We start from the raw sequence: 54,825 nt of genomic DNA on the forward strand, positions 1-54,825 counted from the left end.
CACCGAGTAATTCGTTACCCGGTATCAGAAAAAGGGTCGCTTCGGCGGCCCTTTTTTGTTTCTGGCTCTTCTATAGCCTTTTTCTATAAGGCCTCGGCAAGGGTGCCTTTCCTGGTGTGATCTGGTTGGCGAAACGGTGGCCGTTTTGGAGCTGGATGCCCTGTATATTAGCCTTGCGGCTAAGCATTTTTCGTTCGTCTCCAGCTGAGAGTATCGACGCTACAAAAAACCTTCTAGTAAGTCTGTTCCCTTTTAGTGTTACCCCTCTACACATTTTCTCCTCTCCGGCGTTAGATGATCCCCAAGGATTGAGTCGTTGCTCGACCACTTGGAAATGGTTGCTAACTACTGGGGAAAGGGAATGTCCACTATCTCAATTTTCGGGCTGGGCTATGTTGGCGCAGTCTGCACCGCCTGCTTCGCCAAAAAAGGTCACACGGTTATCGGCATGGATGTCAGCGAGGGCAAGGTTGCCCAGGTTCGGCGTGGTGAATCTCCCATTGTGGAGGATCAGCTGGGCGAGCTGTTGTCAGAAGGTGTGGCCAGCGGCCGAATTACGGCGACCACGAATGCCCAACAAGCCGTAGCTGACAGTCAGGTCTCCTTTGTCTGTGTGGGTACGCCGAGCGATGAAAGCGGCTTCCTCAATACCCGTTATCTCAAGGCGGTGTGTGAGGATATTGGCCTGGCCTTGCGTAACAAGGACGAGGTGCATCTGGTGGTTATCCGCAGCACGGTGCTGCCCGGTCTGGTCCGCGGTGAGCTTTTGCCGATTCTGGAAGAGGCGTCTGGCAAAAAGGCAGGCGTTGATTTCCTGTTGGCAGTGAATCCAGAGTTTCTGCGCGAATCCACTGCCATCTACGATTTCTTTAATCCTCCCATGACCGTTGTTGGTGGCATGAATGAGGAGGCGTCGGATGCCTTGGCCGCCCTTTATGAAGGGCTTGATGCTCCGCTGGTGAAGATGGCGCTGGAAGAGGCCGAACTGGTGAAGTATGCCTGTAACTCCTGGCACGCCACCAAGGTGTCGTTCGCCAACGAGATCGGCAATATCGCCAAGCAGGCCGGAGTCGACGGACGGCGGGTCATGGAAGTGGTGTGCATGGACAACAAGCTGAATCTGTCCAGCTACTACATGAAGCCCGGTTTCGCCTATGGGGGCTCCTGCTTGCCCAAGGATGTGCGCGCCCTGAATGCCTGGTGCGCCAAAGTGTCGTTGCCATCGCCTCTGCTGGCATCCCTGTCCAGCAGTAATGACAACCAGGTTGACCGCGCCATGACCATGATCCGGGAATCCGGCATGAAGAAGGTGGGCATGCTCGGACTCAGCTTCAAGCCGGGTACGGATGACCTGCGCGAAAGCCCACTGGTAAGTCTCGCCGCCAGACTGGTTGCTGAGGGCTATCAACTGGCCATCTACGATAGCAACGTCAGCTATGCCACTCAGCACAGTCCCGTGGCTGAGCAGTTGTGGAGTAGCTATGGGGAGCTGTTCAAATGTCTGGTGGATGACATGGATCAGCTGGTGGACGATAGCGAAGTGGTGGTGGTTGGTCATGCTATTTCGACCTTCAAGGCGGTGGCAGATACGGTTAACAGTGGTCGCTTGCTGATTGATCTGTGTGGCTACCTGCCCGGGGTTTCCAGCGCTGACCGCCAGGGTATTTGCTGGTAACTGCCATGAAAAACCTCGGCGAATGGCTGTTGTGGCTATCTGTGGTCATGGGGCTTGGGCTGTTGATCGAGCCCGCCTACCTGGATAGTGGCGACAAAAAGTTTATTTTGCTCATCGGTGCCATCGGCCTGTGGCGATATTCCATTGGCGGCATGCATCTGTTGCGCGGTGTCTGGTTTATGCGGGTCACCTTTCCTGCCATGCGCAGAACCATTGCCCGCAATCCTGATGCTTATGCGCCCAGCCATGTGTATCTGGTCGTTACCAGCTTTCGTATCCCGGCGGACACCACCTGGAATGTGTATTCCAGCGTGTTCCGGGAAGCGGTGAATTGCGGTGTAGCGGCCACAGTGGTGGTATCGATTGTGGAGCGCGCAGATGAAAACCTGATTCGCCAGTGCCATCGTGCGTTTGATCCTGGTGGGGTGGTCAAGCTGATCATCTGTCGTGCCAGGGGTACCGGCAAGAGAGACGGGCTGGCGCTAGCGTTTCGGGCTGTCAGCCGGACCATGCCGGACAGGGATGCAGTAGTCGGAGTGGTGGACGGTGACACCATGCTGGCGCCGGATTGCGTGCGGGACTCGGTCTGCTTTTTCGGGTTGATGCCGAATCTTGGTGGACTCACCACCAACGAGCAATGCGTGGTGCGTGGTAGCCGGATCATGCGTGACTGGCACACCATGCGCTTTGCCCAGCGTCATCTGAATATGTGCTCCATGGCGTTGTCCCACCGGGTGCTGACCATGACCGGGCGGATGTCATTCTTTCGTGCTGCGGTGCTGACCGCACCGGAATTCATCGCCGATGTGGAATCTGATCACCTCCAGCATTGGCGCCTGGGGAAATTCCGTTTTCTCACTGGCGATGATAAATCCAGCTGGAACTCCTTGATGACACTGGGCTGGGACACCTTCTATGTGCCGGATGCGCACACTCTGACGGTGGAGCATCCGCCCCATCATCGTTTTGTTCCTGCCACCTTGCAGTTGATGTTCCGCTGGTATGGCAATTCCCTGCGTCAGAATCTGCGAGCCACCCGCTTGGGATGGCGCAGGTTGGGATTGTTTACCACCTTTGTGTTGTACGACCAGCGCATCAGCATGTGGACCTGCCTGATCGGGTTGACCGCGGCCTTGATGATGGCGTCCCTGCAGAACTGGCAATTATTTGCGGTTTACCTGTTCTGGATATCGCTGTCCCGCACTTTTGTGGCGCTGTTGCTGACAGTGACCTGTCACCCGGTTGGGCCGTTGTATCCGGTGTTGCTGTATTACAACCAGGTGGTGGGTTCTCTGGTCAAGATTTTCGCGTTGTTTCATCTCGACAGGCAAAGCTGGACGAGACAGAAAACCACGCTTTCAACCCAGAATGCAGGCTTTGACGTGGTGCTTAACCGTATCAGTTCAAAAACCATGCTGTTTTCAGCAGGTAGCCTGTTTGTTTGTTTGATGATGCTACTGACAGGTAGCTAGTAACGCCGCGCCTGCAAGTTTGGGGATAAGCAGGAGCGGTCATGGAGGGAAGGATCATGGAAGAGAAAAAGGTTCGCCAGGTGCATGAGTCACAGGAAGAGCGCCAGCATGTGCGCGTCAGGTTGCAGGGAAGCCTGCGGCTGCGCATGCAGAGTCCGGTCAAGGGGATTTTTTCACTGGAGGATGTGTCGCTGGGTGGATTGTCGTTCATTGCCGGTCAGGTCAATCTGGCGCCCGGTACGCTCTGCCATGGTGAAATCGTTTTTCGCCTGGGGCGGGCAAATCTGTCCATGCCGGTGAGCTTCAAGGTCATCTATCAGCAAGACAGTAGTCAGCGAGTGGGTGGTCAATACACCGTGATTGATCAGCAGAACACCGATCTGTTGAGGCTGTTAATCAGTAATTATCTGGCCGGTGAACTCACCGAACTGGATGACGTGATCGACAACATGAAGCGGGAAAACTATGTGGCCACCCGCAAAGGCAAGCAAAAGCCGGCAGCAAGAGGCTGGCTGGACCGGGCGCGGGCCATGTTTGGCAGCTTGCTGTTTTTTGTCGCTGGCCTGCTGGCGTTTCTGGTGGTGGCTTACAAGCTTTATCAGCATGCCTTCCTGACTCGGGCTGATGATGCCTGGGTATCCTTGCCGGGCAAAACGGTGATGATGCCGGAAAACGGCTATGTGCAACTTCTGTTGCCGGAAGGGGCGACCCAGGTAGAGCGTGGCCAGCCGCTGCTGACCGTATCGTCCCGCCTGGTGGCGCGCCTGAATAATGGCGTCTTGCTCGATAATTTGGATCCCAGGCAGGTGAGGGCGCTTGTCGATGCGGCGGTTTTCGAGGTCACGCTGAATAGCCCCTGCGATTGTGATATCGCCGACCTGATGGTGCGCGATGGCGAGTTTGTCCAGGAAGATACTGCGTTGATGCAGCTGGTGGATCCCAGTGGTCCGGCTTTGGTGACAGCGCTGTTTGAGGGGAATGCAGATTCGCTGGGGGCGGCTGTCGGTGATGCCGTTACGGTTCGCTTTATGGACGGTGAAATCGATGCGCAGGCGACGATCAGCCAACTGGTTCGCGACGAGGAAAGCGGTTGGTTGCGCATGCAGATCGTGACCCGGCGTGAGCTGTCCACTTCCGATCAGAACCAGCCTGTCAGTGTCACGGTGCATCCGGCATGGCTTCCCGTCTTGTAATCCTTTGCCTGCTGGGTGGCTTGTCGGCCTGTCAGATGCCTGCGGATACCAATACTGCCCGGTATCTATTGGCCCAGGGCAATACCCAGCAGGCACGGGAGCAGCTGCGTGAGTTGGCGGAAGCGGGAGATGCGGCCGCCCAGGTGGAATATGGCAAGTTGCTGGCGGCGGAGCAGGGCGCCGATCCGGCGCAAGCCATGGTCTGGTATCAGCGCGCCTGGCAACAACATGACTACCGTGCCGGGCCGGCCAGCTTGCGCCTGTTCAAGCGTTACCAGGGAAGCCTGGCGTTCGGCGAAGCTCGCGCCCGGGAGCTGCTTGCGCCGCTGCGCCCTCGTGAAAGTGAAGAGGATTTGCGGCTGGCACTCGATGTGGTGGCGCTTTATCCCGGTGCGGCCACCGATCAGCAATGGCAGGAGTGGCTGCGGCTGTATCGTCGTAGTTGTGTGATGGATTGTTATTTCGAAACCTATGCCGGCCGCTATGCCCAGCACAAAGACAATGTTGAGCAGGCGGAAGCAATGTACGCCCGGGCGCTGCACCGGGATCCTCGGGCGGTGGAATACCTGCAGGATATGCATTGGCAGAATGGCACGCCGGAACGTTTTGTTGCCCTGATGCAGGACCTGGAAGGCGATGTTTCTCTGGACGGCGCGTACTGTCTGCGCGTGGCCACCCTGATCAAGGCAAATGCCACCGCAGCAGAGCATGATCCTTCTGTGATGCGCTGGCTCCAGCGTGCGGCAGATAACGGCGAGCCGCAGGCTTTGTCCGAACAGCTGCGCTACATGCTGTCCTGGCCGAACTTTTATTCCCATCGTGATTTTACCGCCAAGGTAGCGGAGCTGATGCCGCTGGATCCGGCGGTGGCCACTTTTTTTCGGGCCCAGGGGGACATGCAGTCGGGCTGGTATGCGCTGCGGCCAGAGCGCGCCAGGGATGATCTGGAAAAGCTGGTGAGTCAGGGGATGACACAGGCTCTGATGCCGCTGGGTACGCTCTATCAAAGTGGGTTTCTGGGGGAGGCGGACATGGAACGTGCGGTGATGTATTACACGCGGGCGGCAGAAGCCGGGATGGCTGAGGGTGATGCGTCACTATCGTCCCTTTATGCAACCGGGAGGGGGGTAATGCGGGATCCGATTCGCGCTTATGCCCACAAGGAGGCCAGCAAGGTGCTGCTGCCCCGCACCGCACGGCAGGAGAGTGATGAGAGGCTGGAGTTGCCGGAGGCTTTGCAGCCCGCTGCAGATCAGGCTGCGCAGAAGTTGGTTGCGCAGCGTCGTCGTTGGCTGGAGGAGCAGTTCCATGTCGCGATTACGCCTTAGTGCCGTTGCCGTTCTGTGGTCGTTGCTTGCTATGAGCGCCCTGGCCGATCCGCTGCCGCGTCATACCTATGACCAGCGGCTGTACTTCAGTGCCGGGGAGGCCCCGGAGTACACCAGGTTGTTCCTCAATGAGGAAACCGAGCCCAATGGTTTGATCCGCTATGAGCCCCGTTATTACTGGCGCAGTGGTGATACCGAATGGCACCGCTGGGACGCCCAGGTGCGCGCCAAATTGCTGTTGGCGGTAGGGAGGCCGAGCAGCTTGCAGGCGGATGATAATGGTCGTATTCGCGAGGATGAGCACTATGTAGAGCTGCGCGATGTCTGGGTGCGCCGGCGTATGTTGTTTGGATCGCCATCGCTGTCGTTAGGCTTGGGGCGCCAATCCTACAAGGACGAGGAAGGGGTGATCTGGGACCTGCCGCTGGAAAGTCTCAATCTGGATTATCAGTCCAGTCTTTGGCGGGCGCACCTGGTTGCCGGTCAGCAGCTGACCACTTTCCGCTCCGACGACTCGGACCTGGATCCGCGAGACGAAGATATTTTCAGGGTGCTGGCGGGTGTGGGCAAACAGTGGATGCCCGGCCACTGGTGGGATCTGCAGCTGCATTATCAGGATGATCGTTCCGGCGATCAGGTCGAGCGGCTGGAAGGGCTGTTGGATGTGCGGGATTTCACCGGCTATTGGGCGGGAATTCGCCTGCATGGTGAAGGTGGTTATGCGCCGGTGGTGGGCTATACCGTCAACGCCTTGTTCCAGGAAGGCGATCTTGAGCGCTATGCCATTGATGGTGCAGGAAGCCGCATTGACAGTGAAGACAGGGTGCAGGGCTACCTGATCCAGGGCGAGCTGTTTGGCCGGATGGACAGCTTGAGCTGGCGTCCGGGATTTGGCGTGCGGGTCGCAACCACGGATGAACCGGACTACGCGGTGAATGATGGTTACTTTCAAAGCCGGGTGCAGAGCAATCGTCGGCCTGGAGTCGCGGATTTGTCCACTGGTCCACTGGGCGATCTGCTCGACTATGAAATGAATAATCTGGCCTATGCCGCGGCCTGGTATCGGCAGCAGTTGTGGCCCCGGGCGGAGCTGGAGGTGCTGGCGGGTTCCCTGCAAAGACTGAATGACACCATTCGGGTCAATAGCCAGATCCGCAACCCGCTGGTGGATGGCGAGTCGCATCTGGGGGACGTGGTCAATGTGGCGCTGGGGTGGCGATCATTCCCGCTGGCGTTATCCGAGCGCCGACAGATGCAGGTGTCAGCCAGATTGAGCTACTCGGCGTTTGAAATGGGGGATGCCTATCAACGGGCAGAGCAGATTCACCAAATCCTGTTTGTTATCGCAGGGAGGTGGTAATCATGGTGTTTTCATCCAACCTGTTTGTGTTTCTTTTTTTGCCGCTATTTCTGGCAGCGTATTACCTGACGCCAACCCGATGGCGGAACTGGACGATCCTGATCGGGAGTTATCTGTTCTATGCCTGGTGGCGCCCGGACTTTCTGCTGTTATTTGTGGCGATCACCCTGTGGAACTATCTGTTTGCATTGGCGATTGATAAATACCGTGATCATCCACGGTGTTTCTACTGGCTGGTGCTCGGAGTAGTGGGAGATCTGGCGGCACTGGGTTATTTCAAATACGCCAACTTCGGGGTGGAAAGCATCAGCGCGATGATGGTGTCGGTGGGGCTGAATCCCTTCTTTCTGGAAAAGATCATCCTGCCGCTGGGTATTTCCTTTTACACCTTTCAGGCATTGGCCTACCTGGTGGATGTATACCGTGGGGATGCCAAACCCACCCGCAGCTTTATCAACTTTGCTGCTTTTATCTCGTTCTTCCCACAGCTGATTGCCGGCCCCATTTTGCGCTACCGCAATCTGGAGCGTCAGTTCGAGCAGCGGACTCACTCCATGGAATTGTTTTCATTGGGGGCCAGTCGCTTTCTGTTGGGGTTTATCAAGAAGGTATTGATCGCAGACAGCATCGCACCGGTGGCAGCCTACCTGATGGCGACACCTGAACCGGGTGTGATTGATGGTGTGTTTGCGGTGGTGATTTCGACGCTGCAACTGTACTTCGATTTTTCCGGCTACTCCGACATGGCCATTGGTCTGGGCATGATGATGGGGTTCAAGTTTCAGGAAAATTTCAATCAGCCTTTTGTTTGTCAGAGTGTCACGGAATTCTGGCAGCGCTGGCATATCACCTTGTCGCAATGGTTGCGTGACTACCTGTACCGGCCGTTGAAGAAAACATTGGGCTGGCCGGTATCGGCAGCGACCTTTACCACCTTGACGCTGGCGGGCCTGTGGCATGGTGCGGATCTGGCGTTTGTGCTCTGGGGGGCTGCTCTGGGGGGGATGATGGTGCTGGAACGGCGACTTGGCTGGGTGACGACCATGTCGACGCCCTATTCCCTGTGGAAGAACTATCGAGCCCAGGCTTTTCTGTGGTTCATCTGGCCGTTGTTCCTGGTCGGGAATGTGGATGGTGCCTGGAACATCATGTCAGGTCTGCTGGGACTTAACGGTTGGGGCAGCCTGGATAACCTGATGTTGTGGGTTTCACCCGTCACATTGCTGTTCTGCCTGGTGGCGCTGTGCTGGGACCGTGCCAGTGCGTATTACAACAAGCGTTTCTACCTGGGGCTGGACAAGAACAACATTTTCCAGAATGTGAGTGGCTGGCGTGTTCCGGTGTTGTGGTGTGGTTTCTTGCTGGCGGTAACGCGGCTATCCGCCGAATCGTTTTCGCCCTTTCTGTATTTTCAGTTTTAACAGGAGGTTGCCATGATCCCGATGAAGCAGGCATCTCTAATCAATGGTTGGCTTTTTCTGGTAGCCATCTTTGCCGGTTTTTTATCGTTGCTGTATCCGGTGGGGCATTTCTTTGTCAGCGAACCTGCTGCCTGGCAGCAATTTCGTAAAGGCGAGTTGGTACGCAAGCTCGAGCGACGGGTGGATGAAGAATTTGTGCTGAGAAAACCGTCAATTGCGTTCTGGGCCGATACCAGCTTTCTGCTGTTTAAGGCTGGCCGGCCCGGTGTGTTGGTCGGAGAGAAAGACTGGCTGTTCACCCGCGAAGAATACTATTACGACAGCCGCAGTGAGCGGTTACTGGCAGATAATCTTGCTGAACTGTCGGCGGCGGTCTGTGTGCTGGAAGACCTTGGCAAGCAGGTGCTGCTGGTACCGGTGCCCGCCAAGCGGCGGCTATATCCGCAATGGAGTGCGCGGCCTGTCTCGACCGGGATGGACTCCCTCTACCAGCGCATTACCGAGGCGTTCAGTGAATCGCATATTGCCTGGGTGGATAGTCTTGGGTTGATGCAAAGTGCGGCACGACAGGGCGAGGTATTCATGCGCACGGATACCCACTGGAGTCCTCTTGGTGCCCAGGTAGTGGCCGCTGGTGTCGCCTCCAATCTTGCCCTGACCGGATCTCATCACTATGAAACCCGGGAACTTCAGGTTGAGCCCTATGAAGGGGATTTGTTGCGTTATCTGCCCACCAGTGAAGGCGTGGGGCCCACGCGCAAGGAACCCCTGGTGCGTTATGAGACAGCAGCAGTAGAACAGATGCTGGATGCGCAGGCCCTGCTGGGGGATGAGCTGCCACCTGTGGCTTTGGTTGGCACCAGCTACAGCGCCATGGATGAATGGCACTTTCCTGGCTTCCTCAAGCAGCAGTTGAGTGAAGATGTGCTGGTGTATGCGTTGGAAGCGCAAGGGCCTTTTGCGGCCATGCGTGAATTTCTGGATGGGCCCGCTGCCAGGGATGAGCGGGTGAAGTATGTGCTCTGGGAAGTGCCGGAACGGGCGCTGATTCAATCAATGGAACCGATTGTGAGGGGAGAACATCATGCGTGCATGGATCGCGACACTGGTCATGCTGCTGAGCTTGCCGGTATGGGCAGCCCAGGACGGTAACGAGGGCCTCTATGAAATGGCAGCCCCACCGGATTCGGCATTTGTCCGGGTGGTCAACATTACCGAAGGGCAGGTGAATGTGGAAATGGATGACTGGAGGCAGTCACTTTCTCCACGTCAGGCCGGCGATTATTTGTATCGCCCCGCAGGTAAGGCGCAGCTAACCGTTGAGGGCAAACCTTTCGAATTCGAGTTTGCGGCGCGCTCGGTACAAACGTTGGTGTTTGATGGTGCCGCATTGGTGGCGCATCAAGATATCTATTTCAATAATCGACTGAAAGCCTTGTTGGTGATGTACAACCTCTCGGATCAGCCCGCCACCTTGCAGACCCTCAATGGGGCGGTGAGTGTGATTGGTCCATTGCTGGCAGGTAGTAGTGGCGAACGAGAAATCAATGGGGTCAAGGTGGCGCTGAAGGTGGCGCTGGATAGCGGTGCCGAATTGCCACTGGATGAGGTGGTGCTGCAGCGTGGCCGTATCTATACCGTGCTGGTCACGCCGGGAAACGGAGGCGTGCAGGCCCGCCTGGAGGAAAGTCATGTGGCAACGACGCCTTGATATGATCCGCTCCGTTGCGGCCTGTCTGCTGCTGGCGGTGGGGAGTGTCGCGTTTGCGGCAGGCCTGACGGAAACCAGCGAGACCAGCGGGGATGAGGGTCAGCAAGAGTCGCGGGTCATGAAGGGGGCCTTTTTGCAGCCGCCCTTCACCTGTGCGGCGCTGTCTGATCCGGCGACCTACGCGGAAGGGGCGATGACTGCCATGCGGGAATTGATCGCCGGCAAACCCTTCTGGTTTTTTCGCACCGAGGTGGATTTGCAGGAATCCTTCCCGATGGACGAGGCGGCTCAACAGGCATTTGCTGAACTGGTAGATCGGTTGGCGCAACGCGGTGTGCGACTGGTGGTGATGCCACAGCCCACCCGAGGGCTGATGCATGCGGAAGAATTGGTCTCGCCCTGGCGTGCGCGTTATTCGCTGGCCGCAGCGCGTCGCTCATTTCTCGACAAGGCGCAGTTGTTACGAGCCTTGGGTGCCGCTGTGGCGGATATGGAGCCGGTGTTGCGGGGCGAGCATGAGCAGGAATATTTCTTTCGTCGTGATCACCACTGGACACCCTATGGTGCCCAGGTCAGTGCCCGGCAGGTGGCTGAAGTGATGCTGGCGGAACCGGGCATCAATGAAATCCCGGAAGTCAGCTATCAGACCCACCCGGATATCCTGTTGCGAAAAATGGGTACGCTAAATGCGGCGGTTGCCATGGTGTGTGGCAATTCCTACGGTTTCCAATGGGTCCGGGGCAGCATTACCGTTCCGGAAGAAGGTACCGATAGTGCCGACGCCCTGTTTGGCGATGTGGCGGCGCCGGCCATTGCGCTGGTTGGCACCAGTAACTCGGATAATCGCGACGACCGTTACAAGAACTACAACTTTCATGGCTTCCTGCAGCAATACCTGAGTCGCGATGTGGTGAACTTTGCCATGACCGGTGGCGGGGCGACCGGGTCATTGCAGGACTTGCTGCTATCGGAGGCCTTTCAGAGTGGTCAGTTCCGTTACCTGATCTGGGAGCTGCCGGTGAACTACCCACTGGAAGAACAGGAGGTATGGCGGCAACTATTGCCGGCGGCGTCCGGGGGCTGCAGTAACCGGGCTTTGCTGGCCAGTCAGGCCACCACCGTTCCTGTGTCGGCGGTGGATGATCGTATCGAGGTGCTTGCCAATGCCGGTGAGCGACGCCGATTGACGGCAGGCAAGCCGCACCTTTTGCTCGAGATGAATTACTCGGACAGCAACTTCAAGGATTTCTATGTGCTGGCTTATTACGATGATGGTCAGCGGGAAAAGATCCGCATCCGTCGTCCGGCACGGCTGGATACCGGGCGCTTCCTGCTGCGCCTGGATCCACCGAGTCGGCACGGCAATTTACTCTCGGTGTTGCTGGAGTTCGAACAGCCACAGCCGGTGGCGATGACGGTGGAGACCGCATTGTGCGATTACTGAGTGGTGTGTTGTTGGGGCTGCTGGCGGGCTGTTCCCAGGCGGCCCTGGTGCCGCTGTTTGATACTCAGCGCTTGCCAGACGCCGAGCCGGACGCCACTGCGCTGCGGCGCTGTCAGGCCATGGCCACAGGTTACCCTCCTTACTCCGGTGCGCTGGCAATGGGCAGCAAATATGACCAGTCTCAGTCCAGCAAGGATGAGCTGGATGAAAAGGCCGCCAGGCAATATCAGCAGCAGGTGGCAGAGATCTATGGGTATCTGGCCTTTCTTGGCCAGATCGGCGAATACATGCGCAGCGAACGCCCGGCCATACGCGCGGCGGCTCAGGCGTGCTTTGCTGAGGCGTTGGCTCCCTGGGCCGAAGCCATGGCACTGACCCAGACGGGGGCCAGCAAGCAAGGGGAGGCGGTGCGTAAATGGTTTCTGGCGGCACTGGCCACCAACATGATGAAGGCGCGCGCGCTGACGGGTTGGGAGCTGGATGCTGAACAGCGCCGCTGGGTTGCCGCGCTGGCGGATCGGGTGCAGGCCCATGCGACGCCACGACGTCAACGTATGGATTTGTACAACAACCATGATTACTGGTCGTCATGGGCGGTGATGGCGGCGGCACTGGTGCTGGATGATCCAGAGCGGCTGGCATGGGCCGAGCAAGGCTACTGGTTGGCCATTAGTCAGATTACCCCGGGCACTAAGGGGGGTGTCTATTTGCCTCTGGAAGCCGCTCGGGGGAAACGGGCAGAAGAGTACCATGCCTTTGCGTTGACCCCATTGGTGTTGATGGCGGAAGCCGGCTGCCGCAACGGGTTGCCGCTTTATGACGGGCGTGGCGAGTCGCTGCATGCACTGGCGGAGCAGGTGGTGCATTTCTGGAAGCGCGACGGGAAAGGGGTCCGTTTCAAGCAGAAGCAGGTCGATATTGATGATCACAAGATGGCGTGGTGGCCAGTCTATGCGCATCGGTTTGCGGATCGCCTGCCTCTACCCAAGGCAGAGGCAGAGCGCTTCGGCTCCCGCTTTACCGGAGGCTCACTAACGGGATTGTGGGTAGCGCCTCGGTAAATTCGATGGCGACGGTTTGCCCTCGCAATAACAGTGGCAGTAAATCCGCTTCCCTTGCCGCCAGGTTGCCGGCCAGATATTTGCCCTGATTGCTGTTATGGCGAAGGCTGACTCCGTTCAGGACCAGTTCGCCTTCGCCGCTCGTCTGTAATGCCGCCAAGTGGTTGTGGTGAAGTTTGAGCTGGGAAAAGGTGCCGCTAATGCGTTGTTGGGATTCGGCCTGGATGGCAATGGCGTAGCGCTGGTTGGTGGAAATGTCGGCTTGATCAAGGGTGACCTTCATGCTGCCGTCCAGACGTAACCCGTCGCTGCCATTACCCTGCAAAGTCAGAGCTTCCAGGGTTGTGGATTGCTCGCCCCTGTTCGCCTTGATCTGAGTGCCATATTCAAGATTGTTGCGGCTCTGCAAATGGCTGATGTGGACCTGGCCGGTGTGATTCTCCAGCAGTATCCCGCTACCTTGATTATCCCTGACATCAACGTCCGACATGACCAGCGAGGCGTTGCCTTCGGCACGCAGGCCGTGCCCTGCGGAGCGGTAGATTCGCAGCTGCTCAATGCGTGCCGGGCTGTACTGCAGCACGACTCCCTGTTCCCGGCTGTCGCTGATCGACAAATCATTGATTTGTACGCGGCTGCCTGGTTCTGCATCGACTCCCCGGTACAGGTTCTCAAGCAGACTATTGGCAAGATACAGCTGCGCGGCCGGGGCCCCGCTCTGGTAGCGATGGCGCGCCACACTGATGCCATTGGCGCGGTAATCAGCGCGCCCCAGCCCGGTCAGAGTGCTGTCCTGAATGCGGGTGATGGAACCTCCCCAGCCGTGAATAAAGCCGCTGCTCTGATTGCCATTACTGGCAAGACGGCTATTGGTGATGACGAGCTCGCCGCGGTTGATCAGGCAGCCGCCGTGACGTCCCTCAATAAACAGGTCGTCATTTGTCAGGTTCAGTCGGGTGCCAGGGCCGATGACCAGTGGGTAATGCAAGACCCAGCCTGATTCTGTGCGGTTTAGCGCACGGTGATCCAGCTGGCGGGCCAGCTTGGCAAGGTCGTAGTCGCCTCCATTGAGAACAATGGCCTGTGGGTGGCCGTGCTGGTAGCGGGCGATCTGGCGAAACAGGCCGTTGGCCGCAAAGGTTTCCAGCGGCCAGTTGCTGGCTTCATCGGCGTAGATCGGCGTTAGCCTGACCCCTGCAATGCTAGTCTGGCAAAACAGGGATAGTAGAAGAAGCGCAAGGATCGTTCTCATTCAGGCACTCCTCAGCAGGCTGCTCAGTTCCCGGGTCTTGCTGGCCAGCAGCTCCGGATTGGAGCGGGTTTCCACATTGAGTCTGACTAGGGGTTCGGTATTGGAGGCGCGGACGTTGAAGCGCCAGTCACTGAACTCCAGGCTGACCCCATCGGTATCGTCCTGATTCAGGGCGATGTGGCCATACTGGTTGAGGATTCTGCGTAACGCTTCACCGCTGTCGGGTACCGAAAAGTTGATTTCGCCGGATACCGGATAGCGCTGGGCGCGGTCGCGTACCAATGAGGACAGGGTTTGGCCGGAATCGGCAAGCAGGCGCGACAGGTGCAGCCAGGGAAGAATGCCGGAGTCGCAGTAATGGAAATCGCGAAAATAGTGGTGGCCACTCATTTCGCCACCATAGAGGGCATTGTCCTTGCGCATGCGTTCCTTGATAAAAGCGTGGCCGGTCTTGCTCTGCAGTGGGTGGCCGCCGGCCTCCAGCACAGTATCGATGGTGCTCCAGGTCAGGCGCGGGTCGTGAATGATGGTGCTACCGGGCTGACGGGCAAGCAGAGCGTTGGCAAGCAGGCCGATGATGTAATAGCTCTCGACGAAGTCGCCGTGTTCATCAAAAAAGAAGCAACGGTCGAAATCACCGTCAAAGGCAACACCGAGCTGGGCGCCATGTTGAATCACTGCCTGGCTGGTTTCAGCACGGTTTTCCGGCAACAGCGGATTGGGAACGCCGTTGGGGAAGGTGCCATCGGGGGTATCATGGTAGCGGTGCAGCAGAGGCCTGATGCCGCGTTCATCAAGCGATTCCAGCAACACGTCCAGTGCCGGACCAATGGCACCATTGCCAGCGTTGCTGACCATGCAGAAGCCATCCAGAGGCTGGCAATCCACTAACCGCAGCAGATGCTGTATATAAGGACGCTTGTCGGTCTTGCGCTGGCGGCTGCCGCGCAAGCCTGTGTCCGGAAATCGGTTGGCGAGCACCCGGTCGCGTATCTCGAACAGGCCAGTGTCACCGCTAATCGGCCGTGCCCCGCTGCGTACCAGTTTCATGCCGTTGTAATCGGCAGGGTTGTGGCTGGCGGTGATTTGTATGCCGCCGTCGGCCTGGTGATACACCGTGCCAAAGTACACTTCTTCGGTGCCGCTGAGGCCAATGTCTACCACATCGGCACCACTGCTCATGATGCCTTCGCACAGGGCATTGCTCAGGGCTGGTGAGCTCAGGCGCATATCCGCCCCCACCACAATGCGACTGGCATTCAGCCACTCTGACATGGCCCGGCCAATGCGCCAGGCCATGTCTTCGTTCAGCTCCTCACCGATTTTGCCGCGGATATCGTAGGCCTTGAAGCAGCCGGCGCTCATGGCAATTGCGCCACTTTCTCAGCGGCGTCCTCACGGTGGTAGCGGTCGCTGATGCGGATGATGTCATCCTCGCCCAGATAGGTGCCGGATTGCACTTCGATCAATTCCAGCGGGATGCGGCCCGGATTTTCCAGCGAATGCACCTCGCCGATGGGAATAAAGGTGGACTGGTTTTCGGCAACAAGGAATGTCTTTTGACCGCAGGTGACCTTGGCCGTGCCTGAAACCACAATCCAGTGCTCGGCGCGATGGTGGTGCATCTGAACGGAGAGCTGCTCGCCGGGCTTTACGGTGATGTGCTTCACCTGATATCGATTGCCCTTGTCGACAGAGTCGTATTTCCCCCACGGGCGGTGCACCAGGCGGTGATCTTCCGTCTCGGGGCGTTTGCGGGCCTTGAGCTGGTCCGTTACCCGCTTGACCTCCTGGGCCTGGCTTTTATGGGCAACAAGGATGGCATCCGGGGTGTCGACCACGACCAGGTCTTCCACCCCCAGCAGAGCAACCAGGCGAGAATCGCTCATGGCAAGGTTGTTATTGCTGTTGTGGGCGATCACGTCCCCACGCAGGTGGTTGCCTTCGGCGTCCTTGTCCAGGTGATCCCACAGGGATTCCCAGGAGCCGAGATCATTCCAGAACAGCTGAACCGGAACCACTGCGCCGTCCTGGGTGCCTTCCATGATGGCGTAATCGATGGATAGATCCTCGCAACGGCTGAAACTGGCTTCTTCAAGACGAATGAAATCCAGATCGGCTTCCCCCTGGAGCAGGGCATGGGTGCAATGCGCCAGCATCTGGGGGTGGTGTTCACGCAATTCGTGCAGGTACCGCTCGGCACGGAACAGGAACATGCCGCTGTTCCAGAGATAAGTGCCGGCATCGAGAAACTGCTGTGCAGTCGCCGCATCCGGTTTTTCCACGAAACGCTCGATCAGGTGATGATCGCCACGGGCTTCCCCCATACATATATAGCCATAACCGGTTTCAGGGCGGCTGGGCTGGATGCCGAAAGTAACCAGTAGGCCGCTCTCTGCCGCCTGATAGCCCGATTCGATGGCGGCTTCCAGTGCTTCGGGATTGCGGATGGCGTGATCTGCGGGGCAGATGAAGATCTTGGCATTGGTGTCACGCTGGCGAGCCTGTAAGGCCGCCAGTGCTACAGCAGGGGCGGTATTGCGGCCGCAGGGCTCGAGCAGGATATCCGCTTCAATGCCGATATCATTGAGTTGTTCAGCCACCAGGAAGCGGTGTTCCTGATTGCACACCACAATTGGGCGCACGGCGCGCAGCTCTGCGGGCAGCCGCAGCAGCGTGGCCTGCAGCATGCTGTACTCGCCGTTAAGGCGCAGTAGCTGCTTTGGATAATGGGAGCGAGACAAAGGCCACAGGCGAGAGCCATTGCCGCCGGCAATAATGACTGGAATCAGCATCAGAAATCCCTTCCTTTCTGTCCAACAAGCCCTGCCAATAGCAGGGAGATAAGTAATCCTTCCTCCGAACCAAACATTGCGCCGCAGTAGGTTAAGAGTGAAAGAGGCCGGTGGCAGGTTTTACGAAATTCCGCTCTGCTGGGTAGTTTGGTAACGCTACTGAGGGACTAATTGGCTAATATCTAGCCCCCTCGGATGGCTAATTTGCAGATTGATCAAAAATAGGCCTTGCAAAGGTGGGGAGGGGTGTCTATTATTCGCGCCCTGCCTTAAGGCAGATACCAACCAGGGCATTGTTCCTGGGCTTGTTTTGACACCACGTACCTATCCATAGAGATAAGGTGGGTGGGCTTTTTGCCATATAAATTATGGTTCGAAACAGTCTGGAGTTTGTTAGCTATGGCTAACCAAAGAATCCGCATCCGACTCAAGGCCTTTGATCATCGTCTGATTGATCAGTCTGCCCAAGAGATCGTGGATACGGCCAAACGGACAGGCGCGCAGGTGACGGGTCCGATCCCGCTGCCCACGCGTAAAGAGCGTTTTACTGTGCTGATCTCTCCGCACGTAAACAAAGATGCGCGAGATCAGTATGAGATCCGCACTCACAAGCGTCTGGTTGACATCGTCGAGCCTACGGATAAAACCGTGGATGCTCTGATGAAGCTTGATCTGGCTGCTGGTGTGGATGTGCAGATCAGCCTGGGTTAACAACGGGCGGGTTAATAACCGCGACAGGTTGTGAAGAGGTAAACAATGGCGATTGGTGTGATCGGTCGAAAATGTGGCATGACTCGCGTGTTCACTGAAGAAGGTGTCAGTGTTCCTGTGACCGTCATCGAGGTGACCCCGAATCGGGTTGCTCAGGTTAAGACCGAAGAATCAGATGGCTATCAGGCCGTGCAGGTAACGGTGGGTGAGCGCCGTGCCAGCCGTGTGACCAAGGCTCAGGCCGGTCACTTTTCCAAGGCTGGTGTCGAAGCAGGTCGTGGCGTTTGGGAATTCCGTGCTGAGGCTGGTGAGCTGCAGGCCGGTTCCGAAGTAACCGTTGAAGGTTTTGAAGCGGGTCAGATCGTTGATGTGACTGGCACCTCCAAGGGTAAGGGTTTTGCTGGCGGCGTTAAGCGCTGGAATTTCAGCACCCAGGATATGACCCACGGTAACTCCTTGTCTCACCGTGCTCCGGGTTCCATTGGTCAGAACCAGACCCCGGGCCGTGTATTCAAAGGCAAGAAGATGGCTGGCCACATGGGTGCTGAGCGCGTGACTACCCAGAATCTGGAAGTGGTGCGTGTAGACGCTGAGAAGAATCTGTTGCTGGTTAAAGGTGCGGTCCCCGGTGCTACCGGTGGTGATGTGATCGTGCGTCTGGCAGTGAAGGCGAAGGCCTGAAAGAGGAATAGAGGATGAATCTCAATACTGCCTCTGGAGGTACCGTTAGCGTTTCCGAAGTCGCCTTCGGCAAGGACTTTAACGAGCCTCTGGTTCATCAGGTTGTAACTGCGTTTCTGGCTGGCGCCCGTCAGGGTTCCAAAGCTCAGAAAAACCGTTCCGATGTGAGTGGTGGTGGTCGTAAGCCGTGGCGTCAGAAGGGCACCGGTCGTGCTCGTGCTGGCACCATTCGCAGCCCGATCTGGCGTGGCGGCGGCAAAACTTTTGCTGCTACCAACCGTGACTTCTCTCAGAAGGTGAACCGCAAGATGTATCGTGGCGCGCTGCAGTGCATCGTGTCCGAGCTGGTTCGCCAGGAGCGTCTGGTTGTTGTTGACGAGTTTACCGTTGACGCGCCCAAGACCAAAGCTGTTGCAGCCAAGCTGAAAGATCTGCAGCTGAGCAATGTGCTGATCGTGACTGATAATGTGGATGAGAACCTGTTCCTGGGTTCCCGCAATCTGCCCAAGGTGGATGTGCGCGACGCACAAGGCGTTGATCCTGTTAGCCTGATCGCTTTTGAAAAGGTGCTGATCACCGTGCCGGCTCTGAAGAAACTTGAGGAGGCACTGGCATGAATCAAGAGCGTATCCTGACTGTGCTGCGTGCTCCGCACGTTTCTGAAAAAGCGACAGTTAATGCTGACGAAAATGGCACCTTTGTATTCAAGGTGGCCAAAGATGCGAACAAGCTGGAAATCAAAAAAGCGGTTGAAGCGCTTTTTGAAGTGAAAGTTGAGTCTGTTCGTACCGCCAATGTGAAAGGCAAGTCCAAGTTCTTTGGTCGCGTTGCTGGTAAGCGCGCTGACTGGAAGAAGGCCTATGTTTCCCTCGCGGAAGGCCAGGACATTGACTTCCTCGGCGCAGAGTAAGGAAGGGAGTAAGGAATAATGGCGATTGTAAAGTGCAAGCCGACTTCTCCGGGCCGCCGCTTTGTAGTCAAGGTGGTCAACGAAGATCTGCACAAAGGTGCTCCCTACGCGCCTCTGGTAGAAGCCAAGAGCAAGAACGGCGGTCGTAACAACAACGGTCGTATCACCACCCGTCATAAAGGTGGTGGTCACAAGCAGAAGTACCGTATTGTCGATTTTCGTCGTAACAAGGACGGTATCGTAGGCGTGATTGAGCGTCTGGAATACGATCCGAACCGTTCTGCGCACATTGCCCTGGTCAAGTACCTGGATGGTGAGCGTCGTTACATTTTGGCTCCCAAGGGCCTGAAGGCAGAAGACCGTGTCCAGTCCGGCGAAGATGCGCCGATCAAGATTGGTAACGCGCTTCCGCTGCGTAATATTCCGCTGGGTTCCACAGTTCATAACGTGGAAATGAAGCCTGGCAAGGGTGGTCAGATCGCTCGTTCCGCCGGTACGTCCGCGCAGGTTCTGGCGAAAGATGGTCAGTATGTAACCCTTCGTCTTCGCTCTGGCGAGATGCGCAAGGTTCACACCGACTGCAAGGCAACCCTGGGTGAAGTATCCAACAGTGAGCACAGCTTGCGCTCACTGGGTAAAGCGGGCGCCACGCGCTGGCGGGGTGTACGTCCCACTGTTCGTGGTGTGGCGATGAACCCGGTAGACCATCCTCATGGTGGTGGTGAAGGGCGTACTTCTGGTGGTCGTCATCCGGTTACCCCCTGGGGTGTACCGACCAAGGGCCACAAGACCCGTACAAACAAGCGCACCTCCAAGATGATTGTGCGCGACCGTCGTAAGTAAGGGATAGAGAGAGGTTCAGGCTGTGCCACGTTCACTCAAGAAAGGTCCTTTTGTGGATCACCACCTGCTCAGCAAGGTGGAAGATGCGGTGGAAGCCGGCTCCCGTAAGCCGATTAAAACCTGGTCCCGTCGCTCCATGATTATTCCGGAGATGGTGGGTCTGACTATTGCTGTTCACAATGGTAAACAGCATGTGCCGGTGATGGTTTCCGAGCACATGGTGGGCCACAAGCTGGGCGAATTCGCCCTGACCCGCAACTACCGCGGGCACATCGTGGACAAAAAGGCTAAGCGATAAGGTGACAGCCATGGCTACTGAAGTTGCAGCCCGTCTGCGCGGTGCAAGAATTTCGGCTCAGAAAGCACGCCTCGTAGCGGACCAGGTCCGAGGCCTGGAAGTCGAGAAGGCGCTGAATCTTCTGGAATTCAGCCCGAAGAAGGCGGCAAAAATCGTTAAGAAAGTGCTGGAGTCCGCAATTGCAAACGCGGAAAACAACGACGGCGCTGACGTTGACGAGCTGAAGGTATCCACAATTTTTGTGGACGAAGGCATGACCATGAAGCGTATCCGTCCGCGCGCCAAAGGCCGCGCAGACCGGATCCTCAAGCGTACTTGCCACATTACTGTGAAAGTCTCGGAAGGTCAGGAGTAACCAGATGGGTCAGAAAGTTCATCCGGTCGGTATTCGCCTTGGCATCGTTAAAGAGCATAACTCGCTCTGGTATGCCGGACCGAAGTCTTATTCAGACTGCCTGGTTACCGACCTGCAGGTTCGTGAGTTCCTGTTCAAGCGTCTGAAGAATGCATCGGTGAGCCGTATCAAGATCGAGCGTCCGTCCGAAAACGTACGTATTACGATCTCTACCGCTCGTCCGGGTATCGTGATTGGTAAGAAAGGCGAAGATGTCGAGCGCCTGCGCCGCGATGTGGCAGCCAAAATGGGCGTGCCGGTTCATATCAACATCGAGGAAGTGCGTAAGCCCGACCTGGATGCGCGTCTGGTAGGTGACAACGTCGCTGGTCAGCTCGAGCGTCGTGTGATGTTCCGTCGTGCCATGAAGCGTGCCGTACAGAACGCCATGAAGTCTGGTGCTGAAGGTATCAAGATTCAGCTGTCCGGTCGTCTGGGTGGTGCCGAGATTGCGCGTACCGAGTGGTACCGCGAAGGCCGTGTGCCGCTGCACACCCTGCGTGCTGACATCGACTACGCGAGCGTACGTGCTGAGACCACTTACGGCACCATCGGTATCAAGGTGTGGATCTTCCGTGGCGAAGTGCTTGGCGGCATGGAGCAGGTTCAGCAGGAAGAGCAGCAGAAGCAGTCCAAGGGCGCCAAGAAGCGCGGCCGCGGTTAAAGGGTAACGAACGATGTTGCAGCCGAAGCGTACCAAATTCCGGAAAGTTCATAAGGGCCGCAACCGTGGCCTGGCAGAGCGGGGCAGCAAGGTGTCTTTCGGCACCATTGGCCTGCAGGCAACTGGTCGCGGTCGTATCACCGCACGCCAGATCGAAGCCGCCCGTCGTGCCATGACTCGTCACATCAAGCGTGGCGGGAAGATTTGGATCCGGGTATTCCCGGACAAGCCTATCACCCAGAAGCCGCTGGAAGTGCGGATGGGTAAAGGTAAAGGTTCTGTAGAGTACTGGGTTGCCCAGATTCAGCCGGGCAAGATGCTCTACGAAATGGAAGGTGTTTCTGAAGACGTGGCGCGTGAAGCGTTCCGTCTGGCCGCTGCCAAGCTGCCGGTAAGCACCCGTGTCGTAACTCGGACGGTGATGTAAGCCATGAAAGCGAGCGAGCTGAGAGAGAAAAGTGTTGAAGAGCTGCAGCAGGAGCAAATCAACCTGCTTGAGCAACAGTTCAAGCTGCGTATGAAGTCTGCTTCCGGCCAGCTTTCTAAAACCCACGAGCTTGGGACGGTCCGCCGTAACATTGCGCGCGTTAAAACCATTCTGAGACAGAAGCAGGGTAACTAGTCATGGCAGAGGCAAAAATGCGCCGGACCGCTACCGGCAAAGTGATCTCTAACAAGGGTGATAAAAGCATCACCGTATTGGTAGAGCGCCGTGTTCAGCACCCGATCTACGGTAAGATCATCAAGCGCTCCACCAAGTTGATGGCGCACGATGAACAGAACCAGTGCCAAGAAGGCGACCTGGTAACCGTGGAAGAGTGCCGTCCGTTGTCCAAGCGTAAGACCTGGACACTGGTAAATGTTGTCGAACAGGCCAACAAGGCTTAACGGACCGTTGCTGTGGCTGCCTGTAGAGGCAGAGTTGGAGAGATTTAGCGATGATTCAGACTGAAAGCATGCTCGAAGTCGCCGATAATAGCGGCGCCCGTCGAGTACAGTGCATCAAGGTACTGGGTGGTTCTCACCGCCGCTATGCAGGCATTGGTGACATCATCAAGGTCACAGTGAAGGAAGCAATTCCGCGCGGCCGTGTAAAGAAAGGTGATGTAATGACCGCCGTGGTGGTGCGTACCCGTAAAGGTGTGCGTCGCCCCGATGGTTCTTTGATTCGTTTCGACGAAAATGCCGCGGTGTTGTTGAACAACAACAAAGCACCGATCGGTACCCGGATCTTCGGCCCGGTAACGCGCGAGCTGCGCACCGAGCAGTTTATGAAGATCATCTCCCTGGCACCTGAAGTTCTGTAAAGGCGGGTGAAGGTAATGCTTAAGATCAAGCGTGATGACGAAGTCATCGTAATCGCGGGCAAGGACAAAGGTAAGCGTGGCACCGTTCAGCAGGTTCTGGACAGCGGTCGCGTAATCGTTGGCGGCGTTAACATGGTGAAAAAACATGTTAAGGCCAATCCTAATCGCGGTACTCAAGGCGGCATCGTAGAACAGGAAGCGGCTCTGCATGCTTCCAACGTTGCCATCTGGAACCCCAAGACTCAGAAAGCTGATCGCGTGGGCTTCCGTTTTGAAGACGGCAAAAAAGTGCGTTTCTTCAAATCCAACGGCGAAGCGCTGTAGGTTAGGTGACCCATGAGTGATCTGAAAAAGATTTATCAAGACGAAATCGTAGCCAAGCTGAAAGAAGAGCTGGGCCTCGATAACATCATGGAAGTGCCGAAGATCACCAAGATCACCCTGAACATGGGTGTTGGTGAAGCTTCTGCCGACCGTAAGGCGATGGACGGTGCAGTTGCCGACATGACTGCCATTTCCGGTCAGAAGCCCCTGGTAACCAAGGCTCGCAAGTCTGTTGCCGGCTTCAAGATCCGTGAAGGTTGGCCGATCGGCTGCAAGGTAACCCTGCGCAACGATCGCATGTACGAATTCCTGGAGCGTCTGGTTTCTGTGGCGATCCCGCGTATTCGTGACTTCCGTGGTTTGAATGCGAAATCCTTCGATGGCCGTGGTAACTACTCCATGGGTCTTCGTGAGCAGATCGTGTTCCCGGAAATCGATTTTGACAAGGTCGACAAGCTGCGTGGTCTGGATATCACTATCACCACCACGGCCAAGACTGACGACCAGGCACGGGCGCTGCTGCGCGCCTTCAACTTCCCGCTGAAGGGCTAAGAGGATTTATCATGGCTAAAGAATCCATGAAAAACCGGGAAGCAAAACGCGCCAAACTGGCTAAACGTTTTGCCGCCAAGCGTGCAGCGCTTAAGGCGATCATCCAGGATCCGAATGCAGAACCTGAAGCGAAGTGGGATGCCCAGCTTCAGCTGCAAAAATTGCCGCGCGATTCTTCCCCGGTACGTCAGCGTAACCGCTGTCGTCTGACCGGTCGTCCGCACGGTTACTACCGCAAGTTCGGCTTGAGCCGGATCATGCTGCGTGAAGCAGCTATGCGCGGTGATGTTCCCGGTCTGGTTAAAGCCAGCTGGTAAGCCAAGAGTTAGGTAGCGGAGCGATTGCGGCATGAGCATGCAAGATACCCTGGCGGATATGTTTACCCGTATCCGTAACGCCCAAATGGCAAAGAAAGTACAGGTTGAGATTCCTGCCTCCAAGGCTAAGGAAGCGATTGCCAAGGTACTTCTGTCAGAGGGTTACATTGCTGGTTACAAAGTCAGCGAAGATAAGAAACCGGTAATGACGGTTGATTTGAAGTATTTCGAAGGTAAGCCGGTGATCGAGAAGATCGCTCGCGTTAGCCGTCCTGGTTTGCGTGTTTACAAGAACGCAAACGAGATCCCGAAAGTGAAGGGCGGTTTGGGCGTGATGATCGTATCCACCAACCAGGGCATTATTTCTGACCGCGCAGCACGCAAAGCCAATGTTGGTGGCGAGCTGATCTGCGAAGTGTCCTAACAGAAGCGGCGTAGACGGGTTAGGTGCAGCAATGTCTAGAGTAGCAAAAAGTCCGGTAAATCTGCCGAAGGGCGTCGAAATCAAGGTCGACGGCCAGAAAGTTGCCCTGAAAGGCAGCAAAGGCAGCCTGGAGCACGAAGTACACGAGCTGGTTGCAGTGTCTGTTGAAGACGGTGTGGTTTCTGTGAAGCCTCACGAAGAGTCTCAGAAGGCATGGGCCCTGGCCGGTACCACTCGCGCTCTGTTGAACAACATGGTAACCGGTGTTGCCGAAGGTTTTGAGCGCAAGCTTCAGCTCCTCGGTGTTGGTTACCGTGCACAGGCTCAGGGTAAGGTGCTTAACCTGACTCTCGGTTTCTCCCACCCGGTGGCTTACGAGCTGCCTGAGGGGATCACTGCTGAAACCCCGAGCCAGACAGAGATCGTTATCAAGGGCATTGACAAGCAGCTGGTAGGTCAGGTTGCAGCCAATGTTCGGGCCTTCCGTCCGCCTGAGCCCTATAAGGGTAAAGGGGTGCGCTATGCTGATGAGCAAGTGCGCCGTAAGGAAGCCAAGAAGAAATAATCGTCGAGATTAATGCCATGAAAGACAAAAAAGTTGCACGTCTGCGCAGGGCAAAACGTACTCGCCTGAAGATCCGTGAACTGGGCGAAGTTCGTCTCTGCGTAAATCGTACTCCGCGTCATATCTATGCGCAGGTAATCTCTGCGAACGGTGGCCAGGTATTGGCTTCCGCTAGCACTGTAGAGAAAGATCTGCGTGCTGAAGCTACCGGTAACACTGACGCAGCGGCCAAGGTTGGTCAGCTGATCGCTCAGCGTGCCAAAGAAGCGGGCGTAGAGCGCGTTGCCTTTGACCGTTCCGGTTTTAAATATCACGGTCGCGTAAAGGCGCTGGCTGACGCCGCGCGTGAAAACGGGCTTGAATTCTAAGGGTGCTTGGTTATGTCGAAAGTTGATCCCAACGAAGGTCTCCAGGAAAAGCTGGTTCAGGTAAACCGGGTTGCTAAAGTGGTTAAAGGCGGCCGTATCTTCGGTTTTACCGCGCTGACTGTAGTGGGTGACGGCAAGGGCAAAGTAGGCTTTGGTCGTGGCAAGGCGCGTGAAGTGCCTGCCGCTATCCAGAAAGCCCTGGAAGCTGCTCGCCGCAACATGATTCAGGTGGAGCTGAACGGCACCACCATCCAGCACCCGATGAAGGCCCGTCACGGCGCCTCCAAGGTGTACATGCAGCCGGCCGATGAAGGTACCGGTGTGATTGCCGGCGGTGCCATGCGCGCCGTGCTGGAAGTCGCAGGTGTTCAGAACGTACTGGCCAAGTGCTATGGCTCCACCAACCCGGTAAACGTGGTTCGGGCTACTTTCAATGGCCTGAAATCCATGGCGTCTCCGGAGTCCGTGGCTGCCAAGCGTGGCAAGTCTGTCGAAGACATTCTGAACTAAGCGCAGATAACGGAATCGTTACGATGGCTGATAAGATCAAGGTTAAGCTGGTTAAGAGCACCAACGGCCGGCTGGAAAAGCATAAGGCCTGTGTGCGTGGTCTCGGTCTGCGCCGCATTGGTCACACCGTAGAAGTTGAAGATACCCCGTCTGTACGCGGCATGATCAACAAGGTCGCGTACATGGTACAGGTAGAGGGAGAATAAGTGATGCGTCTGAATGATCTGCATCCTGCTGAAGGTTCCCGCCCGGACGGCAAGCGTGTCGGTCGTGGTATCGGTTCTGGCCTGGGCAAGACCGGTGGCCGTGGCCACAAAGGTCAGAAGTCCCGTTCTGGCGGTACTGTGAAGCCTGGTTTCGAAGGTGGTCAAATGCCGCTGCAGCGTCGTGTGCCGAAATTCGGTTTCACGTCCAAGCTGGCCATGGGCACCGCTGAAGTTCGTCTGTCTGAACTGGCGAAAGTGGAAGGTGACGTGATCGACCTGGCTTCCCTGAAGGCTGCCAACGTTGTTCGTCGTGACATGAAGCGCGCCAAGATTGTTCTTTCTGGCGAAATCAATCGCGCAGTTACCGTTCGTGGTGTGGCCATTACCAAAGGCGCCCGCGAAGCGGTTGAGAAGGCTGGCGGCAAAGTCGAAGAATAAGGCAGCGCTTTATGGCGAAGAATCGCGCTCAGACATTGAATGGTGGCGCGCCGAAAGTAGACAGCAACGCGATGCGTGAGCTGTGGCGGCGAATCGGTTTTCTGTTGGGCGCCCTGGTGGTGTTCCGGATCGGGGCTCATATCCCGGTCCCGGGCATGAACCCGGAAGCGTTGCAACAGATGTTCAACAACAACCGGGACACCATTCTTGGCCTGTTCAACATGTTCTCTGGCGGATCGCTGGAGCGCATGAGCATTTTTGCTCTGGGCATCATGCCCTATATTACTGCCAGCATCGTGATTCAGCTGATGACGGCAGTAGTTCCGACTCTGGAGCAGCTTCGTAAAGAAGGTGAGCAGGGTCGACGCAAGATCACTCAGTACACTCGTTATCTGACGGTGGCACTGGGTGCCATTCAGTCCTTCGGCGTCTGCGCCGGCCTGAAGAGCCAGGGGATTACCCTGCTGCCGGAAGTCGCAACCTCCATGCAGGTTGCCAGCTTCTACTTTGTGGCAGTCACCAGCCTTCTGACCGGTACGGTATTCCTGATGTGGCTGGGTGAGCAGATTACCGAGCGCGGAATTGGCAACGGTATTTCCATGCTGATCTTCGCCTCCATCGTGGCTGGCCTGCCCGGTGCCGTGGCCCAGACTTTCGAGTCTGCCAAGACCGGTGACCTGAGCCTGATCATGATGCTGTTTGTGTTCCTGGTCGCCCTCGCCGTGATTTTCGGTGTGGTATTTGTGGAACGCGGACAACGCCGTATCACGGTAAACTACGCGCGCCGTCAGCAAGGTCGTCGTGTGTATGCAGCGCAGCAGAGTCATCTGCCGCTGAAGGTGAACATGGCAGGGGTTATTCCCGCTATCTTTGCCAGCTCCATTCTGCTGTTTCCGGCTTCACTGACTCAGTGGTTCAGTGATTCCAACCCGGATTCCTGGTGGGGCCAGGCTCTGCGTAGCGTGAGTGATGCTCTGTTGCCGGGGACTCCGCTGTATGTGCTGCTGTTTACCCTGTCAATCGTGTTCTTCTGCTACTTTTATACAGCGCTGGTATTCAATCCGAAGGATGTCGCAGACAACCTGAAGAAATCCGGTGCCTATATTCCGGGTATCCGCCCGGGCGAGCAGTCCGCTCGCTATATCGACACCGTGATGGGCCGTCTGACCCTGATCGGCGCGGTGTACATGACGCTGGTGTGTCTGTTGCCACTAGGTCTGCAAGCAGTTGCCAATGTGCCCTTCTATTTGGGCGGCACCTCTCTGCTGATCGTTGTGGTAGTGGTCATGGACTTCTGGTCGCAAGTTAATTCGCACCTGACGTCCACCCAGTATGAGAAGTTGATGAAGAAAGCCAACCTGAAAGGGTATGGCGGCACCGGACTGGTGCGTTAACGAACGAGGCAAGTGCGATGAAAGTTCAGGCTTCTGTGAAGAAGATCTGCCGTAACTGTAAAGTGATCCGTCGTAAGGGTCGCGTCATGGTGATCTGCAGCGCCGAACCCCGGCACAAGCAGCGCCAGGGTTAAGGTTCAGTCTTCTTTTAAGTGTTTGGTTGAAATTCAGTCGGCGTAGCGCTAGACTCTGCCGCCTTTCGGCGCCATAGAGCCTGGCGCACCCGTTTTGTGAATCGGAGATATTCGGATGGCCCGTATTGCAGGCGTTAACATCCCGGAAAATAAGCACACGGTGATTTCTCTCACCTACATCTTCGGGATCGGTCGTACCCGTGCACAGCAGATCTGTGCCTCGGCCGGTATTGAGGAAACTGCCAAGGTTCGTGACCTGAGCGGTGAGCAACTTGACGTCATTCGTGGCGAGGTTGCCAAATTCTCTACCGAGGGTGACCTGCGCCGGGAAATCAACATGAACATCAAGCGTCTGATGGACCTCGGTTGCTACCGTGGTATTCGCCATCGTCGCGGCCTGCCGCTCCGCGGTCAGCGCACCAAAACCAATGCTCGGACCCGTAAAGGTCCGCGTAAACCGATTCGCAAGTAAGCTGATACGTCAGCGGCTGGATTTGGATAGGCATTATGGCTAAGTCAAAGAAAGATAGTGGCGCACGTCGCAAGAAGGTCACGCGCACCGTAGCGGACGGTATCGCTCACGTGCACGCTTCCTTCAACAACACCATCATCACCATTACTGATCGTCAGGGCAACGCACTGTCCTGGGCGACTTCCGGTGGCGCTGGTTTCCGTGGTTCCCGTAAGAGCACCCCGTTTGCTGCCCAGGTGGCTGCTGAAAACGCGGGCAACGCTGCCAAGGACTACGGTTTGAAGAATCTTGAAGTTCGAGTCAAGGGCCCGGGCCCTGGCCGAGAGTCCTCCATTCGTGCACTGAATGGCTGTGGCTACAAGATTACCCATATTGAGGACGTTACGCCGATTCCGCACAACGGTTGCCGTCCGCCTAAAAAGCGTCGCGTGTAACGGGAGTTAGAGCAAGATGGCAAGATACATCGGTCCCAAGTGCAAGCTTTCCCGTCGTGAAGGCACTGATCTGTACCTGAAGAGTGGTATTCGTCCGCTCGAGTCCAAGTGTAAGGCTGAGCAGGCTCCTGGCCAGGCAGCCGGCGGTCGTCGTCCGGGTCGTCTGTCCGACTACGGCGTACAGCTGCGCGAGAAGCAGAAAGTTCGTCGTACCTACGGTGTACTGGAAAAGCAGTTCCGTAGCTACTACAAGAAGGCTGCCTCCTCTAAAGGTGCAACAGGCGAAGTCCTGCTGCAGCTTCTGGAAGGTCGTCTGGATAACGTGGTATACCGCATGGGCTTCGGCTCTACCCGCTCTGAAGCGCGTCAGCTGGTATCCCACCGTGCCATCCTGGTTAACGGTCAGTCTGTCAATGTGGCCTCTTACCAGGTGAAGCCGGGTGACGTGATCAACGTTCGCGAGAAGTCCAAGAACCAGCTGCGCGTGAAGAACGCCATGGAACTGGCTCAGCAGCGTGGTTTCGTTCCTTGGGTTGAGGTAGACGAGAAGAAGCTGGAAGGGACCTTCAAGTCCAAGCCAGAGCGTATCGACCTGCCTGCCGAGATCAATGAAAACCTGATCGTCGAGCTGTACTCCAAGTAAGGACTGCCTGAGGGATCTCTATGACCGCTGTGAACGACTTTCTCACGCCCCGCTCGATCGCGGTCAACGCGATCAACCAGACCCACGCCAAAGTGGTTCTGGAACCGCTGGAGCGTGGTTTTGGCCACACTCTGGGGACTGCGCTGCGCCGCATCCTGATCTCCAGCATGCCCGGCTGCGCGATCACCGAAGTGGAGATCGAGGGCGTACAACACGAATACTCCTCCATCGAGGGTGTTCAGGAAGATGTGATTAACATCCTGCTGAACCTGAAGGGCGTTGCCCTGAAGATGGAAGACCGCGAAGAAGCGACCCTGGAACTGGTCAAGAAAGGTCCGGGTGCGGTAACTGCGGATGACATTCAGCGTGATCACAGTGTTGAGATCGTCAACCCGGATCACCTGATCTGCACCATCACCGGCGACACCGAACTGCGTGTCAAGCTGAAAGTGCAGAAGGGTCGTGGTTATGAAGCCGCTGACTCTCGTCAGGGTGACGAAGACGAAACCCGTGGTATCGGTCGTCTGCAGCTGGACGCCAGCTACAGCCCGGTACGTCGTGTTGCTTATGTCGTTGAAGCTGCCCGTGTTGAACAGCGTACTGACCTGGATAAACTGGTTATCGATCTGGAAACAGACGGTACTATCGATCCGGAAGAAGCGATTCGTCGTGCAGCGACCATTCTGCAGCAGCAGATCGCTGTGTTTGTGGATCTGGAACAGGACGCCAAGCCTGAGCCGAAACAGGAGCGCGAAGAGATCGATCCGATCCTGCTGCGCCCGGTAGATGATCTGGAGCTGACCGTTCGCTCCGCTAACTGCCTGAAGGCAGAGAACATCTATTACATCGGTGATCTGGTTCAGCGTACCGAGGTTGAGCTGCTGAAAACCCCGAATCTGGGTAAGAAGTCGCTCACCGAGATCAAGGATGTGCTGGCCTCCAAGGGCTTGTCGCTGGGTATGCGTCTCGAGAACTGGCCGCCGGTCAGCCTTCGTGACGACGACCGGCTTAACACCAAATTGCGCTAAGTTAGTTGTTGTGGACGCTGTGAAGCGCCCCTGAACAGCTCCCTGTAAAGATAGGAACAGAATCATGCGTCATCGCAAAAGCGGCAGAAAACTGAATCGGAACAGCTCTCATCGTCAGGCGATGTTCCGTAACATGGCCGTGTCTCTGCTGGAGCACGGGGCGATCAAGACCACTCTGCCCAAGGCTAAAGAGTTGCGTCGTGTGGCTGAGCCGCTGATCACTCTGGCCAAGGAAGACTCCGTAGCCAACCGTCGTCTGGCTTTCAACCGCACCCGCTCCAAGGAAGTGGTTGGCAAGCTGTTCAACGAACTGGGTCCGCGCTACAAGAGCCGTCCTGGTGGTTATGTGCGTATCCTCAAGATGGGCTTCCGCGCTGGTGATAACGCGCCGATGGCTTATGTTGAGCTGGTTGACCGTCCTGAAGTTGCTGAAGCTGACGCCGAATAAGCGTTTTCTTTCAGTGATCAAAAAAACCGGGCTTAATGCCCGGTTTTTTTATGTCTGTTGCATGCTCTCTTGGCTGTACTATGCTGTTAGCAGGGTTTCTGTGATGCTTCTGGTAGCTTAAGGAAGGGCCGGTCGTGAGTATCGGCAGATCAATGGCTTGGAGGCGTTGCCGGGAATAATTAGCCTGAGCAGAAACTCTTGTGGTGGCGAATCACAGGCGACGGGTATGGCGATCAAGGGTTTTCACGCGCACGTTTATTACGACGAATCCACGTTTAGCCAAGCTGCGGCATTGTGTCAGTCAGCTCATCTCAGCTTTGATCTTCCGATGGGGCACATGCATCGCAAGCCGGTAGGCCCGCATCTCTGCTGGAGCTGCCAGCTCACTATTCCCCGAAGATTAGCGGGTGAAGTTATCCCCTGGTTAATGGCCAGCCGTAACGGGTTGACCATTTTCATTCATGGCCTGAGTGGTGATGATTTGCGCGATCACACTGAGCTGGTTATGTGGCTGGGGGAAAGCCAGCCACTGGATCTCAGTATCTTCCAGTACTCAGCCTGAACACTGGCGGTATCAGCTCTGTGCTACCGCACGTCCTCTATACATCAGTGGCTTGCTGTTCTTCTGGGCGCTCGTCTCCGGGCGCGCAGTTTTTCTTTGCTCTCCTGCGTCCACTGGCTGACCGCGATAAAAGCGGACAGGTAACGGTTCCTCGGGGGTGATGAGTTGATCTGGCCCTTCCAGTTCGATCAGGGCGAGTCTGATCTCGCCGTAGAGTCGTTGTAGTCCCTGTGAGCGGGTTCGGCCTGCGTAGTGTGCCAACTTCTGGCGAAGCGCCTGATCAGTGAGGGACAGATTAGCGTCAAATTCCGCTCGAATAAGGCGGCGGCACTGATTAACCAGGTTGACAATGTTGTACTGCATCAGCCAACGGTGATCGGTGGCGGTAGCGTTGCTCATCACATACTCCTCAGACGTGGTCTGTGTATTGCGATAACAGGGTTAAAGCAGAATTCGTGCCATCCCTGTGTTGGGAGCAAGCGGGGCTGGCCACCCCTTGATGGGCGGGGTGGCCAAAGTGGTGCGATATATGCCTTATTTTGAGGCGTGCCGCAGGCGTTTAAGGCAATTGGCGTAAAAGGTGGTTGTGGCTGGCCAGTCAGAAAAGACGCCGATAACGCCAACCTGGCGTGCCAGTACATCGAGCAGGGTAAAGGTGTCACCGTCGTTGTTGATGGCTGGGCTGATGCTCTGATAATACCAGCCGCCCCCGCCAGCAAGTGGCCCGGAGCGCTCCAGTGACCATGCGATCATATCGAGACCTTCCGCCTTGGCTGATTGTGCGTAGGGGCTTGGGACGATTTGCTCCAGTTCATTGGTGGTGACAAGCATCCACAGCGGGGGAGCGATGATATTCACACCAAAGCCAGCAAGGGTGGCCATATCTGGCTGCCAGGTGCCCGGATTCAGCGGGTCAAGGCCATGACTGTCGCGGCCATCGAGAAATACCGCCTGGTTTCCGTATGCACCTTCGTGGTCGATCCAGTAACGAACATCCTCCAGCAGGAAGGATTGCGGGTAGACCTGATCGGGAGGCACACCGGCCTCGCGATATTCCTCAATCATCTGGTGAGCATAATCTTGCTGGCTGTAAGTGCCCTGCCAGGGCATGGCAACCGAGGGTGTTTTCAGTTCAGGCGTCATTTTCACGCCCAGCTGCTGAAACAGGGCAATGCTTTCCTTGTGACTGAGCAAGGTGCCATTGGCGCTGTATAGTTCGGTACGAAAGTCTGGTGTTCCTTGCAGGTATTCCGTCACCGTGGTGGCTTCAGGGTTGGCGCCATCCATCTTTCCCTTGAGAGACTTGAATTCGGCCAGGGTAATGTCGCTGGTACAGCATTGCGCACTGGCGGGATGAGTGCCGTCGAAGGGAGTAAATGGTTGGCTGCACCGGCCGGCAAGGTCTGTTTCAAGGATGTTGGTGGTGGTATGCAGATCACATTGGGAATGGCGGCATACCAGTTCCTGATCTTTGGTAAAGGCGACATCACATTCCAGAATCCCTGCCCCCATGCGGGCTGCGGCACGATAGGATTCTTCTGTGTGCTCCGGGAATTGAAGGGGGGCTCCGCGATGGCCAATAGAAAAGTCGCTGGCTTTCATGGGACGGGGGTGGTTGGCACATTCCTGCAGTGCCTGCTTTACCGGACCGTCGTCCATGTCGGCGAGCAGATAATAGGGGCGGGGCCCCAGTTCAACGTTGCCGTTGGTGGGGGGCTGTGCTGCGCAGGACATGGTGGCCGTTGTCAGAGCGGTGGCAGTAAGAATGCCTTGTAGAGCCCGGGTCAGTTTCATGATTAACCTCCACTGGTTTGCTGGAGGTTGAGTATTTGTTACGCCAATGAAGTAAATTTTGAGGAATCGAGACCGCAATATTACCAGGCGAAGAAATGCGAACTGATTCAGTTTCAACTCTTGCGAATTACATTTGGTTCGCAATTTTGGATTCATACACCTGCAGGTAATAATCTCGAGCAGTGGTGCGAAGTTGGCTGATGTGTCCGGTGCTAAGCATCCGTCCACTCCAAAGTATAGCTCCATCATCAATGCGGATTACCGCCATGTCACTAATGGCTTGCCCAAGAGTTATTGAAGCTCCTACTCCGCCTGTTAGCGCTGCAAAGAAGGAGTTGACAGCGATTTTTGTGCCAACGGCTGAATTTGTGTGTTGCCAGCCACTGAGGCGGGTTACCAAAAGGCAGCATGTATTGTTCGGTGCTGCCTTGCTTATCTCTGCAGGGATTTCGACTGGCCCGGCCAGTGTAGGGTTGGAAAGCCTTGGCTTACCATATCTGTCTTTGCTGCTTAGGATGGATTCAATTGTAGGGCTGTCGGCCCAAATAGTTTGCTCAAACTGAAGAACTAGTTGCGGATCTATTTCGTCTGTTTGCGCGGGGATATTGGTGACTTGGTAAGAGTTGGAAAAAGAATCCAATTGTTCGATCAGGGCTGTTTGGCCTTCATCATTAATATATAACTCTTGGGTGACTTCCCCGTTCAGGTCCCTTTCGTCCAGTGCAATGCTTGGCGGCAAAACTGCCAGGGAATCAAATCGCCAAAAGTCTTCCTGGGGAATGATGTCTGATTGAAAGGTTTCGAGGCAGTGAGTTGTTGTGCAGGAGGTTAGATTCAAAGGTACGCGGCCGGTGCTTTGGCAGCCGTGCAAAAATGCAAGGGAGAAGAAAGCAATTAATGGGAAATGAAAGTTTGTTTTCATCGTCTTCAAGCTCATAGCATTGGTTTTAGGAAACGGCCGGTATGGCTGCCTTTCACTTTGGCGACCTCTTCCGGGGTACCTTCGGCGATGATTTCGCCGCCGCCGTCACCGCCCTCCGGGCCCAGATCCACGATCCAGTCCGCTGTCTTGATCACGTCCAGGTTGTGCTCGATCACTGCCACGGTGTTGCCGTGGTCTGCCAGTCGGTTGAGAACGTCAAGCAACAGCTGGATGTCATGGAAGTGCAGGCCGGTGGTTGGCTCATCAAGGATGTAGAGGGTGTTGCCAGTGTCGCGGCGGGACAGCTCCTTGGCCAGCTTGACACGCTGGGCTTCGCCGCCAGACAGCGTTGTGGCGGCTTGTCCCAGCTTGATGTAACTAAGGCCCACGTCCATGAGTGTTTGCAGCTTGCGAGCCAGGGCGGGCACAGCATCAAAGAACTCACGACCTTCCTCGATGGTAAGGTCCAGCACCTCGAAGATATTTTTACCCTTGTAGGTGATTTCCAGCGTTTCCCGGTTATAGCGTTTGCCTTCACACACTTCACAGGGCACATAAATGTCAGGCAGAAAATGCATCTCTACCTTGATCACGCCGTCACCCTGACAGGCTTCGCAGCGGCCGCCTTTCACATTGAAGCTGAAACGGCCTGGCTTGTAGCCGCGGGCACGGGCTTCCTGGGTGCCGGAAAACAGCTCCCGAACCGGGGTAAAAATACCGGTATAGGTGGCGGGGTTGGAACGCGGGGTGCGGCCAATCGGGCTTTGATCAATATCGACAACCTTGTCGAAATGCTCCAGGCCCTCGATGGCTTCATGCTGGGCCGCCTTAAGTGTGGTCGCCTTGTTCAGTTTGGTGGCTGCCAGCGGATACAGGGTGCTGTTGATCAGGGTGGATTTGCCAGAGCCGGATACGCCGGTAATGCAGGTGAGCAGGCCGACGGGAATGTTCAGCGGATGGCCTTTGAGGTTGTTGCCGGTGGCGCCCAGCAGGGTTAACCACTTGTCATCCTTGTTCTGGCGACGCTTTTTGGGCACCGCAATTTGCTTTCGGCCAGACAGGTAGTCACCGGTGAGTGAGGCGGGGTTGTCGGCAACATCTTTTGCTGACCCTTGGGCGACAACGGTTCCGCCATGCACGCCGGCACCCGGGCCAATGTCGATAACGTGGTCGGCGAGGCGAATAGCGTCCTCATCATGTTCTACTACCAGCACTGTGTTGCCGAGATCCCGCAGACGGGTGAGAGTGTTGAGCAGGCGCTCGTTATCGCGTTGGTGCAGGCCGATGGAGGGTTCATCCAGTACATACATAACACCCACCAGACCGGCGCCGATCTGGCTGGCCAGACGAATTCGCTGGGCCTCACCGCCGGACAGGGTTTCGGCACTGCGCTCCAGAGTCAGGTATTCCAGCCCTACGTTGACCAGAAACTGCAGCCGATCGCGGATTTCCTTGAGAATCTTGTCGGCGATTTCCCCTTTGCTGCCTGGCAGGTTCAATTCGCTGAAGTAGCTGTGGGCCTTGCCCACTGCCAGTCGGACCACGTCAGGCAGGGTGGTCTGCTCGATAAAGACATGGCGAGCCGCTTCGCGTAGCCGCGAGCCGTTACAGCTGGGGCAGCTGGACGTGGACATATAGTTGAGCAGATCTTCGCGGACGGCATCGGACTCGGTTTCGCGATAGCGCCGTTCCATGTTGGGGATAATGCCCTCAAAAGGATGGTTGCGCTTGATGATATCGCCGCGATCGTTCAGGTAACGGAACTCAATGCTTTCCTTGCCCGTGCCATAGAGCACCTTCTTGCGGACAGCTTTGTCCAGCGTCTGGAAGGGGACATCCATGTCGAAGCCAATGCTCTGGGAGAGGGAGTTGAGCATCTGGAAGTAATAGACATTGCGGCGATCCCAGCCACGGATTGCGCCTTCCGACAGGGACAGCTCTTCGGAGTTGATCACTTTGTCTTCATCGAAGAACTGTTTCATGCCCAGGCCGTCGCAGCTGGGGCAGGCGCCGGCCGGGTTGTTGAAAGAGAACAGGCGAGGCTCCAGCTCCGGGATAGAGTAGCCACAATGGGAGCAGGCAAACTTGGCGGAAAAGGTGATTTCTTCGCCATCCTCTCCGTCCATGGGCGCAATGATGGCGATGTCGTCGGCAAGGTTGAGGGCGGTTTCAAAGGATTCCGCCAGGCGGTTTTGCAGATCGTCCCGTACCTTGAAGCGATCCACTACCACTTCGATGGTGTGTTTCTTGTTCTTTTCCAGCTCAGGGGTGTCATCCATGTCATAGATGCGGCCATCCACACGAACGCGGATAAAGCCCTGGGCACGCAGTTCTTCAAATAAGTGGACATGCTCCCCTTTCTTCTCGCGAATCACCGGGGCCAGCAGCATCAGCTTGCTGCCTTCGTCCATGGCCAGCACTTGATCTACCATCTGGCTGATGGTCTGGGCGGCTAGCGGGGCGTCATGTTCAGGGCAGCGTGGTTCGCCAACGCGGGCGAACAGCAGACGCAGGTAATCATAGATCTCGGTAATGGTGCCGACCGTGGAGCGCGGGTTATGGCTGGTGGACTTCTGCTCGATGGAGATGGCCGGGCTGAGGCCTTCGATGTGATCCACATCGGGTTTTTCCATCATCGACAGGAACTGACGGGCGTAGGTGGAGAGGGACTCCACATAGCGCCGTTGACCCTCTGCATAGAGAGTGTCGAATGCCAGGGAGGACTTTCCGGAACCGGACAGGCCGGTGATGACCACCAGTTTGTCACGGGGAATATCCAGGTCCACGTTCTTCAGATTATGGGTGCGCGCCCCGCGAACCAGAATGGTATCCATCTACTGCCCCTGAGTACTGTCAAAATGAACAGGGCAGTATAGGCGAAATTCTGTGAAGGAGAAAAGAAAGGTGATTTACCAGGCGCCACAGAGGCCAAAGAGATAACAAGGGGTTTTACTCCGTGTTCTCTGTGGCCTCAGTGGTGAAAAAGCGCTTAGAGGTTTTCCTGCGCCCAGTTCACCGCCTGCAGGCGGTTGGAGGCGTTGATCTTTTTGAAGATGTTGTAAATGTGGGTCTTGATGGTGTGCGGGCTCAGGTTCAGGCTGCTGGCAATCTCGGAGTTTTTGGCCCCCGTTGCCATGACCTTCAGCACTTCCACTTCCCGGTCGGTGAGGTTTACTTCACTGCGGGAGAAGGTCTTGTTGAAGGTGCGGCTTTTCATCAGGTAGGTCTGCAGTACCGCACGGGGGAACCACAGCTCGCCGTCAAAAATGGCCTTGATACCTTTGCTGAGCAGGGCCTGAGGGCAGTCAAACTGGAACCCGCCATTGACCATGGGCAGGCCAGCCAGCTTGGACAGGGATTCTTCGTCGTCCACGTTGAATACGGCAATCAGGACATCGTTTTCCACTTCCTGGTCGGCTTCCAGCAGGTGGGCGATGACTTCATTCACGTCCACACTGTGATAATCCACCAGAAACAGGTTCTGGTCGTTGGTGCGCAGGGTTTCCACTGTGATGTCATTCACACTGGGGATAGAGTTTGCGGTGATCTCTTCCTTTACGAGGAACTCGGTAAGCAGCGCGTTTTGCAGCTGCTGGCTACCGACCACATAAACCTGTTGGCTTTGTTGTTGGCTATTCATTGTCCTGTCCATGACCCAGGCCGGAACCTGTAGCCCTAAGAAAAAAAACTTATCAGCATGTGAATCTATCACCGCTTTGACGGGGGTTCAATTTACTGGTTCCGGCTTTTCGCCATGTTTAACAATCATTCCTTCGAGGTAGAGGCTGAAAAGCTGGGCATTTCGGGGCTTGGGGTGAGTAATGTCACGGCTGAGAAGGAATCTGATACACTGCCCGCCCCCTAACATGTGGTGACTGGCCGGTGGCCGGACTGGTGAGGAGCATCCAGGTTTCAATGACAGCCCCTTCTTCTACAGCGATGCAGCGTACCGAGCTGAAAACCACCGGTTACATGGCCACCATTTTTGCCCTGCGGATGTTCGGCCTGTTCATGATCCTGCCGATTTTTGCCGTGTATGGGCAGGCCCTTGAAGGGGCGTCCCCGTTGCTGATCGGTACCGCCATTGGTGCCTATGGTCTTATGCAGGCCCTGCTGCAGATCCCCTTCGGGATGATGTCGGATCGCTTCGGCCGCAGGCCCTTGTTGCTGATTGGCCTGCTGTTGTTTATCGCGGGTGGTGTGGTGGCTGCCATGAGCGATCACATTTATGGCGTGATTGCCGGTAGGGCGCTGCAGGGAGCTGGTGCCATTGCCAGCGTGATCATGGCGCTCATTGGTGATGTGGTCAGCGAGAAAAATCGTACCCGCGCCATGGCGTTGATCGGTATGTCGGTGGGCGGCTCCTTTATCCTCGCGCTGATTCTCGGACCGTTACTGGCCGCCTGGTTGGGATTGTCCGGGTTGTTCTGGGCGACAGTGATGCTGGGTTCGCTGGCGTTTCTGGTGGCGCTGGTGGTGCCCGCCCCCAAAGCATTGCAGGGTGAGTTATTGCCTGCGAAGGAACGTTTCCGACGCGTACTTGGCAGTAAGACATTGCTGCGCTTTGATGTGGGTATTTTCACCCTGCATGTGATCATGACGGCATCCTTTGTGGTGGTGCCGGCCTTGTTAAGCGATCGGCTTGGCTTGAGCCTGCAAAGTCACAGCGTGCTGTATCTGGGCGTTCTGGTGGCAGGTTTTATCGCCATGGTGCCTTTGGTGATTCGTGCGGAACGGCGTGGTGCCGTGCCGGTCAAACGTTTGGCCATCGTGCTGCTGGCAACCTCTCAGCTGCTGCTGGCGCTGGCCGGCGCGGCCCTTTGGCATTTTGTGCTGGCATTGCTGGTATTCTTTGCGGCCTTCAATTTGCTGGAAGCCTTGCTTCCCTCGCTGGTTGGTCGTGCGGCTCCGGCTGGCACCCGCGGCACAGCGATGGGGGTGTATTCCAGCTCACAATTCATGGGCGTTTTTGTCGGCGGCCAGCTTGGCGGAGCGCTTTACCAGTGGCTGGGCCCCCAGGCGGTATTTTATGGCTGCATGGTGCTTGCGTTGGTCTGGCTGCTGGTGCTGGTCGGAATGCAGGAATTACCTCGTCTGGAAAACCGGGTGCTGCAACTGCAGCCGGGGCAGGACTGGCAAAACCTGAGCCAGCAGCTACATCATGTTCCCGGTGTGGAGGAGGTGGTGTTTGTGGAAGCGCAATCCCTGGTGCTGCTGAAGATCGATACTGGCTCTCTGGATGAGAGTCGCTTGCAGGGACTCGCCGCCGTTGTGCAAAGCTGACACAATGGCGGACTGGCCCTGCTTCAATGACGAAGCCGGGGCGGCACAAGGGTGCCGGCCCCGATAATGACCATAAGAGTCACGGAGAGAAACAATGGCGCGCGGCGTTAACAAGGTAATTCTGATTGGTAATCTGGGTGCGGATCCGGAAACCCGTTTCATGCCCAGCGGTGGTGCCGTCACCAATGTCCGTCTGGCCACCAGTGAGTCCTGGAAAGATCGCCAGAGCGGTCAGATGCAGGAACGTACAGAATGGCACCGGGTGGTGTTCTTCAACAAGCTTGGCGAGATCGCCGGCGAGTATCTGAAGAAAGGTTCCAAGGTCTACATCGAAGGCTCTATCCGAACCCGCAAGTGGCAGGGACAGGATGGCCAGGACCGCTACACTACGGAAATCGTTGCCAGCGAGATGCAGATGCTGGATGGCCGTGGTGAAGGCGGTGGCCAGGGTGGCGGCTTTGCGCCTCAGGGCAATCAGGGCGGTCAGGGTAATCCTGGCGGCTACGGTAACGACAACTTCGGTGGCCAAGGTGGCAATGCGCCGCAATCCAATCAGAATCAGGGCGGCGGTTTCAGCGGTCCGGCAGATGATTTTGACGACGATATCCCGTTCTAAGGCTGCCTGATGCCTCGCAAGTGGATACTGGCACTGCTGTTTGTTGTCAGCCTGGTGACGTTCTTCGTTGTTCTGATGCCAGCGGCGGTGTTGATTGATCGCGTTCCTGCATTGCGGCCCGGAGGTGCTCCTCTGGTGCTTGAGGCGCCTCGTGGTCGTTGGTGGCAGGGTCAGGTGAACTGGCGCTGGCAGCAGCTCCAGGGCGTACTGGATTGGCAGCTGGACTGGCAGGGTTTGACGCCGGGACTGCAAGTGTCTGGTAGAACGAGCAGTGGTGAAGAAGCGCGAGTCAGCGGCTGGCTGGGAGGCACCAGTCAACAGGACTGGTCCGTTGAGCAGCTGCGCTTGCGGTTGCCGGTGGCCCTGGTGGCGGCCCGTATTCCCCAGGGCAATGCGGATGGTCGCGTGGATGCCACGATCATGACGCTGAAGGCCTCAGCTGGGCAGATTGAGGATGCCCAGGCGACCCTGCAATACAGTGGCGGCACGGTGACTTGGGGGCGGAATGGCTCCGCGACGGTGCCTGTGCTTGAGGGTCGGGTCAGCATGGAGGGGGCGGTGCCGACGCTGGTTGTGACCGATCCTGAAGGGCAGCGCTTGGTCAACGCCTCTCTGGCGGAGGGGCGCTTCCAGTTAGCGGTATTGCGTGCCTGGCCGATGCTGTTGGGTGTCAGTCAGGGCGGAAATCCTGACGATGTCGTATTCCAGATGTCACAGCCCCTGGAGTTGGGGGGTGGCTGAATCTGGTAAAGAAAAACCTGTTATTGGTAACAAGTCAGAGCAATAAATTGCTTTATGATCCGGTATCTTGTTACAGATCGGATTATTGAAATCTGTGCCCAGTACATAACGATAAGGAAGAGCGGGACAGTGAAGTCGCAGTTGTCAGAAATTGGTCAGTGGGGCAAACCGGTGCGTGGCGTGATCGCTGCGGTGCTGGTTGTTGCGCTGGCCTGGTTGCTGGCCGAGACAGTCTGGTTACTGATGTATGGGCCCAATCAGCCCATCCCCGAGTCAGATCGCACGCGCTTGCAGGTCTCTGGCGGCAACCAGAACCAAAGCCTGTCCCAGAATCAGGTCGATGGCTGGCAGCTGTTTGGTGAATATCAGGCAGTCGCGGTTGCCAAAGATGACACCCCCACTGATGCCCCGGAAACCCGTTTGCGACTGGAGTTGCTGGGGGTTTTCCAGAGTCCGGACCCGGAACAATCCAGCGCCATCATTGCGGAAAAAGGCAAAGAGGGTGAGCTGTACCATATCGGTGACAGCATTCCAGGCAATGCCAGCCTTGAAGAAGTCTATGCAGATCGGGTCATCCTGCGCCGTGCCGGTCGGCTGGAGGCGCTGCGCTGGTCAGAAACCGCCCTGGGGGGCGTCAGCGAAGTGGCGTCGTCAAATGTTTCTCGTCCTCCTCCTGAGCCGGTTGTGCAGGAAGGCGGGCCCGAAGATATTGCCCGCCAGCGGCAGACCATTATCAGCCAGCTTGGCCTTCGCCCGGTAGCCCAGGGCAGTGGTCAGGGCTACAAGCTGGGCAAGCGGGCGCCCAAGGCGCTGTTGGATCAGGTTGGGCTGCAAGCGGATGATGTGATTCTGTCCGTTAATGGCCATGGCCTGGGAACAGAAGAAGGGGATGTCGCTGCGTTGGAATCATACAAGCAGACCCAGCAGGCCAGTATTGTGGTCCTGCGTGGTGATCAGCAATTTACCGTGAATTATCCGCCCTAGATGGTGTTAACAATGTCCATTTTCAGAGCCTCCGTGCTTAAAACCCTGTTAGCGGCCTGTTTGACAGTGGCTGTGCTGGCCGCCCAGGCCCAGGTCAAGGCCAGCGATGACGGCAAGAGCTGGACGGTGAACATCCGCAATGCGGATATTCAGGCGTTTATCAGCCAGATTGCTGATATGACCGGCAAGAACTTTGTGGTGGATCCCAGGGTTCGGGCCCGGGATGTGACGGTGGTGTCCACCAAGGCGCTGTCCGCGAACGAGGTTTATGAGCTGTTTCTGTCTGTGTTGCAGGTGCATGGTTATGCTGCTGTGCCTGCTGGAGACATCATTAAAATTGTGCCCAATACCACCGCCAAACAAAGTAATTTGCCGTTGGTCGAGAAGGGATTGGGAAGCGGTGAAGAATTGGTGACCCGGGTGATTCCGGTAGAGAACTCACCCGTGGAAGAGTTGGTGCCGGTGCTGCGTCCTCTGGTGCCCCAGTACGGTCATCTGGCGGCGGTGGGTTCCGCCAATGCGCTGATTATCAGCGATCACCTGGACAATATTCGTCGCATGGAGGCCATCATTAACAGCCTCGATAATGCCGAGTCTGAAGATGTGCAGGTGATCAAGCTGGAGCATGCCTTCGCTGGCGATATGGTGAAGATGCTTGAGACTCTGACCCCCCAGACGGCTTCTCGCCGTAGCAAGGCCAAGGAAGGTGCGGTGACGGTGGTGGCGGACGAGCGCACCAACCGGTTGATCATCAAAGGGGACCGCATTACCCGCCAGCGCATGGCACAGATGGTGCGCAGTCTGGATACCCCGGACAGCGCCAGCAGTGGCGTTCAGGTGGTGCGCCTGACCCATGGCGATGCCAAGAGCCTTGCGGAGATTCTGAAGAATTTTGCCGACGGTGCCTCTGCGGCCAAGCCGGGAGGGGATGGCAAGGCAACCGCGTCATCTTCGGCCAACAGCAAGGTTTCTATCCAGGCGGACGAATCACTGAATGCCCTGGTTATCCGCGCTGAGCCGGGCATGATGAAAGAACTGCAGTCGATCATCAGTCAGCTGGATGTACGCCGTGCGCAGATTTTGATTGAAGCGGCGATTGTGGAAGTCACCGGAGAAAATGCCAAGGCACTGGGTTTTCAGTATGTAGCTGGCAGTGATGAGTCTGGTGTGGGCGCGGTGAACTTCAATAATGCAGGCCTGAGTGTGAACTCCATTTTGCAGGCGCTGGCGACGGATGATCCTTCCGGGCTGGCCCTGGGCGATGGTGTCGCCGTGGGGCTGGGCGAAACCGATTCCAATGGCGATTTGAAATGGGGGGCGCTGATGCAGGCGCTGGCGTCTTCCACGGATGTGAATCTGCTCTCGACGCCGAGCATTCTTACGCTGGATAACGAGGAAGCGTCCATTATCGTGGGTGAGAATGTGCCGTTTGTTACCGGGCAGAGCACCAGTACCGGTTCTGGCGTGTCTAACCCCTTTACGACCATCCAGCGTGAAGATGTGGGGCTGACGCTGAAAGTGACCCCTCATGTGGCGGGTTTTTCGACCATCCGGCTTGAACTCGAGCAGGAAAACTCCGCGGTGAAGGAGTCCTCCGGTGAGGCTGTGGATATCGTGACCACGACCCGTAAATTACAAAGCACGGTGCTGGCCGATGACGGCGAGACCATTGCGCTGGGGGGCTTGATCAAGGATGACATCCGCAAGGTGGTGCGCAAGGTGCCGTTGCTGGGAGACATCCCACTATTGGGCTTCCTGTTCCGTTCCACGACCAATTCCCGGCAGAAAAGTAACCTGATGGTGTTCTTGCGTCCGACGATTCTTGCGGACAATGACCGCCTGGTGCAGATGAGCCGTGAGAAGTACATGGGTATCACCGCGCTGCAATTCAAATTGAATGGTGATGGCGAGCTGGAGCAGGTGGTGAAGCATCCGCTGCCGACCCAGGTGGACAAAATCTTTGAGGGTCGTAACCCGGTGGATCAGGCGTTCCGCGATGCCTATTCAGAAGACCGAACCGCAGATGAAGGTGAGGAATCGCTGGGGGACGCTCCAGCGGCTGAAGAGTAACGGCAGTTGGACCAATAAAAAACGCGCCCCTGTGGCGCGTTTTTTTATGCAAGCTACCAATCAAAGAACCCCTGAAAAGTTCCCGGGTTCTATATTTCTACTGAGTCGCTGTGGGAGCCTGTCTGCAAGCGATCCCGGCGACAGCGAGCAAAACAGTTTCGAGTCGCGAGTAACGAGTTTCGAAAGGCGAAAATAGAACCTTGAGTCTGGTCGACGGTTTTGGATTTTCGAAACCCGCGACTCGAAACCCGTTTCTAAAATCTTTACCTGGCGATCGCTCGGATCGCTTGCAGGCAAGTTATTCGCTGCGTTTACCCTACGGGCCAGCCTGCGGCTGTTACCTCTGTTGCACTCCGGTTCCCATCGCAGGCTCTAGCGAATTTTTCCGGTGCAAAGGCGTCAGGCGTGCAGCGGATGCGTGAAGTGTCTCTTCTTATGACTGTTGCAGGCTCTTCAGGTTGGAGAGTACCCGGCGGCTGCGTTCCAGCTTCTTGTTGAGCTCTTCATCGTTGGGGTAGAGCGGCGCCAGTTGTTTCCAGATTCGGTAGGCTTCCTTGTATTGCCCACGGGCGTACAGGGCTTCGCCAGTATTCATTTCTTCATTGAAACGACGGCGTGACCACTGTTCCAGACGGTCGCGATGCTTGCTCAGGACGGGGTTGCTCTTGTGCTGGTCAAGAAAACGTCTGGCGGCCAGCAGGGAGTCCATGGTGCCGTTGCGCTGGTAGCGCGCCATCAATTGTTCGGCTTCTGTCTGCAGTGCCTGGTTGCGCTTGGCGCGGGCTCGCTGGTCGGCATTGTTGAGCACCTGCTGGGCACGAGCCAGTTGCGGTGAAGGCGGCTGATCCGGGGCCAGTTGGTGAGCATAGCGGAGCAGGTCTCGCGCCTGCATCCACTTCTGTTGTTCGGCGAAGTACTCTCCCAGCCGATTGAGATCGGCAATCAGTTGCTCGCGTTCCTGATCCAGTTGCTGCTTTTCGGCTACAGCCCGGCTGTCGCGAAAGTTGGCCAAGGTGGTAGACAGTTGAGTGCTGTCCAGCATGGCCTGGGCCTGGGCGACTCGCCGCTCAGCCAGTAATTCGTTTAATTGTCGGCCTTCAAGGATGGCAAGCGATGCGGTCAGTTCATCAATCGCATAAGGGGAAACCACCTTGCTACGGTTGGATTGCAGCAGGGTGAAGGCATCAGCCCACTGTTGGCGACGGCCATAGGCTTCTGCTTCCTGCATCAGGTGCTGGCGGTATGTGTCGCTTGCCTGGAGTATGCCCGCATACTGTTCTTGTAGCAGCGGATACTGTTTATGTGATTCGGGGGTGCTGTCGATGACCTGAATGGCGCGGGCATAATCCTGTTGATCCAGGGCTTCAATAACCTCTTGCTCGGGATTACCAAGGTTTGCGCAGCCGCTGGTGATGGATACTGCCAGAAGAAGACTACTCGCCTTGCGCACGCTGTTGCTCCGTATTCAGTTTGGCCAGGAACTGGGCGATGCGTTGCTCCATCAGGGTTTCCGACAGGGCATGAACGCCGTCGATGCGGAAGGTGCTCACCGGTTCTGACTTGCCGCGGATGCGCATGGCTCCGTACTCGGTGGCGCGAACCCGGGAGCCGATATTGGGGTTACCGAGTAATGGCGCCGCCGCGATAATTTCATTGCCGGCAGCCATGTTGGACAGTCGGGATGCCAGGTTCACTGCATCGCCCACGACGGTGTATTGCATGCGGTCGCGGGAGCCAAGGTTGCCGGCCAGCATGGCGCCGGAATTGATGCCAATACGGAATTCCACGGTGGTCTGGCCCTGGGCACGGCGGTACTCGTTGAGACGCTCTACCAGACGCTGAATCATGACCGCGCAGCAAAGCCCATGGAAAAGATGCTCGTCGTCCTTTTCCGGTACACCAAAGACAATCATGGCGCAGTCACCCATGTATTTGTCGATGGTGCCACGATAAAAGCTGGTGGCAGTGGTGATGGCATCGAAGTAGACATTGAGCATGTCGCCAATGGCTTCCGGTTCCAGCGTTTCGGAAAGCCGGGTAAAACCAACGATGTCGGCAAACACCACGGTAGCTTGAACATCTCGGCCGCCCAGTTGTACCTGATCCAGATCGGCCATCATGTTGCGCGCTACCGACGGGCTGACAAACCGTTGCAGCACCTTTTCCACCTGATCCTTTTCCAGCATGCCGTGAGCCATGGTGTTGTAGGCTTCGATCAGGCCGCCTATCTCATCATTGCGCCGATCCTGGATGCGATAGTTCAAATCGCCTTTGCGCATGGCGCTGGTGGCGGCAAGCAAATCCTGGATGGGTTGCGCCAGACGGCGGCTGATCACGAAGGAGACGATAATGGCGATAATGCTCATGATCAGCGTGGCGGTGATCATGGTGTCCTGCACGGCTTGTCTGGCCGCCATGATGGGGCGGTCGGAGAGCGAGATGGCAGCATAGCCGGCAATGGTCTCATCCACCTGGATGGTGGAGTAATAGGTCGTGACCGGTTCGCTCTGCAGTTCCCAGCGTTTGATCTGTTCGTTCAGAGGGGTGGCGGCAAGAGGAAGAATGCCTGCCTTGTCGAGCTGATTGCCTTCACGATCAAACAACGCTGCGCCACGGACACTTTCACTACGGGTCAGGTTGTTCAGCTGTACCTTGAGCAGGAAGGAGTCGTCAGCCAGCATCGGCTCCCGTGCGGTATTGGCCAGCTGCTGGGCAATCGCCATGCCGAAAGTGTCGGCCTGGTCACGCATGCGACTCAACTGATTGTTGAGGAGTAGGGTGCCAAGCACGGTCATGCCGCAAAGAATCAACAAGGAAATAGACAGCCCCAACTTCCAGGCCACCGGGAAGTAATCTGGAACATAGGGGGCCAGCCACTCACCAAGGCGAGTGCGTGCGGGCTGCTGTGGTTCTGTCGGTTCAGTCACGGTCCGTCCCTGTCATTGCCGTAACGTGATTGGCGCAGGCTTGCCAGTCGCAAAGCATGCTGTCAAATTCATGATAAATCAGTCATGTTTCTTATGCTAACAATAGCATTTTCGTCGTGCAGGGTAAGTAGCCAGAGATTGGTTTTTACACCCGCTGCAACCAGGAAGTGAGTATGGCGTTTATACGAGAACGCAGGGTGGCGGCCAATGGGCTTGATATGTTCGTTGCCGAGGCCGGTGAGGCTGGACAGCCGTTAGTACTGTGTCTGCATGGTTTCCCCGAATGTTGGGCTTCCTGGCGGTATCAGTTGCCGATGCTGGCACAGTCCGGTTATTACGCGGTAGCCCCGGATCTGCGAGGTTTCGGGCAGACGGGAGGGCCGCATGATGTGGCGGAATATCGCATGTCTGTGCTGGTGGAGGATGTGCGCGAACTGATCCAGTCGTTGGGCTATGAGCAGGCGATTCTGGTGGGGCACGACTGGGGATGTGGCCTGGCCTGGCAGGTGGCTCGGCGATACCCTGAAACTGTCAGCGCCGTGGTCGGCATGTCTGTTCCCTATGGTGGCCCGGCCCCGGAGGCGCCGACCCAGGCCATGAAACGCCTGTTCGGGGATCATTTCTTCTACATGTTGTACTTCCAGCAATCGGCGCTGCCTGAACAGGAGCTGGAACGGGATGTGCGTGATTCGTTGCGCAAGATTTTCCATTCCCTTTCCGCCGATGGGGTCGCGGAGTATCGCGCAGGCAAAGACGACAAGGGCATTCTGGATGCCATGCGGGTGCCGGAGCAGCCTCCTCGCTGGATGCGGGAGGAGGATCTGGACTATTACACCCAGCGCTACCAGGACAGCGGATTTGGCCGGCCGATCAACTGGTATCGGGCGATGGATCTTTCCTGGCAGGAAAGCCGTGATGATGAGAACTGGCAGTTGACCATGCCGGTGTTGTTCATTGGCGGGCTGCAGGATCCGGTGTTGATGTTTAATCAGAAAGCCTTGCAGCGCATGCCTGACTATGTGCCTGACCTGAGAACGGTATTGCAGGATCAGTGTGGCCACTGGATACAGATGGAGCAGGCGGCGGAAGTGAACCGGGAAATTCTGGCGTTTCTGGAGGAAATCAATGGCCAAGGTTGAGGCGACCAATTTTCATCGGGTCGGTGAGTTTCATCGTTCCTTTTCCCTTCCGGTTGAGCCGCTGCCGGTGGTGCCGGATGATCGCACCGTTCGGTTACGTCTGGCGCTGTTGCTGGAAGAGTTTCATGAGCTGGCGGAGGCCACCTGCCAATCGCCGGATGCGGATCAACAAGCCTTTCTGGAAACCCTGAGCCGCGCCCGTGAGCAGTTGGAGGGGCTGAGGAATTTTGATGTGGATCTGGTCGAGGTTGCGGATGCCCTTACCGACATCAATTACGTTACCTACGGTGCCGGCCATACCTTCGGGATTGATCTGAATGCCACCTGCGAGGAAGTCCATCGCAGCAACATGAGCAAGCTGGGTGCAGACGGCAAGCCAGTCAAGGATGAGCGTGGCAAGGTGCTCAAGGGGCCTGCCTATTCACCGCCTTCACTGGAAAAGGTGCTGGCGGCGCAGGGCAGCAAGAGCAGTGGCGAGTGACGAGTTTCGAGTTGCGAAAGGCAAAACCGTTGTAGCGTTCACGGCCCGTGTTTTGATCTTCGAAACTCGAAACTCGAAACTCGAAACTCGAAACTCGAAACTCGAAACTCGAAACTCGTTCCAGCACCAATAATTTCATCCCCGCCGTTGGCAGGACAGTAAGTCTCTCGACGGTGAACTGACAAAAAACTGATTTGCATCAAGGCGGCGGGGTGGGGGCTGAACGACTATAGCGGCGGGACATGGTCCCGCTGCGTATGCTTCCGGTTGTCTCCGGAACATTTAAGGCCCCGCTTGCGGGGCCTTTTCTTTTTGAGCCGTAGTAGGCACACATCACGCACCTCGCGCGTGATGCATGCGGCGTCTTACCAGTGAATCCCCTTGAACAGTCGGGAGAAGGCCGCCTGTTCGCGGCTGATTTTCTTCGGCGTGTTTTCCTTGCCGCCCAGCGCTGCGGCGGAATCGGAGAACAGCTTGTAACCCGTGTTCATAATAGTCTCGGTGACCTTGGGGGTGAGGAAGTGCATCACCTGGCCCATGATGCCCAGGTTGGTGGCGATGCGCTTGGGCTGTCGCACGATGGCGTCACAGATCATGTCGGCCGCCTGGGTGGGGCTGATGGTCGGCACATGGTTGTAGATTTTGGTGGGCGCGATCATCGGGGTGCGCACCAGTGGCATGTTGATGGTGGTAAAGCGGATACCCTCATGGGCCAGTTCGCTGGCCGCACAGCGGGTGAACGCATCCAGGGCCGCTTTGGAGGCGACATAGGCCGAGAAGCGCGGCGCATTGGTCAGCACACCGATGCTGGAAATGTTGATCACATGGCCGCCGCCGCGCTCGATCATGCCGGGCATGAGCTGCATGATCAGGCGCAGAGCGCCAAAGTAATTGAGCTGCATGGTGCGCTCGTAATCATGGAAACGCTCAAAAGAATGCACCACAGAACGGCGGATGGAGCGGCCGGCATTGTTGACTAGCACATCCACATGGCCGTGGTCAGCAATCACTTGCTGCACCAGTTGATCGACGCTGTTCAGATCCGATACGTCACAGCTATAGGCCTGGGCTGTGCCGCCCAGTTGATCGATTTCGTGCAGGGTTTCATCCAGCTTTTCAGCGGTACGGGCAATAACCAGTACGGTAGCGCCGGCTCGGGCCAGCTTGAGCGCGGTAGCTTTACCGATGCCGGAGGTGGCCCCGGTCACCATGACGACTTTGCCTTCCACCCGTTCGGGAAGTGTGGGCAGGGGCTGCAGTTCATCTTTGCGCTCGCCGCGATCCGGGTCCAGATGGTTTTCCCAGAAGTCCCACAGCTGCTGAATGTAGCTCTGCAGCTCGGGGGCGTCGATATTGCTGTCTGCCAGTGCAGCTTTGGCTTTGCGGTTGTCATACTCGGTGGGAAAGGTCAGGAACTGCATGGCGGAGGGAGGAATGTCCAGGTTCTCCAGCGCCGCATTGAGCACCATCTTGGGGGTCATGGCGCTAACGCCTTTCTTGACGATACCGGGAACGGCGTCAAACAGGCTGTTGTCCAGCTTGACCGGCCAGCGCGGAGCCTGAGCGGCCCCGGCAATCACATCCATCATCTCGCCGAGACTATAGGAGCGGTCGGCAGTGAGATGGAAACATTCGCCGTTGCCGTCTTCCTGGTGGGCAATGTGATCCAGAGCATCCGCGACGAAGTCCACGGGGACAATATTGAACTTGCCACCTTCCACGCCGATAAGGGGCATCCAGTTGGGCAGAACATCCTTGAGCTTCTGGATGAACTTGAACAGATAGTAGGGGCCGTCGACCTTGTCCATTTCGCCGGTTTCTGAATGGCCAACCACCATGGAAGGTCGGTAAATACGCCAGGGCAGGGTGCTTTCCTGACGTACCAGGGCCTCGGATTCATGCTTGGTGAGCAGGTAAGGGTCGTTTAGCCCGGTGGCTTCCTCGAACATGTCTTCGCTGAATACGCCATCGTAGAGGCCGGCGGCGGCAATGGATGAGACATGATGGAAACAGCTTGCCTGAAGTTTTTCGGCCAACTTCAGGGTTTGCCGGGTACCTTCGATATTGGTGTAGCGCTGGGTGTTTTCGTCGGCGGTCAGGTCGTAGATGGCGGCCAGATGGAAGAAATGATCGACCTGGCCGGTCAGGTCGTCCTGATCGCGTTTGCTGACCCCGAGCAGCTTTTCATTGATGTCGCCGTGGATGGCGACCAGTTGATCGGCGTCTACCCCCAGGCGACGACGCAGTGCGTCCAGCTTGTATTCAGAACCGGAGCGAACCAGCGCAAAGACGCGAGCATCCTCGCGCTTAAGCAGGCGAGCAACCAGAAAACGGCCAATGAATCCGGTGGCACCGGTAACGAAGTAATTCATGATTAACCCCTTGTAGCTTCCCTGCTGTCGGCAAGCCCGACAGTCATGTGTTGTAGCGCTCTCTGATAATGCGCCGCCAATGCTGCGGGTGACAAATTATCCCGCCTTACATTTGTAAGGTGAATTCTGTTTTAACTAACAAGTGTTTGTCAAAGATTATTTTGTAACCGCCGTGTAGTTGTAATCTGAACCGTTTTCATGGGATTATTAAAGCTTACAGTTGTTAGTGGAACGGTCATGGCAGAGACAGTGCGGCAGCGTCAGAAGCGGCAAACCCGTGAAAGAATCCTGGAGGCAGCGCGAACGCTGATGGCAGGGGGGCGTGGGCTGGATAGCCTGGGGCTGCGGGAAGTCGCGCGTGAATGCGGTCTGGCTGCAACGTCGATTTATAATCACTTTCCGGATATGGAAGCGCTGGGGTTGGCATTAATCGATTCCTGCTGTTTTCGTTTGCGATCTGCCATGGAGTACGAGCGCCGCAGCATGATCGAAATTGGCCCGGCTCAGGCGGTAGACGAGCTGGTGGCTCGTTTTGTGCGCTATCTGGGCGAGAGCGGTAACGATTTTCGGTTACTGGTGCAGCAGCGGTTGGGGAATCATGATCGCTATCGGCTGCGAATCCAGAGGGAGTTGCAGTTGCTGGTGGACGAGCTGGCGGAGGATGTCCGCCAGGCGGTGTCTGCCCGTGGCGGTGAGGCGGTGCCTGCCGAGCAGGAGGCGGAGGCGGTCATTGCGATCATGTTCGGGGTGGGGATCTCTATGCTCGACAGTAGCGCTGCGGCCTGCAGGGTGTTGGCTGATCATGCCCGCCTTCAGCTACAGATGCTGGTATTGGGTGGGAGGGCAATGGCATCAGGAAAACGGCTGTAACCTCACGGTTTGTGATGTGTTTCATGGGTTTTGTCTTCTGATTGCACTATAACGGTGCGATCTTGAGCCGACCCTTACTGCGCTTCTGGATGGTGTCTTTCGGTGCCGTTGAGGTCTGGCTGAAACCTGGTATTTCCCATGGATGGGTGAGCCTTACAGGAGTTGGCAATGAGTTTCGATTCGAGAGACCCCTACGATGCTGCCGCGTTGTATGACATGTGGCTCAACTGTAGCCGTTGCCCGACCACTTTTGATTTTGAACCGGGCGGTAATATCGATCTGGATTACTATCATCGGATTGGTCAGCAGGCCCGTCGGGATCGTTGGGCCGTTTTGCCTGCTCGCAGCCAGGGCAGCGAATTGATCTTTACGGTCCTGTGCCCCGATTGTGCCCTGCGCTTTGGTGTGCAGGGTTTTGAGGGGCGCCTGGATGGTGCCGAGCCCGTGATCGACCAGATCTGCGAGGCGATGCTCAAGGTTTCTTGACCGTCTTTGTTTGTTGTCCTCGCGCTGAGCGTTCCTGTCATCGCCTCCTTTCTCCCGGCTCGCTAGACTGCACTCGCCCGTCTTTATTGAAACGCAGTCAGGAGCTTCCATGAACGCCGATTCGATTACCCTTGCCGATGCGCTCAAGCAGCGCCGTTCTGTGCGTGGTTTTATGGACAAGCCTGTTCCCCAGTCGGTCCTGGAAGAGGTGTTTTCACTGGCCCAGCACGCACCGTCCAACTGCAATATCCAGCCCTGGCAGGTGTGGGTGGCCAGCGGTCAATCCAGAGACACCTTGCGCGAGCGGATGGTGGACAAGGTTAGTCGTGGGGTGCCGTTTGAGCCGGACTATGACAGTCTTCCCCGCTTTGAGGGAGTGTACCGGGAGCGTCAGGTGGAGTGCGCCATGGCGCTTTACGGCAGCATGGGGATCGCACGTGAGGACCGGGATGGCCGGCGCCGTGCGGAGCTGCGCAATTTCCAGTTGTTTGATGCTCCCCATGTCGCTTTTATTGGCATGGACAAGGCCTTTGGTGTAACGGTGGCGCTGGATGTGGGTATGTACATCCAGTCACTGTTGTTGACCATGAGCGCTTACGGGCTGGGAGCTTGTGCCCAGGGTAGCATGCGCTATTACCCGCAAGATGTGCGCGAGATTCTGGGCATTCCAGATAGCTCGGCCATCGTGTTGGGTATCAGTTTTGGTTATGAAGACCCGGATGTGGCTGCCAACAAGACCCGCGTTGGCCGTGCCCCTCTGCAGGATTCTGTTCGCTTCTGCGGCTGAGCAAGGACGTGGGGCCGCCAGCGAGCGCATGAAAAATGTGCTATCATGTTCGTTTTCCTCAAGCGGTTACCCTTTCCATGATCATTGTCAAAGGCTCATTCCCTATCAAGGCAGACCAACAGCCGGTTGCACTGGATCTGGTGCAGTCTCTGGCCAGTGCCTCACGCAAGGAGCCAGGCTGTCTGTCCTATGAGGTGTATGTGCAGGCAGACGAGCCGCGAGTGATCATGGTATGGCAGCAGTGGAGCAGCCTGGATGCGCTGGAGCTCCACTTTGGTTCGGATCATGTGGATGCGTTTCTGGATGCAATACCTGACTTGATTGATGGCGATGTGCAGTCTGCCCGTTATGATGTGACCAGCGTGGACGGCGAGCCGGTTATCGAGGAAGCCAAGGAAATCGCCCCGGTGGTATTGGCGGGTAATATTACGGTTCATTGATCCTTGGTGGTTTCTGCCGCCATCCCCCTGACGGCCATCCCCCTGACGAATGTCGTTTCCAGCCCGTGTCAGCCTTTCTGTACTGGGTTAACCTGTACTTCCCGGTGCAGGAGCCTTCATGAAAACCCGAATTGATTCTGTTGAAGACATTACCCGCAGTTTTGCCGAGCAAGGTTATATCTGTAATGACCAGATTGCCTTGGCGATCTATCTGGCTGCCCAGCTACACAAGCCTGTGTTGGTGGAGGGGCCGCCAGGGGTTGGCAAGACCGAGCTGGCCAAGGCGGCAGCGGCGTTTCTGGAAGCGCCTCTGATTCGCCTGCAATGCTATGAAGGACTGGATGAAAGCCGGGCATTGTATGAATGGAAGTATGGCAAGCAACTACTCTACACCCAGTTGTTGCGTGACAAGCTCGGCGGCATGCTGGCGGATACCGATAGTCTTGAAGCAAGCATGGCCCGGCTTGGCGATCTCGGTGAGGCTTTCTACAGCGATACTTTTCTGGAGCCGCGCCCGTTGCTGCAGGCGTTACGCAGCGATGAACCCGCCGTGCTGTTGATTGATGAAATCGACAAGGCGGATCAGGAGTTCGAGGCATTTCTGCTGGAGCTATTGTCGGATTTCCAGATCTCGATTCCCGAGATGGGTACGGTCACGGCCCGGCATCAGCCTTTGGTGCTGCTCACCAGTAATGATCAGCGAGAGCTGTCTGATGCGCTCAAACGCCGCTGTCTTCATCTCTATATTCCCTACCCGGAGGCGGCCCATGAAGCGGCGATTGTGGCGGCCCGTGTTCCTGAGCTGGAAGCGGAGTTGCGAGAGCAGCTGGTGGCGTTCATCCAGTATCTGCGAGAGCAGGAAATGAAAAAACTTCCGGCTATTTCTGAAACGTTGGATTGGGCTCGGGCATTGGTATTGCTGCATGCAGACAGTCTTGAACAAGACATGGTCGCCGATACCCTCAACCTGGTACTGAAGACCGAGCAGGACGTGACGTTGGCAAGAGAGTTATTGCCTGCCTGGCTGCGCAAGTTCGGGAAGCGCTGATGCTGTCTCGCCGCCTTTCGGAATTTGTTCAGGCCCTGAGAGGGGCTGGGCTGAGAATCTCTCCGGATGAGGCGGCCATCGCCATGCAGGCGGTGGCGCTGGTGGGTTACGAGCCCCGGCAGCAATTTCATGATGCCCTGTCAGTGAGTCTGCTCAAGGACGAGCAGCAGCGAACGGCGTTTGAAGAGACCTTCCAGCGCTACTTCGAGGGACAAGGAGAGCGGCGGGATGCCTCGGCCGGGGAGGGCGCTGAGCCGGTTAAAGGCATGCCGGATGCGTTGTCTGCTGCGACAGAAGAGAGCGGCGAGCTTGCCCCCGGACTGGAAGCGTTGCTTGCTGCCAGTGCAGAGCAGCTGCAGCAGCGCATGGCGGAAGCTGCTGCCGCGATGGACTTTACCCAGATGCAGGTGATTACCCAGCAGGGGCTCTACACGCGGCGGTTGCTCATGAATATGGGCATGGGGGCGGTGGATGAGCGAATCTTGCAGCTCAGTGAGGGAGGCGTTACTAGCGAGGCGCGGGCTGA

The 54,825-nt window shown here is 56.7% G+C and carries 63 protein-coding genes (1 of these 63 only partly in view); 52 read left to right on the plus strand and 11 right to left on the minus strand.

The window, feature by feature from the left end; genetic code table 11:
- The first annotated feature begins 361 nt into the window (after positions 1–361).
- From Y5S_RS15265 to Y5S_RS15310, 10 genes are read left to right on the plus strand one after another with little or no spacing between them, the layout of a single operon-like run.
- Positions 362–1,675: a nucleotide sugar dehydrogenase gene (locus Y5S_RS15265; RefSeq protein ID WP_035234221.1), complete on the plus strand. Its 1,314-nt coding sequence runs from the start codon at positions 362–364 to the stop codon at positions 1,673–1,675.
- A gap of 5 nt (positions 1,676–1,680) precedes the next feature.
- Complete coding sequence (locus Y5S_RS15270) at positions 1,681–3,147, plus strand: glycosyltransferase (protein WP_081939799.1); 1,467 nt, start codon at positions 1,681–1,683, stop codon at positions 3,145–3,147.
- Between the two features lie 41 nt (positions 3,148–3,188).
- Positions 3,189–4,340 (plus strand): PilZ domain-containing protein, encoded by a 1,152-nt coding sequence (locus Y5S_RS15275; protein WP_231552714.1) that lies wholly within the window; start codon positions 3,189–3,191, stop codon positions 4,338–4,340.
- A complete protein-coding gene (locus Y5S_RS15280; protein WP_231552715.1) occupies positions 4,322–5,668 on the plus strand; it encodes a tetratricopeptide repeat protein in 1,347 nt (448 codons plus the stop codon). Before Y5S_RS15275 ends, Y5S_RS15280 begins: the two co-directional genes overlap by 19 nt.
- The gene (locus Y5S_RS15285; RefSeq protein WP_035234224.1) at positions 5,649–7,028 is read left to right on the plus strand and encodes an alginate export family protein; all 1,380 of its coding nucleotides are present in this window, start codon (positions 5,649–5,651) and stop codon (positions 7,026–7,028) included. Before Y5S_RS15280 ends, Y5S_RS15285 begins: the two co-directional genes overlap by 20 nt.
- Positions 7,029–7,030: 2 nt before the next feature.
- Entirely contained in the window at positions 7,031–8,449 is a 1,419-nt protein-coding gene (locus Y5S_RS15290; protein WP_035234227.1) for an MBOAT family O-acyltransferase, read from the plus strand.
- 12 nt (positions 8,450–8,461) lie between these two features.
- Positions 8,462–9,601 carry an alginate O-acetyltransferase gene (locus Y5S_RS15295; RefSeq protein ID WP_035234231.1) on the plus strand — a complete coding sequence of 380 codons (1,140 nt, stop codon included), beginning with the start codon at positions 8,462–8,464 and terminating at the stop codon, positions 9,599–9,601.
- The gene (locus Y5S_RS15300; protein WP_035234233.1) at positions 9,534–10,160 is read left to right on the plus strand and encodes an alginate O-acetyltransferase AlgF; all 627 of its coding nucleotides are present in this window, start codon (positions 9,534–9,536) and stop codon (positions 10,158–10,160) included. The genes Y5S_RS15295 and Y5S_RS15300 overlap by 68 nt, the downstream gene beginning before the upstream one ends.
- Positions 10,141–11,604: an alginate O-acetyltransferase AlgX-related protein gene (locus Y5S_RS15305; protein ID WP_035234236.1), complete on the plus strand. Its 1,464-nt coding sequence runs from the start codon at positions 10,141–10,143 to the stop codon at positions 11,602–11,604. The genes Y5S_RS15300 and Y5S_RS15305 overlap by 20 nt, the downstream gene beginning before the upstream one ends.
- Positions 11,592–12,665 (plus strand): polysaccharide lyase, encoded by a 1,074-nt coding sequence (locus Y5S_RS15310; RefSeq protein ID WP_035234239.1) that lies wholly within the window; start codon positions 11,592–11,594, stop codon positions 12,663–12,665. Before Y5S_RS15305 ends, Y5S_RS15310 begins: the two co-directional genes overlap by 13 nt.
- On the opposite strand, the gene Y5S_RS15315 is transcribed toward Y5S_RS15310, so the two are convergent.
- Genes Y5S_RS15315 through Y5S_RS15325 form a run of 3 tightly spaced genes read right to left on the minus strand, consistent with a single transcriptional unit; the run spans position 12,622 to position 16,712 of the window.
- Positions 12,622–13,917, minus strand: coding sequence for a right-handed parallel beta-helix repeat-containing protein (locus tag Y5S_RS15315; protein ID WP_035234241.1), 1,296 nt, complete (start codon positions 13,915–13,917; stop codon positions 12,622–12,624). The genes Y5S_RS15310 and Y5S_RS15315 overlap by 44 nt on opposite strands.
- The gene (locus tag Y5S_RS15320) at positions 13,918–15,282 is read right to left on the minus strand and encodes a phosphohexomutase domain-containing protein (protein WP_035234244.1); all 1,365 of its coding nucleotides are present in this window, start codon (positions 15,280–15,282) and stop codon (positions 13,918–13,920) included.
- Complete coding sequence (locus tag Y5S_RS15325) at positions 15,279–16,712, minus strand: mannose-1-phosphate guanylyltransferase/mannose-6-phosphate isomerase (RefSeq protein WP_035234247.1); 1,434 nt, start codon at positions 16,710–16,712, stop codon at positions 15,279–15,281. Before Y5S_RS15325 ends, Y5S_RS15320 begins: the two co-directional genes overlap by 4 nt.
- A 399-nt stretch (positions 16,713–17,111) precedes the next feature.
- Here Y5S_RS15325 and rpsJ point away from each other — a divergent pair, with 399 nt between their 5' ends.
- From rpsJ to Y5S_RS15470, 29 genes are all read left to right on the plus strand, one after another.
- Complete coding sequence (rpsJ, locus tag Y5S_RS15330; RefSeq protein WP_022986497.1) at positions 17,112–17,423, plus strand: 30S ribosomal protein S10; 312 nt, start codon at positions 17,112–17,114, stop codon at positions 17,421–17,423.
- Positions 17,424–17,468: 45 nt separating this feature from the next.
- Positions 17,469–18,104: a 50S ribosomal protein L3 gene (gene rplC / locus Y5S_RS15335; protein WP_035234249.1), complete on the plus strand. Its 636-nt coding sequence runs from the start codon at positions 17,469–17,471 to the stop codon at positions 18,102–18,104.
- 14 nt (positions 18,105–18,118) lie between these two features.
- Positions 18,119–18,721, plus strand: a complete 603-nt coding sequence (rplD, locus tag Y5S_RS15340) for a 50S ribosomal protein L4 (protein ID WP_035234251.1) — start codon at positions 18,119–18,121, stop codon at positions 18,719–18,721.
- The gene (rplW, locus tag Y5S_RS15345; protein ID WP_035234253.1) at positions 18,718–19,014 is read left to right on the plus strand and encodes a 50S ribosomal protein L23; all 297 of its coding nucleotides are present in this window, start codon (positions 18,718–18,720) and stop codon (positions 19,012–19,014) included. The genes rplD and rplW overlap by 4 nt, the downstream gene beginning before the upstream one ends.
- A gap of 18 nt (positions 19,015–19,032) precedes the next feature.
- Positions 19,033–19,857 (plus strand): 50S ribosomal protein L2, encoded by an 825-nt coding sequence (gene rplB, locus Y5S_RS15350; protein ID WP_035234255.1) that lies wholly within the window; start codon positions 19,033–19,035, stop codon positions 19,855–19,857.
- Between the two features lie 22 nt (positions 19,858–19,879).
- Positions 19,880–20,155 (plus strand): 30S ribosomal protein S19, encoded by a 276-nt coding sequence (gene rpsS / locus Y5S_RS15355; protein ID WP_035234257.1) that lies wholly within the window; start codon positions 19,880–19,882, stop codon positions 20,153–20,155.
- A gap of 10 nt (positions 20,156–20,165) precedes the next feature.
- The gene (gene rplV, locus Y5S_RS15360; RefSeq protein WP_022986491.1) at positions 20,166–20,510 is read left to right on the plus strand and encodes a 50S ribosomal protein L22; all 345 of its coding nucleotides are present in this window, start codon (positions 20,166–20,168) and stop codon (positions 20,508–20,510) included.
- A 4-nt stretch (positions 20,511–20,514) separates the two neighbouring features.
- Entirely contained in the window at positions 20,515–21,213 is a 699-nt protein-coding gene (gene rpsC / locus Y5S_RS15365; RefSeq protein ID WP_035234259.1) for a 30S ribosomal protein S3, read from the plus strand.
- 13 nt (positions 21,214–21,226) lie between these two features.
- On the plus strand, positions 21,227–21,640 hold the full coding sequence (gene rplP / locus Y5S_RS15370) for a 50S ribosomal protein L16 (protein WP_035234261.1): 414 nt from the start codon (positions 21,227–21,229) through the stop codon (positions 21,638–21,640).
- Positions 21,641–21,643: 3 nt separating this feature from the next.
- Positions 21,644–21,835 (plus strand): 50S ribosomal protein L29, encoded by a 192-nt coding sequence (gene rpmC, locus Y5S_RS15375; protein WP_035234262.1) that lies wholly within the window; start codon positions 21,644–21,646, stop codon positions 21,833–21,835.
- A gap of 2 nt (positions 21,836–21,837) precedes the next feature.
- Positions 21,838–22,101, plus strand: a complete 264-nt coding sequence (rpsQ, locus tag Y5S_RS15380; RefSeq protein WP_035234264.1) for a 30S ribosomal protein S17 — start codon at positions 21,838–21,840, stop codon at positions 22,099–22,101.
- 50 nt (positions 22,102–22,151) lie between these two features.
- Positions 22,152–22,520, plus strand: coding sequence for a 50S ribosomal protein L14 (rplN, locus tag Y5S_RS15385; RefSeq protein WP_022986486.1), 369 nt, complete (start codon positions 22,152–22,154; stop codon positions 22,518–22,520).
- Between the two features lie 15 nt (positions 22,521–22,535).
- A complete protein-coding gene (gene rplX, locus Y5S_RS15390) occupies positions 22,536–22,844 on the plus strand; it encodes a 50S ribosomal protein L24 (RefSeq protein ID WP_035234266.1) in 309 nt (102 codons plus the stop codon).
- 12 nt (positions 22,845–22,856) lie between these two features.
- The gene (rplE, locus tag Y5S_RS15395; protein WP_035234269.1) at positions 22,857–23,396 is read left to right on the plus strand and encodes a 50S ribosomal protein L5; all 540 of its coding nucleotides are present in this window, start codon (positions 22,857–22,859) and stop codon (positions 23,394–23,396) included.
- Positions 23,397–23,407: 11 nt separating this feature from the next.
- Positions 23,408–23,713, plus strand: coding sequence for a 30S ribosomal protein S14 (gene rpsN, locus Y5S_RS15400; RefSeq protein ID WP_035234271.1), 306 nt, complete (start codon positions 23,408–23,410; stop codon positions 23,711–23,713).
- Positions 23,714–23,744: 31 nt separating this feature from the next.
- A complete protein-coding gene (gene rpsH, locus Y5S_RS15405) occupies positions 23,745–24,137 on the plus strand; it encodes a 30S ribosomal protein S8 (protein ID WP_035234273.1) in 393 nt (130 codons plus the stop codon).
- 31 nt (positions 24,138–24,168) lie between these two features.
- Positions 24,169–24,702 carry a 50S ribosomal protein L6 gene (gene rplF, locus Y5S_RS15410; RefSeq protein ID WP_035234274.1) on the plus strand — a complete coding sequence of 178 codons (534 nt, stop codon included), beginning with the start codon at positions 24,169–24,171 and terminating at the stop codon, positions 24,700–24,702.
- A gap of 17 nt (positions 24,703–24,719) precedes the next feature.
- The gene (gene rplR, locus Y5S_RS15415; protein WP_035234276.1) at positions 24,720–25,070 is read left to right on the plus strand and encodes a 50S ribosomal protein L18; all 351 of its coding nucleotides are present in this window, start codon (positions 24,720–24,722) and stop codon (positions 25,068–25,070) included.
- 12 nt (positions 25,071–25,082) lie between these two features.
- A complete protein-coding gene (gene rpsE / locus Y5S_RS15420) occupies positions 25,083–25,580 on the plus strand; it encodes a 30S ribosomal protein S5 (RefSeq protein ID WP_035234278.1) in 498 nt (165 codons plus the stop codon).
- 23 nt (positions 25,581–25,603) lie between these two features.
- On the plus strand, positions 25,604–25,786 hold the full coding sequence (gene rpmD, locus Y5S_RS15425) for a 50S ribosomal protein L30 (protein WP_035234280.1): 183 nt from the start codon (positions 25,604–25,606) through the stop codon (positions 25,784–25,786).
- 3 nt (positions 25,787–25,789) lie between these two features.
- Positions 25,790–26,224 (plus strand): 50S ribosomal protein L15, encoded by a 435-nt coding sequence (rplO, locus tag Y5S_RS15430; protein ID WP_035234282.1) that lies wholly within the window; start codon positions 25,790–25,792, stop codon positions 26,222–26,224.
- An 11-nt stretch (positions 26,225–26,235) separates the two neighbouring features.
- Complete coding sequence (gene secY / locus Y5S_RS15435; protein ID WP_052041648.1) at positions 26,236–27,618, plus strand: preprotein translocase subunit SecY; 1,383 nt, start codon at positions 26,236–26,238, stop codon at positions 27,616–27,618.
- 17 nt (positions 27,619–27,635) lie between these two features.
- Positions 27,636–27,752 (plus strand): 50S ribosomal protein L36, encoded by a 117-nt coding sequence (rpmJ, locus tag Y5S_RS15440; protein WP_008928865.1) that lies wholly within the window; start codon positions 27,636–27,638, stop codon positions 27,750–27,752.
- A 115-nt stretch (positions 27,753–27,867) separates the two neighbouring features.
- The gene (rpsM, locus tag Y5S_RS15445; protein ID WP_035234289.1) at positions 27,868–28,224 is read left to right on the plus strand and encodes a 30S ribosomal protein S13; all 357 of its coding nucleotides are present in this window, start codon (positions 27,868–27,870) and stop codon (positions 28,222–28,224) included.
- A 35-nt stretch (positions 28,225–28,259) separates the two neighbouring features.
- Positions 28,260–28,658 (plus strand): 30S ribosomal protein S11, encoded by a 399-nt coding sequence (gene rpsK / locus Y5S_RS15450; RefSeq protein WP_011587706.1) that lies wholly within the window; start codon positions 28,260–28,262, stop codon positions 28,656–28,658.
- Positions 28,659–28,674: 16 nt separating this feature from the next.
- Positions 28,675–29,301: a 30S ribosomal protein S4 gene (gene rpsD, locus Y5S_RS15455; RefSeq protein ID WP_035234291.1), complete on the plus strand. Its 627-nt coding sequence runs from the start codon at positions 28,675–28,677 to the stop codon at positions 29,299–29,301.
- A gap of 20 nt (positions 29,302–29,321) precedes the next feature.
- Positions 29,322–30,329, plus strand: coding sequence for a DNA-directed RNA polymerase subunit alpha (locus Y5S_RS15460; protein WP_035234292.1), 1,008 nt, complete (start codon positions 29,322–29,324; stop codon positions 30,327–30,329).
- A 64-nt stretch (positions 30,330–30,393) separates the two neighbouring features.
- On the plus strand, positions 30,394–30,777 hold the full coding sequence (rplQ, locus tag Y5S_RS15465) for a 50S ribosomal protein L17 (protein WP_035234294.1): 384 nt from the start codon (positions 30,394–30,396) through the stop codon (positions 30,775–30,777).
- A 226-nt stretch (positions 30,778–31,003) separates the two neighbouring features.
- A complete protein-coding gene (locus tag Y5S_RS15470) occupies positions 31,004–31,339 on the plus strand; it encodes a DOPA 4,5-dioxygenase family protein (RefSeq protein WP_035234295.1) in 336 nt (111 codons plus the stop codon).
- A 12-nt stretch (positions 31,340–31,351) separates the two neighbouring features.
- Here Y5S_RS15470 and Y5S_RS15475 read toward each other — a convergent pair whose 3' ends face one another.
- From Y5S_RS15475 to Y5S_RS15495, 5 genes are all read right to left on the minus strand, one after another.
- Positions 31,352–31,738 (minus strand): hypothetical protein, encoded by a 387-nt coding sequence (locus Y5S_RS15475; RefSeq protein WP_035234296.1) that lies wholly within the window; start codon positions 31,736–31,738, stop codon positions 31,352–31,354.
- 135 nt (positions 31,739–31,873) lie between these two features.
- On the minus strand, positions 31,874–33,133 hold the full coding sequence (locus tag Y5S_RS15480; RefSeq protein WP_035234297.1) for a glycerophosphodiester phosphodiesterase family protein: 1,260 nt from the start codon (positions 33,131–33,133) through the stop codon (positions 31,874–31,876).
- A 127-nt stretch (positions 33,134–33,260) separates the two neighbouring features.
- Positions 33,261–34,055: a hypothetical protein gene (locus tag Y5S_RS15485; protein ID WP_156107805.1), complete on the minus strand. Its 795-nt coding sequence runs from the start codon at positions 34,053–34,055 to the stop codon at positions 33,261–33,263.
- A gap of 11 nt (positions 34,056–34,066) precedes the next feature.
- Positions 34,067–36,889 carry an excinuclease ABC subunit UvrA gene (gene uvrA / locus Y5S_RS15490; protein ID WP_035234299.1) on the minus strand — a complete coding sequence of 941 codons (2,823 nt, stop codon included), beginning with the start codon at positions 36,887–36,889 and terminating at the stop codon, positions 34,067–34,069.
- Between the two features lie 155 nt (positions 36,890–37,044).
- Positions 37,045–37,695, minus strand: coding sequence for a response regulator transcription factor (locus tag Y5S_RS15495; protein ID WP_035234300.1), 651 nt, complete (start codon positions 37,693–37,695; stop codon positions 37,045–37,047).
- Between the two features lie 275 nt (positions 37,696–37,970).
- On the opposite strand from Y5S_RS15495, the gene Y5S_RS15500 reads away from it, so the two are divergent.
- The 5 genes from Y5S_RS15500 to gspD all read left to right on the plus strand — a co-directional run bounded on the left by Y5S_RS15500 (position 37,971) and on the right by gspD (position 43,749).
- Complete coding sequence (locus tag Y5S_RS15500; RefSeq protein ID WP_035234301.1) at positions 37,971–39,338, plus strand: MFS transporter; 1,368 nt, start codon at positions 37,971–37,973, stop codon at positions 39,336–39,338.
- Positions 39,339–39,432: 94 nt separating this feature from the next.
- Entirely contained in the window at positions 39,433–39,954 is a 522-nt protein-coding gene (ssb, locus tag Y5S_RS15505; RefSeq protein WP_035234302.1) for a single-stranded DNA-binding protein, read from the plus strand.
- Positions 39,955–39,963: 9 nt separating this feature from the next.
- On the plus strand, positions 39,964–40,695 hold the full coding sequence (locus Y5S_RS15510; protein WP_035234303.1) for a type II secretion system protein N: 732 nt from the start codon (positions 39,964–39,966) through the stop codon (positions 40,693–40,695).
- Between the two features lie 129 nt (positions 40,696–40,824).
- Entirely contained in the window at positions 40,825–41,679 is an 855-nt protein-coding gene (locus Y5S_RS15515; RefSeq protein ID WP_035234304.1) for a type II secretion system protein N, read from the plus strand.
- A gap of 12 nt (positions 41,680–41,691) precedes the next feature.
- Entirely contained in the window at positions 41,692–43,749 is a 2,058-nt protein-coding gene (gspD, locus tag Y5S_RS15520; protein ID WP_052041649.1) for a type II secretion system secretin GspD, read from the plus strand.
- Between the two features lie 433 nt (positions 43,750–44,182).
- Here the strand turns inward: gspD and Y5S_RS15525 are convergent, their stop codons facing one another.
- Both Y5S_RS15525 and Y5S_RS15530 read right to left on the minus strand, forming a co-directional pair.
- Positions 44,183–45,199 (minus strand): tetratricopeptide repeat protein, encoded by a 1,017-nt coding sequence (locus Y5S_RS15525; RefSeq protein ID WP_035234306.1) that lies wholly within the window; start codon positions 45,197–45,199, stop codon positions 44,183–44,185.
- Positions 45,183–46,676 (minus strand): adenylate/guanylate cyclase domain-containing protein, encoded by a 1,494-nt coding sequence (locus Y5S_RS15530; RefSeq protein ID WP_035234308.1) that lies wholly within the window; start codon positions 46,674–46,676, stop codon positions 45,183–45,185. Before Y5S_RS15530 ends, Y5S_RS15525 begins: the two co-directional genes overlap by 17 nt.
- 173 nt (positions 46,677–46,849) lie before the next feature.
- Between Y5S_RS15530 and Y5S_RS15535 the strand changes: the two genes are divergently transcribed.
- Positions 46,850–47,815: an alpha/beta fold hydrolase gene (locus Y5S_RS15535; protein ID WP_035234310.1), complete on the plus strand. Its 966-nt coding sequence runs from the start codon at positions 46,850–46,852 to the stop codon at positions 47,813–47,815.
- Positions 47,802–48,296 (plus strand): pyrophosphohydrolase domain-containing protein, encoded by a 495-nt coding sequence (locus tag Y5S_RS15540; RefSeq protein ID WP_035234312.1) that lies wholly within the window; start codon positions 47,802–47,804, stop codon positions 48,294–48,296. Before Y5S_RS15535 ends, Y5S_RS15540 begins: the two co-directional genes overlap by 14 nt.
- 365 nt (positions 48,297–48,661) lie before the next feature.
- Here the strand turns inward: Y5S_RS15540 and Y5S_RS15545 are convergent, their stop codons facing one another.
- Positions 48,662–50,668, minus strand: a complete 2,007-nt coding sequence (locus Y5S_RS15545; RefSeq protein ID WP_035234313.1) for an SDR family oxidoreductase — start codon at positions 50,666–50,668, stop codon at positions 48,662–48,664.
- Between the two features lie 237 nt (positions 50,669–50,905).
- Between Y5S_RS15545 and Y5S_RS15550 the strand changes: the two genes are divergently transcribed.
- From Y5S_RS15550 to Y5S_RS15575, 6 genes are all read left to right on the plus strand, one after another.
- Positions 50,906–51,538, plus strand: coding sequence for a TetR family transcriptional regulator (locus Y5S_RS15550; RefSeq protein ID WP_035234314.1), 633 nt, complete (start codon positions 50,906–50,908; stop codon positions 51,536–51,538).
- A 168-nt stretch (positions 51,539–51,706) separates the two neighbouring features.
- Positions 51,707–52,024 (plus strand): hypothetical protein, encoded by a 318-nt coding sequence (locus Y5S_RS15555; RefSeq protein WP_035234315.1) that lies wholly within the window; start codon positions 51,707–51,709, stop codon positions 52,022–52,024.
- A 109-nt stretch (positions 52,025–52,133) separates the two neighbouring features.
- Positions 52,134–52,811, plus strand: coding sequence for a nitroreductase (locus tag Y5S_RS15560; RefSeq protein ID WP_035234316.1), 678 nt, complete (start codon positions 52,134–52,136; stop codon positions 52,809–52,811).
- A gap of 77 nt (positions 52,812–52,888) precedes the next feature.
- A complete protein-coding gene (locus Y5S_RS15565; RefSeq protein WP_035234400.1) occupies positions 52,889–53,251 on the plus strand; it encodes a putative quinol monooxygenase in 363 nt (120 codons plus the stop codon).
- A gap of 118 nt (positions 53,252–53,369) precedes the next feature.
- The gene (locus Y5S_RS15570; RefSeq protein WP_035234318.1) at positions 53,370–54,299 is read left to right on the plus strand and encodes an AAA family ATPase; all 930 of its coding nucleotides are present in this window, start codon (positions 53,370–53,372) and stop codon (positions 54,297–54,299) included.
- Positions 54,299–54,825, plus strand: partial view of a vWA domain-containing protein gene (locus tag Y5S_RS15575; protein ID WP_035234320.1) — the start only. It continues 841 nt past the right edge of the window; the window shows 527 of its 1,368 coding nt (coding positions 1–527); the start codon lies at positions 54,299–54,301; its stop codon lies off the right edge, out of view. The genes Y5S_RS15570 and Y5S_RS15575 overlap by 1 nt, the downstream gene beginning before the upstream one ends.

This window comes from Alcanivorax nanhaiticus, assembly GCF_000756665.1.
GTDB classification, from domain to species: domain Bacteria; phylum Pseudomonadota; class Gammaproteobacteria; order Pseudomonadales; family Alcanivoracaceae; genus Alcanivorax; species Alcanivorax nanhaiticus.

Coding starts and splice junctions, on each gene's coding strand:
- rplC (WP_035234249.1), top strand. CDS start 17,469: ATGGCGATTGGTGTGATCGGTCGAAAATGTGGCATGACTCGCGTGTTC.
- uvrA (WP_035234299.1), bottom strand. CDS start 36,889: ATGGATACCATTCTGGTTCGCGGGGCGCGCACCCATAATCTGAAGAAC.
- Y5S_RS15295 (WP_035234231.1), top strand. CDS start 8,462: ATGATCCCGATGAAGCAGGCATCTCTAATCAATGGTTGGCTTTTTCTG.
- rplX (WP_035234266.1), top strand. CDS start 22,536: ATGCTTAAGATCAAGCGTGATGACGAAGTCATCGTAATCGCGGGCAAG.
- ssb (WP_035234302.1), top strand. CDS start 39,433: ATGGCGCGCGGCGTTAACAAGGTAATTCTGATTGGTAATCTGGGTGCG.
- Y5S_RS15560 (WP_035234316.1), top strand. CDS start 52,134: ATGAACGCCGATTCGATTACCCTTGCCGATGCGCTCAAGCAGCGCCGT.
- Y5S_RS15545 (WP_035234313.1), bottom strand. CDS start 50,668: ATGAATTACTTCGTTACCGGTGCCACCGGATTCATTGGCCGTTTTCTG.
- Y5S_RS15270 (WP_081939799.1), top strand. CDS start 1,681: ATGAAAAACCTCGGCGAATGGCTGTTGTGGCTATCTGTGGTCATGGGG.
- Y5S_RS15510 (WP_035234303.1), top strand. CDS start 39,964: ATGCCTCGCAAGTGGATACTGGCACTGCTGTTTGTTGTCAGCCTGGTG.
- secY (WP_052041648.1), top strand. CDS start 26,236: ATGGCGAAGAATCGCGCTCAGACATTGAATGGTGGCGCGCCGAAAGTA.
- rplE (WP_035234269.1), top strand. CDS start 22,857: ATGAGTGATCTGAAAAAGATTTATCAAGACGAAATCGTAGCCAAGCTG.
- Y5S_RS15300 (WP_035234233.1), top strand. CDS start 9,534: ATGCGTGCATGGATCGCGACACTGGTCATGCTGCTGAGCTTGCCGGTA.
- rpsE (WP_035234278.1), top strand. CDS start 25,083: ATGTCGAAAGTTGATCCCAACGAAGGTCTCCAGGAAAAGCTGGTTCAG.
- rplV (WP_022986491.1), top strand. CDS start 20,166: ATGGCTACTGAAGTTGCAGCCCGTCTGCGCGGTGCAAGAATTTCGGCT.
- rplF (WP_035234274.1), top strand. CDS start 24,169: ATGTCTAGAGTAGCAAAAAGTCCGGTAAATCTGCCGAAGGGCGTCGAA.
- Y5S_RS15305 (WP_035234236.1), top strand. CDS start 10,141: ATGTGGCAACGACGCCTTGATATGATCCGCTCCGTTGCGGCCTGTCTG.
- rpsH (WP_035234273.1), top strand. CDS start 23,745: ATGAGCATGCAAGATACCCTGGCGGATATGTTTACCCGTATCCGTAAC.
- rpsD (WP_035234291.1), top strand. CDS start 28,675: ATGGCAAGATACATCGGTCCCAAGTGCAAGCTTTCCCGTCGTGAAGGC.
- Y5S_RS15315 (WP_035234241.1), bottom strand. CDS start 13,917: ATGAGAACGATCCTTGCGCTTCTTCTACTATCCCTGTTTTGCCAGACT.
- Y5S_RS15480 (WP_035234297.1), bottom strand. CDS start 33,133: ATGAAACTGACCCGGGCTCTACAAGGCATTCTTACTGCCACCGCTCTG.
- rplO (WP_035234282.1), top strand. CDS start 25,790: ATGCGTCTGAATGATCTGCATCCTGCTGAAGGTTCCCGCCCGGACGGC.
- Y5S_RS15485 (WP_156107805.1), bottom strand. CDS start 34,055: ATGAAAACAAACTTTCATTTCCCATTAATTGCTTTCTTCTCCCTTGCA.
- Y5S_RS15555 (WP_035234315.1), top strand. CDS start 51,707: ATGAGTTTCGATTCGAGAGACCCCTACGATGCTGCCGCGTTGTATGAC.
- rpsC (WP_035234259.1), top strand. CDS start 20,515: ATGGGTCAGAAAGTTCATCCGGTCGGTATTCGCCTTGGCATCGTTAAA.
- Y5S_RS15540 (WP_035234312.1), top strand. CDS start 47,802: ATGGCCAAGGTTGAGGCGACCAATTTTCATCGGGTCGGTGAGTTTCAT.
- rplN (WP_022986486.1), top strand. CDS start 22,152: ATGATTCAGACTGAAAGCATGCTCGAAGTCGCCGATAATAGCGGCGCC.
- rplW (WP_035234253.1), top strand. CDS start 18,718: ATGAATCAAGAGCGTATCCTGACTGTGCTGCGTGCTCCGCACGTTTCT.
- Y5S_RS15325 (WP_035234247.1), bottom strand. CDS start 16,712: ATGCTGATTCCAGTCATTATTGCCGGCGGCAATGGCTCTCGCCTGTGG.
- Y5S_RS15535 (WP_035234310.1), top strand. CDS start 46,850: ATGGCGTTTATACGAGAACGCAGGGTGGCGGCCAATGGGCTTGATATG.
- Y5S_RS15550 (WP_035234314.1), top strand. CDS start 50,906: ATGGCAGAGACAGTGCGGCAGCGTCAGAAGCGGCAAACCCGTGAAAGA.
- Y5S_RS15475 (WP_035234296.1), bottom strand. CDS start 31,738: ATGAGCAACGCTACCGCCACCGATCACCGTTGGCTGATGCAGTACAAC.
- Y5S_RS15460 (WP_035234292.1), top strand. CDS start 29,322: ATGACCGCTGTGAACGACTTTCTCACGCCCCGCTCGATCGCGGTCAAC.
- Y5S_RS15320 (WP_035234244.1), bottom strand. CDS start 15,282: ATGAGCGCCGGCTGCTTCAAGGCCTACGATATCCGCGGCAAAATCGGT.
- Y5S_RS15470 (WP_035234295.1), top strand. CDS start 31,004: ATGGCGATCAAGGGTTTTCACGCGCACGTTTATTACGACGAATCCACG.
- rplB (WP_035234255.1), top strand. CDS start 19,033: ATGGCGATTGTAAAGTGCAAGCCGACTTCTCCGGGCCGCCGCTTTGTA.
- rpsJ (WP_022986497.1), top strand. CDS start 17,112: ATGGCTAACCAAAGAATCCGCATCCGACTCAAGGCCTTTGATCATCGT.
- Y5S_RS15570 (WP_035234318.1), top strand. CDS start 53,370: ATGAAAACCCGAATTGATTCTGTTGAAGACATTACCCGCAGTTTTGCC.
- Y5S_RS15275 (WP_231552714.1), top strand. CDS start 3,189: ATGGAGGGAAGGATCATGGAAGAGAAAAAGGTTCGCCAGGTGCATGAG.
- rpsN (WP_035234271.1), top strand. CDS start 23,408: ATGGCTAAAGAATCCATGAAAAACCGGGAAGCAAAACGCGCCAAACTG.
- rpmJ (WP_008928865.1), top strand. CDS start 27,636: ATGAAAGTTCAGGCTTCTGTGAAGAAGATCTGCCGTAACTGTAAAGTG.
- rplR (WP_035234276.1), top strand. CDS start 24,720: ATGAAAGACAAAAAAGTTGCACGTCTGCGCAGGGCAAAACGTACTCGC.
- gspD (WP_052041649.1), top strand. CDS start 41,692: ATGTCCATTTTCAGAGCCTCCGTGCTTAAAACCCTGTTAGCGGCCTGT.
- Y5S_RS15285 (WP_035234224.1), top strand. CDS start 5,649: ATGTCGCGATTACGCCTTAGTGCCGTTGCCGTTCTGTGGTCGTTGCTT.
- rpsK (WP_011587706.1), top strand. CDS start 28,260: ATGGCTAAGTCAAAGAAAGATAGTGGCGCACGTCGCAAGAAGGTCACG.
- Y5S_RS15290 (WP_035234227.1), top strand. CDS start 7,031: ATGGTGTTTTCATCCAACCTGTTTGTGTTTCTTTTTTTGCCGCTATTT.
- rpmC (WP_035234262.1), top strand. CDS start 21,644: ATGAAAGCGAGCGAGCTGAGAGAGAAAAGTGTTGAAGAGCTGCAGCAG.
- Y5S_RS15500 (WP_035234301.1), top strand. CDS start 37,971: ATGACAGCCCCTTCTTCTACAGCGATGCAGCGTACCGAGCTGAAAACC.
- rplP (WP_035234261.1), top strand. CDS start 21,227: ATGTTGCAGCCGAAGCGTACCAAATTCCGGAAAGTTCATAAGGGCCGC.
- rplD (WP_035234251.1), top strand. CDS start 18,119: ATGAATCTCAATACTGCCTCTGGAGGTACCGTTAGCGTTTCCGAAGTC.
- Y5S_RS15265 (WP_035234221.1), top strand. CDS start 362: ATGTCCACTATCTCAATTTTCGGGCTGGGCTATGTTGGCGCAGTCTGC.
- rpmD (WP_035234280.1), top strand. CDS start 25,604: ATGGCTGATAAGATCAAGGTTAAGCTGGTTAAGAGCACCAACGGCCGG.
- Y5S_RS15280 (WP_231552715.1), top strand. CDS start 4,322: ATGGCTTCCCGTCTTGTAATCCTTTGCCTGCTGGGTGGCTTGTCGGCC.
- rpsM (WP_035234289.1), top strand. CDS start 27,868: ATGGCCCGTATTGCAGGCGTTAACATCCCGGAAAATAAGCACACGGTG.
- Y5S_RS15565 (WP_035234400.1), top strand. CDS start 52,889: ATGATCATTGTCAAAGGCTCATTCCCTATCAAGGCAGACCAACAGCCG.
- rpsQ (WP_035234264.1), top strand. CDS start 21,838: ATGGCAGAGGCAAAAATGCGCCGGACCGCTACCGGCAAAGTGATCTCT.
- rplQ (WP_035234294.1), top strand. CDS start 30,394: ATGCGTCATCGCAAAAGCGGCAGAAAACTGAATCGGAACAGCTCTCAT.
- Y5S_RS15495 (WP_035234300.1), bottom strand. CDS start 37,695: ATGAATAGCCAACAACAAAGCCAACAGGTTTATGTGGTCGGTAGCCAG.